Below are 55140 nucleotides of genomic sequence, written 5' to 3'. Positions count from 1 at the left end.
AACCAACCAGCAAGTTGCTAAGACACTTGATTTGATGATGAGACAGTCAGACTGATCTACTAAAAACCTTACGAAAACACAGGCTCTGATGAAGCCGCAGGGATGATAAGGACAGTAGAAGCAAATATCCATCAGGGCCAGAGGAATCCCTCAATAAGAGGCCGAATATATGGGTGCAATGAACTCTTCTCAAAATTGATATCGAATGTCTTGCAAACCGGATGGGTCCATATATGTTTTAGTAGAGCCTACAGGGATGTATTCACGGCGAGTCACTGGTGTAACAGTGCGAAAGCCTGCGGCAGGCAATTAGCTGCACTGATAATTGACAGAGATATCAATGCCCATTAGCTAGCCAGACAAATCAGCACTATCAAAACGTTTCAACTTTGTCGTTCGACAAAGCTTCCCCATTGCTACCGCACTTCGCCAACACCCGTCAGCCAAGCCATCAATCAATCAAAACAAGGTCGCACTAGCTCAAAACGTCCACTGCTGAACATTGAGCACAATGCCACTGAGCACTATGACAACAAGCATAAGTGCCAAAGCATATTCACCAATTTGCAGGAGGAGTTGGGTATCTAAGAAAGAGAAAAGACACATCGTCCTGATGCAAGTGACTCGAATCGCGGGTACGCGATTAAAGCTCATCCTTGTTAAAAACCTAAGATAGCGACATAGCGTACACTTGTCTATAACTTTAGCATTATAAATCAAGTAATTAAGCAAGCACTGATTTAATAATGTTGATATGAATGCATGTGACTAAACCAATCGCCATCAAATAACACTATCTCTTGATTTTGCAGTGGCATGAAGTCTCGCTGTGTGAGGCGGTCTTGTTTTGGCAAATGGTCATATTTCGACATGCAAATAAGCCCCAATTGAGTGCATTGCTCAAGGGCTCTGCGCAAAGAGCACTGAGCAAAATTCAGGCATAACGTAACTGAGTTGAATCACAGTACGAACATCACTGTAGAAGCCTGATAACACGGGTTTTACACTCTGATTTAGCTTGGTCAAAACTGCAACGATTAACCGCCTAAATTTGCATTTTCGGCCCTACATGCTAACGTGGCTAATGTAAATTTACATTCAGTGTTTATCAAAGCTATGTCGCAACAATCAATAAAAAGTCGATCGACAACAAGCTTATATCGGGCAATACCATGCAGCGCGGCTGATATTACACGGAAGCACAACTGAGGTTGAGATATGGAACCATCTAATACGTCACGCCGGACCTTTATTAAGCAATGTGTGATTGGCGGGGTTGCCGTATATTCGGCCCCTTTGTTGTGGGAAATGAGTCGCGCGAATGCGGCGATTGTCTCACCTGAACTGGCAGCCCAATGGCAAACTCAGGTTAATGGTCAATCCAAACCTAAGTTTCGTAACGACGGCATAGCGAAAGTCACAGGCCAAAAAGTCTATGGCCGTGATTACCGCGCTATGGACATGGAGGGCTGGCCCAAGCAGCAAGGTTACGCTTTTATACTTCGCGCCGCCGATGCCTCCCATGTTTATCAAGGCTTTTCACTCGACCACCTGCCCGCTTCGGCTAAGCCCTATAAAGTGATCACTGCGGCCGATCTGGCCCGTGATAAAATCAAGCTGCCCGATTTTTACGGTGACAATATGTTACTGGCCGAGGGGCAAACCGCTGACTACTTAGGTCATGCGGTGGCGATATTGTTGTTCGACAGTTTCCCCGCCTTTAAGCAAGCTAAGTCCTTGCTGCAATTTGACCAGACCTTACTGCGCTTTGGTGAGCAAACGCCGTTTGTATCGGACTCGAAAGACCCGTACGCCAGCTGGCGCCTTATTCGAGTTGAAGGTGAAAATGGCGCAAGGGAAGATTTATATAGCCCGCTCCACGATGGGCTGTTTTTCCCTAGCGTAAAAGATCGCAAACCAGAATGGTTAGGCAATCCGAATGCCAAAGGGACTGTGTCTGAGCGCGGGCTTTATTATGCGGGTGAGATAGATAAGCAGATTGCTAGCGCCCAAGCCAATCAACAATGGCAAGTGTTAGAACGGGAATATCGCACCCAGATCATCGATCCTATGATGATGGAACCCGAAGCCTTTAACGGCTGGTATGATGCGGCTAGCCAAACCTTTCATACTGTGATTACCTCGCAGTCGCCGCAGGACTTTCAAGAGATGGCAGTGCACATGCTGTTATCTAGCCCACTGGCAGGCAAGGTAAAACATCTTGTGGTGCACTCGCCCTATATCGGCGGTGGATTTGGCGCGAAAGACCATTCGATATTTCCTTATTACGGCGTGATCGCGGCCGTTTATGCCAAGGGACCAATCCGACTCGCCAATGACAGATTCGAACAATTCCAGTCTGGCCTTAAGCGTCATCCGTTCATCATGAAAAGCCGCTTAGCGGTGGATAAATCGACCTTAAAAATCCAAGCCTTAACTTCGCAGATGACAGTCGATGGCGGCGGACGAGTCAACTTTACCCCGTCTGTGACCTCGGTTGGTGCGACAGCGATGCAAAGCATTTACTACACGCCGCGCAACGATATTATCGCCACAGCCTATGCGTCGCGTAACCCAGATGCGGGTTCGATGCGCGGTTATGGCACGCTGCAATCGATGACGGCGATGGAATGTATGATCCATGAGATCGCCGACGAGCTAAAGGTTGATCCCTTTAAACTGCGCGCCGCCAACGTGATGGAATCCGGCCAGCGCAATACTCAAGGCGCGATTCCTAACGGTACTTTACGTTACCGCGAAATGCTCGACATGGCCGAGCAAGCTCCCGTGTGGCAAAACCGCGCGGTGAATAAAAAGGACTATGAGGCCAAACATCCAGGGATGCGTTACGGCGTCGGTTTTGGTATCGCCACCAAAGATTATGGTACGGGTGCAGCAGCGCCAAGTGCGGCGGTTCGCCTAGCTAAAGACGGAAAAATCACCCTAGAAATCGGCTTTATCGAAATGGGCACAGGCACGCAAACCTCCCAAGCTGTGGTGATCAGCGATGCCCTTGGCAACTTTGCCGATGAGGTAAAACTCGCCGAAGTGGATATTTGGGATGCGATGCAATTAGTGCAAACCGATAATCCTTATATTATTTCGCAGCAACGCCAAGATGAAATGGCGGCTAATCCACGCTGGACACCGGTTAAAGCTATGGCATCGTCGGCGTCTATGTCGGCCTATTACCAAAGCCATGTCAGCCGCATCGCCGCCGATATTATCTATCGCCACGGCCTATGGCCTGCAGCGGTATCGATTTGGAACGAGTTGTATTTTAATACGCCAATGGGCTCAACTAATTTGCATAACTCACGGGATGGTCGCTGGGTCGATGGCAAGCTAACCGCCTTGGGCTTTCCGCCATTGTCGCTAGATATTCTCGCTAAACGCGCCCACGATATGGGTTTAGTGGTCGGCGTGATGGGCCATGCCTTTAATCGCTGGGCTTGGGCCGAAGCCGATTTCGACATTCTTGGCACTAAAGAACGTTTAGCACTCGATGCGCTGGCGTTGCAATACGGCGAAGGGAACGCGACGTTTGCGGCCACCTCCGACACGACTATGAGTATCAAAGCGCGCCAAGCCAGCATGAAGTCTAACGGCTATCACTTGATCGATCGTCAAGCCATAAGTTATCCCAGAGCCGAACTGAACAATGCCATGGTGACTTACTACGCCCCCTGCGCCACTTTGGTTGAAGTGGCCGTAAACGAAGGCAATGGCGAAGTCACGCTACTGAGTTCTCATACTTGGTTAGAGGCGGGCAAAGTGATTGTTAAAGAATTAGTCGAAGGGCAAATTCAAGGTGGCCTTGCGATGGGGATTGGCCATGCACTGCATGAAGGCTTACCGCCATTTGAAGCAGGCGCTGGCAATGGTACGTGGAACCTCAATCGCTATCAGGTGCCGCTAGCGCGGCATGTGGGCGTGTGGGATCAACGTCATACCATATTGCCGCAGTTATCTGATAACGATCCCAGCCGTGGTATCGCCGAAGTGGTGATGATCCCTGTGGTCGCGGCGCTGATTGAAGCCGTGTATCAAGCAACCCATGTCCGCTTTTACGATTTACCTATGACAGCGAAAAAAATTAAGGAGGCCATGGCATGAGCCAGTCTATTAAACTGACCATTAATAACCAAGCCGTAGGCCCGATTGAAGTCGCCGATGGTGTGATGATGATTGAGTTTCTACATGAATACTTGAACCTCACAGGCACTAAGTTTGGTTGCGGCGCAGGCGTATGCCACGCCTGTACAGTGATCGTCGACGACGAGCAAGGCATGAGTGAAGTGGTTCGTACCTGCATCAATGGTGTAGAGCGTTTTAATGGTAAACGCGTCCGCACTGTCGAAGGTCATGCTAGACAAAACTCCCTTGGCGAAATCACCGCCCTGAGCCCAGTGCAAGAGGCTTTTTTAGAGCACTTTTCGTTTCAATGTGGTTGGTGCACCTCGGGCTTTGTCAACGAATCAACCGCACTGCTTGAGCGATTAGAGCGACAACCTATCGCTAAAGATCAAGTTGAAAAAGTCGTTGAAGATGCCTTGAGTGAACACGTATGCCGCTGTACTGGCTACGTAAAATACTATGCGGCGGTCAAAGATCTGATCCTCAAAACTAAGGGGCTAACCCTGTGATGACATCAGCCAATCTGCGCCATTTCTCGCGCTATTTCCCGCACATTAGTAGGATAAAAAATCTGTTGAGCCACAATCTACTCCTGAGTTTAGGGCTAGGTTTGCTCGCCTGTTCCAGCAGCGTTGCCGATGAAGGCGGCAATACGAATAACGACATCGCACGCGGCGCGTATCTGATGAAGATAGGCGACTGTGTGGCCTGCCATACTGCGGTCGGCGGTCGCGAACTCGCGGGCGGTTTGCCGTTCGAAACCCCCTTTGGCGCTGTGTACTCGACCAATATCACCTCAGATAAAGAAACTGGGATTGGCAAATACAGTTACGAGGAGTTTTTTGATGCCATGCACCACGGTGTTGGCGTCAACGGCAACCTTTATCCTGCTATGCCTTACACTTCCTACAGCCTGCTCACAGACGCAGACACTCAGGCGATTTATGCCTATTTGATGAGTACTAAACCCATCAAGCAAGCCAATCGCGACAATGATGTTTACTTTCCGTTTAACCTGCGTTTTGGCCTAAAAGCTTGGAACTTAGTCGCACACGATGCCAAGAAATTTACCCCGAGCAAGGAAAAAAGCGAACATTGGAACCGCGGCAATTACTTAGTCAATGCCCTAGGGCACTGCGGTGAATGCCACACCCCAAGAGACACGCTGTTTGCCATGGAGCAGGACAAGCACTTTGAGGGCGCGATTATCGAAGGGCTTGAAGCATCGGACATTCGCCCCGCCGAGCTTAACAGGCAGAACTGGACCCATGAGGATCTTAAATCACTGTTTACCGAAGGATACTCCCGTAAAGGCACTGTCTTTGGCGGCATGTATCCCGTGGTGTATCACAGCTTTAGCCACTTGACCGATGATGATATGCGCGCGGTTAGCAGTTATCTGCTCGATAACGACGATGATCTTAAACCGGATCCGCTCACCTTTAACGGCCATAAACCTGAACTGCCAGGCTATACGCTCTACAAAGGTTACTGCGCCGGTTGTCATGGTCAAAATGGTGAAGGTCGTCCTAACGTCGCCCCTGCGATGGCAGGAAACGCCACCTTAGATAAAGCGAGTCCTCATAATATCGTCGCCGTGATACTAAAAGGTATTCAGAGCCAGCATTACAACGCCACCACCAGCTTTTATGCCATGCCGGGATATGCTGATGAGTTAAGCGACGAGCAGATTAAAGACTTAGCCAATTATCTAAGACTCACCTGGAGCACACAAGCTGGTAATCTCGATGTGAAGACTATCCAAAGCTTAAAAGAAGTGATCCTCGAGCACGACTAACCCACATAGGTATGTGGGATATTTAAGATAAAAGCCGCATAGGTATGTGGGAGATTTAAAATAAAAGCCGACGCTAGCGTCGGCTTTTGCTTGAATGATATAGAGCGCGAGAATCGGTCACTCATCGACTTAATCAAAGTAAGCGAGATCAGAATAAGCGGAGCTTCACTCCCACTTAGCCACGCAGTCGAGTATCAAAGAAAGCTAAGCTGCGCGCCCAAGCGAGTTCGGCGGTGGCTTTATCGTATCGGCCAGTGGAGTCGTTATGGAAACCGTGATTCACATTCGGGTAAAGATAAGCGACATAATCGGCTTTGTTGGCTTTTAGCTGGGTTTCGTACTCGGCCCAAGTGTCGTTTACCCGCTGATCGAGCCCAGCAAATTGCAACATAAGTGGCCCCTTTACTCGGCTACGCAGCTCAGCAGCTGCTGGCGTGCCATAGAAAGGTACGCCAGCATTGAGTTCATCGGGAATCGTCGCGGCCAGCATATTGACAATATAGCCGCCAAAGCAAAAACCTACGGCACCGAGTTTGCCATTGCTCTGAGGATGGGATTTTAAAAACTGCGCGGCGGCAATAAAGTCTTGTTCAATTTTGGCTCTGTCTAAACTGCTTTGCATGGCTCGGCCCGCATCATCATTGCCCGGATAACCACCAAGAGAATAAAGTGCATCGGGGGCGAAGGCGATATACCCCTGCGCCGCTAATCGGCGAGCCACATCTTCGATATAGGGATTTAGGCCACGGTTCTCGTGTACCACTAATACCACTGCGGCTTTTTTACTGGGATCTAAAGTCTTGGGCTCACCAGCGGCACTGCCCGCGAGTAATAACTCATTGGGTATTACTAAATAGCCGCGCCCTTCACCGTAGCCATTGGGCGAGGGAAATTTAACATAGCTCGCTTGAATACTCGGGTCGTTAAACGACACTTGTTCGGCAAGGGCATAGTTCGGCATGAGTGCGCCCGTGAGCGTTGTCAGGGTAAACCCTAGCGCCACAAGTCCTGCAAGCCGCCCCATAAACTCACGGCGATCGATAATGCCATGGGCATATTCGTCATACCAGTCAAAGGCTTCCTGCGGTATCGGTTGTACTTTCTGGGCATGTATCTGACTTGTTTCTGCTAAGGCTTGCTTGTCTTGTTGTATCATCGTTATTCCTCCATTGAACAAGCTAACCACAGGTAACACGTCTTCCCTAGCTTGTGGGTGTTAAGATTTAACTCAAGAGTAAAGTAAGAATCGCACTTAGGGCAACTGACTTTAACGTGTGCCGTTTGGTAAGTTTGTTTTGAAATAGCACACGATCGGCACAAACGGCTGTCGGTTAGGGCAAGGCTAGCTTAAAATAGCGATTTAGATTCTAGAGGGCCTAGCGTGATACAACATAGAGCTAGCCAGATGGTGATATTCCACACTCTGGTGACCAGTGGTAGTTTTACCCAAGCGGCGGCCAAGTTAAAAACCTCGACTTCCTATGTCAGCAAGCAGCTTGGCGCACTGGAAGCAGAGCTGAACTTGCTGTTAGTCCAGCGGACCACTCGCACCTTAGTGCTAACCGACGCGGGCCAACAGTTTGCCCATTACTGTGAGCAAGTGTTTGAAGCGACGCAAAATGCCGATGCGATTATGCTGGATGCCCGCGATGACATTAGCGGCACTATTCGCCTCGGTTCCTCCCAATCCTTTGGCACCTTACACATCATCCCCGCGCTGGAAGTGTTGCAGCAAAAATACCCCGAATTGCGATTTGAGCTAAGCCTGTTCGACCATAAAGCCGACATGCTAGAAGAAGGCCTGGATCTGTGGATCACTAACCATGAACAGTTGAACGAAGGTTATATCGCCCAGCACCTTGCCGAGACTAACTTTGTGGTGGTCGCCTCTCCCGATTATTTACTCAAGCATGGCGTGCCTCACCATCCACAGGCGTTAGCGCAACATAATTGCGTTATCTATCAAAGCAAGAGCCGTAATTATGATCGCTGGAGTTTTGCTAAGGATGACCTAGAACAAACCGTGCATGTGGCGGGAAATTACCGTGTTGACTTAGCCGAAGCCGTGCGCAATGCGGTGATTGCAGGGCGCGGCATAGGCTATGTGGCCACGTATTTACTCAGTGATGAGTTTCAAAGCGGAAAACTGATCCAGCTCTTACCCGATTGGAAACCACTGCAACAGATGCCCGTCTATGTGGTTTACCCGAGGCGGCGCCATTTACCGACTAAGTACAAGGTGATAATCGAGTGTTTAAAGTCCCATATCGGCCACCCGCCCTACTGGGATAAAAAGCTCAAACCTTGGTTAGGTAAGACAGTAACTTAAACTGCAGTCACTTAAGCTGCATTTCAAACCAGCACTGACTACGACACCAGCCTAAAGTCGTCTGTGGCGTGATTTCGATTATTGCCACAGGCACAAATATTATTTCCTCTGGGCAACAGTAGCTAAAATAGCTTTTATTCTCCTGCATAAACAGCAACTTAAACTGTTGCTATTTTCAACTATTTTATCGTAACAGCCCAGTAACGCCCTCGACTTGCCCTTACTGCGACTCGGCCTACAATGCGCGGCTTCTTCCTTAACTCAAAAGAATAACCCCTTATGACCGCGATATTAGGCATGATTAGTATCTTGTTTTTTGCTTGGTTACTGTCAGTGAACCGCAAGAATATTCCCTACCGCACTGTGATTTTAGCCCTAGGCCTACAAATTATATTTGCCCTGTTAGTGCTCTACGTCCCTGCGGGTAAGGCCGTATTGCAGTCTGTTACGGCGGGCGTGTCGAGCGTGATAGCCTATGGCAACGAAGGAATTGGTTTCCTATTTGGGGATCTCGCCACGGGTAAAGTCGGCTTCGTATTTGCAATCAATGTGTTAGGTATCATCATCTTTTTCTCGGCACTGATTTCAGCCTTATACCATATTGGGTTAATGCCTAAGGTGATCAACATTATTGGTGGTGGTCTGCAGCGTTTACTGGGCACGGGCCGCGCCGAGTCTTTATCTGCCACGGCAAACATCTTCGTCGGTATGATTGAAGCGCCGCTGGTGATTAAACCCTATTTAAAGCACATGAGCGATTCACAATTCTTCGCGGTCATGAGCTGTGGTTTAGCCTCAGTCGCGGGCGGTACCTTAGTCGGATATGCCGCTTTAGGTGTCGATCTTAACTATTTGATCGCCGCCGCCTTTATGTCGGCACCCGCGGGTCTGTTGATGGCAAAAATCCTCATGCCGCCTAGCGACAATGACAAAAATAGTGCCGATGAAATCACCTCAGTCGAACTGCCACGCGCCACCAATGTGGTTGAAGCCTTAGCCGATGGCGCTATGTCTGGCATGCGGATTTCTGTCGGGATTGGTGCCACTCTACTGGCCTTTGTCAGTGTTATCGCCCTACTGAATGGCATGTTAGGCGCTGTGGGTGAATGGTTCGGTTACCAGTTAAGCTTCGAATTTTTACTCGGTTATCTGTTCGCCCCTATGGCGTGGCTGCTGGGTATTCCTTGGCATGAGGCCATTACTGCAGGCTCACTCATTGGCCAAAAAATCGTAGTGAATGAATTTGTAGCCTTCATCCAGTTAATGAAAGTCGAAGATCAACTGAGCGCCCATTCTCAGGCCGTTGTGACTTTTGCCCTGTGTGGTTTCGCTAACATTTCAACCATGGCGATTTTGATCGGTGGGCTGGGTAGCATGGTGCCAGAGCGCCGCGAATTTATCGCCCGTAATGGTTTTCGCGCCATTGCCGCTGGCGTATTCGCGAACCTCATGAGTGCGGCAATCGCCAGCGTGATCCTCTCGCTGTAATCCATCAGCTTGGGCTTTTTTAGGCACTCATCTCACCATTGAGTTAACCACTAAGTTAGCCACTCTCGCGCAGCAAAACCGCGATCAACACAAACCCAAATCAAGCAAGCTTGGTTTGGGTTTTCTTTTATGCCTCAGATATTTTTTGTGTATAATGTCGCCAGAAAAAGATTAATGAGTTTACATTTCAATAACATGCGTAGCCAAAGGAGTACGAATGGCCATAGTGAAATACAAGGCAGTTAACGCCGCAATCACACTGACAATGGCAGGTATAACACTCTTGTTAACCGCCTGCGATAACTCAACGTCACCCTCCAATTCAGTTAATACCAACATACCCACAGAGCGTGAATATCAGATTATCTCCACCATAAACCTCAATGATGGCTTTGAAACACGCAAAGTGCTGCAGGCACGACTGCTGCTGGATTACCAATTACAGAATGCAGAGGGTAAGGCGACCAGCTTAACAACGCCGTTAACCCATAACGCCCGTTTTTTTATCCAACCTAATATGCTGCAAATTAGCGATTATGGCATGCCGATTCCGGTGAGTAATATCGACCCTAAAGGTAACTCTAATGAAATCTTTCAGTTGGTTAAAGATGGCTTTAATGTGGAATTTAACAATGGTGAAGTCCGCCAACTGACTCCCATTGCCAAGATGGATCAAAAAGATATCAAGGAATTATTTGACCACTGGGTGAATCTTAATAGCTTGTTTAAACAAACTCCAACCTTGCCTGTGGTGCTTGAGCCTAGGGTCGGTTATAGCATCAGCGCCCCCATGGATGCACGCCTAACTTGGACGGTTGAGCAAGTGACCGAAGATAAGTTATTTGCAGTAGTACAAGGTGAGAAAGACAACTTTAAGGCCTATGGAAAGTTCGAGCTTAACCGCAAAACCGGCTGGTTAGAGAGCATGGCGTTTTTTCAACAAGAAGAGAGCAAAGGCAGTACCCTCACCCGCCGCATCGCCATGGCGCCCAAGGATAACCCTTATATTATGAGCATGCTTTGGCATGCCGACGCTAACTACGATGCGGAGCGTGATATAGATGATCTGCAAAAAGAGCTCTACCCGATTAGCGATGTTCCGCGGGAATATAAAGCCCATGATAAGGACTTTATAAAATCCTTATTAGCTGATCAGCAAGGTATTCTTGATAATATTGGCCCATGGGGCGCTGACACGCCAGAAGTGCTGCAATTGCGCTTTGTGCATAATATAAGCCCGCGATATGTGGTTGCTAATGTGCATTATGAAGACTTAGCCGCCTTTGATGCCAGCGGAAATCCGATAGACATTCACTTCTGGCAGCACAGCAGAGGTGTGGCGATGAATTTCAACCGCTCGATTGAGTCTTCGGTGGATCTTATCGCCACAGGCTGGGACAACACCGCCAATAAACTCAAACAGATAGACCATATCACCGCCAAGCTGACCCTTATCCCCGAAAGCAATAAGATAGTCGAAAAGTCGTGGGATGAACTGGTCGCGAATCCCTATACCTTTGGCGATGCGAGCCTCACAATTCAGGTGCTCGACGCCGAGGCAAAGCTATTTAAAGTCGTAACAAAGCAGAGTAACACTCAAAACATTAACCTTCCTTTTCAGCAATTTAAAGGAAAGATGGCCGAAGCCCGTCGCGATGGTGATTATCCTAAATGGTTAACGGTGACGGATAAGGAACTGCTGGGGGAATTAATCGGTGTCGATGATCCTCATCACCTTAGCACCCGCGCCCTGCTACTTAAGCTAGATGAAATCCCTAAAACCGTTGTAATACTGGAGAGCCAGCCACAGCCGGAGTTAAGCCAAACCAAGAACATCCGCTTTGTGACCTTTACCGACTACAACCAAAATCTGGCCAATCCCTTAAGCGAGTTTGGCGATTCGAGCCTCAATAACTTCCTCTATCAAGATCTTGAGCCATCAAACGCCGAAATCAGTGCGATCCAAGGGATAAAACCTGAGACTGAAAATGGCCATAATCTGTATATTCCTATGTCAGCCGCATTAGCGAGTGCCTGTAAACCTGAAATAGAACAAGGTTTTAAAGAGGGGAAACACGAAGTCACTTGGCTGTTTGAGCATAATGCCCCAAACGGACCAGCCTATACCCTGATGACGCCCGACCGCGAGCGGCAGTTTTTCTACGATAAACACATCCAAGGAAAAATCCATTGCCAAGGTGATATCAGTTGGCAACCCTTAGAGCAGGCAGCTAACCCACGTCCTTGGTTAATCGATTTACAAGCTTGGCTAACAAAAACCGGTTATGGTGACGAGCCGAGTAAAGATCTTAAGAACTACTTTAAAGTCGAAGATGCCCAAGACAAATCCCTAACGATTCGACTGCCCGAAAATGCCGAACTACGGATTAAAGAGGCACTGGTCGATGGCCGCTATTTAAGTGTCGCAGGCCCTGCCGCTAAGGTGAGTTATATGACTCTCTCTCAAAACCCCGTCGACATCCCCTATGAATTCACCTTTAAACCTTTGCCATAAAAAGGAGCGGTTATGCGTCTATTTACAGTAAAACTGCTCCTTGGAGCACTGGTACTTATCTGTATCACTATCAGTGCCAATGCCAATGCACAAAAGGTGTTACTCGATGCCCATTGGAAGGTTGTCAAAGATGAAAAACAGGCTCAATACTATCTAAAACAATCGACCGAAGTTATCGACGGAAATTATAAGGCTGAGGTTTATTACAAAAACAAAGATATGCTTTTCTGCGCCAGTGCCCTCGCCGATAACAAAATCGGTAAAACCCTCACAAGCGAACAATTCCGCGGTGCTTATCAATGTTACTTTGAGGATGGCAAGCCGTACGAGCACGGCTTTCGCAATGGGCAAGGTCAACTTCATGGCTTGCTAAAAAAATACATTGCCACCGGCCAATTGTATGTTGAATCGCACTATGAAAATGGTGTGAAGCAAGGCCTCGAAACTGCTTATTGGAATGGCGGCAATATCCGTTACAAAGTGAACTTTCAAAAAGGCAAAGAAGTCGGCATCAGCGAACATTTTAGTCCTGAGGGCGAAGTTACCGCAAAAATCTGCAATGACCCGACCTGTGTGAGCCAATATTTTAATCTTGGCAAACTCAACCGCGAAACACATCGCGTTGATGGCCTATTGCATGGCACTGAGACAACTTGGGGCCTGAATGGGCAAGTCATCTCGACCCAAGAGTTCGTTAAAGACAAAAGGCAAGGTGACTATTTTGAATATTTTGACAATGGCAAAGTCAAGCGTCACTACCAATATCAAGCTGATTATCAGGTCGGTGAGCAACTGACTTATTATGAAAATGGTCAGATCAAATTAAAGGAAGTGACCAACGATAAAGGGGATGCCCTCCAATCCATCGAATACGATGAGCAAGGGCAAATAAAAAAAAACACCGACAGCAAATACCAAGGTAATCGCTGGGTTTATCGTAAGCAGCAGCGCTTTAGCAAGGGCCAACTGATTGAGAGCACAGAAAACGACATACTCAAAAACTGGTCACTCAGCGAAGACTACCAGCGAGGCGAGTTAGTGAGTCGCAGCGAGGAACTCGATAAAAAATTGACTGGCTTACATATTAAATCCTTCGGCCAAACTGATGTAAACACCGTTTCCCGCGAGTATTTTAACGAGGGCAAGCGTGAAGGCTCCTATGAAATGGTGAAAATCGACCATAAAACCGGTAAGCGTTGGGTGGCCGAGCAAGGTCAATATTCCAATGACAAGCCCTCAGGCAAATGGAAGAAGCAGCAAGAGGATACCAGCCTCACCTTTAGCTATGATGACAATGGTGAACTCCATGGCGAGTTTCGTAATGAGACAAGTTCAGGGCAACTGCTTGAATTAATAAATTTTAACCATGGCAACCCCGATGGATTAGTGCAACGTTACGCCAACAATGGTCAATTGTATGAAAAAGGCGAGTACCGCAATGGTCAACAGGATGGCGATTGGATATTTACCGATGGTGAGTACGGTTTCCGCCCAATACCCAATCCTGAAAGACGCTATTGGTATGGACGTTTCGATCTAGGCAAACAAGTCGGCCATTGGGAACTGCGCTCATCAGAGGACTATGTGCTCCAAATCGCGAATTATGATGAGCAGGGCAGGCTTCATGGTAAGCAATACGAGTTTGAGGAGCATGGCTGGATTGAAGTGATTAATAGCTACAATCATGGGCAGTTTTTAAATCAGGAAATACCGCCACCTGTGGTCACCTCTGACCCTGGTTTCCCGATGTTTTAGCTTAAGCATATTCGCTTAATCGATTAACTTAACCCTTGGCGCTGTGCACTGTATATAAGTGCACAGCCCGATAAATAAACTCAACAGCAAAAAATTAGGATTCTTGTATAGGCTGCAAACCGCGCGGCCTTAAGACCCAGAACAGAACAGAGCAAGGAATCAGCATGTTCAATACGTCATTTCGCTTTATCAGCCTCGCGATTGCGGGAGCCAGCTTAACCAGTGTCCATGTACAAGCAGCGCAAAATCTCTCCTCCATGATGGTCGAAATCCGCCAACAGGACGGAATTCCCAGCTATTACAATCTCGCCACTGGCATGCCCTTAAATGGCGATATCGCCATAGTGCGCGACAACCAAGGCTATACCTTAGGGCAGTTTTCCGAGGGGATCCCTAATGGTAAATGGCAAGTATTTCATACCAATAACAGCAAGCTAGTCGAAGGAAACTATCTGCAGGGTTATCAAGATGGCACTTGGCATATGTTCGATTTGAGCGGCGCAGTTACTGAGGAACAGCAATTTGCCAAAGGCGTGCCCACGGGCGAATGGAAAGAATACAACAGCAGCGGCCATCTCAGCCAAACGACGCGCTATCAAGACGGTAAAAAGGAGCAAGTAAAACGTTTCTATGCCAGTGGCAAACTGCAAGCCCAAGAAAGCTACCTCGATAATCTGCGCCACGGGAAATGGGAAAGTTTCTATGAAAACGGTACCTTGTCCCAAAGCCAGAGTTATGCGAACAACCAACTCTCAGGTTCTTATTTAGAACAAAATCCCAATGGACAAGCCACAGTGACGGGCCGCTTCGATGCCGAAGGCCGTCGCCAAGGAGCATGGGAAACCTTTTTCGATGACGGTACTAAATCGAGCAGCAGCCAATTTAATCTCAATCTGCTCGAGGGTGAAGAACGGACATTTTACCCCAATGGTGAACTCGCCAGCCGCTGCCAATATAGCGCTGGGCAACGCCAAGGGAAATGCCAGCAATTTAATGATGCAGGTAAATTACAAGTTGAAGAACAGTATGTTAATGGTGCATTAGACGGGCCACAACAATATTTTAATGCCGAGGGCATTCTCACCAGTGCTCTCAACTATAAACAGGATCTACTCGCCGGTACGCAAAAGTATTTTCACAACAACGGCCAACTTAGAGAATTACGTAACTACCAAGACTCAAAGCTGGCTGACAATGGCCAATACCCGCTTCATGGACCATCGGAGCGTTATGACACCGAAGGCAATTTGCTCGAAAAAAACCATTACAACATGGGAATTAAGGATGGCCAATTTGAGCGCTATCATGCCGGCAAGCTGCAATCCTCCGAGCAATGGCGACAAGGGCAGCGTCACGGTGAATCACGCCGTTACCACAACAATGGCAAGCTGCGGACGCTAGATCAATACGTTGAAGGTAAACCAACAGGGAAATCAGAAACCTATTTTGACGACGGCACAGTGAGTGAGCGCGGCGAACGTATCGATGGCCAATGGGTCGGAAAATATGAGTCATTTTACGATAACGGTAAACCTCGGGAAGTATCTCACTACGCACGGGATAAAAAAGACAATGCCAGTCGTTATCCTCTCGATGGCCATTTCGCCCGCTGGTATGCCAATGGTGATCCCAATGAAGAAGGCACATATCAAAACGGCAATAAAGAAGGCCTATGGATACAGTACAGCGAAAGCCTGAAACAACGGGAGCAAACCTTCGCCAATGGCAAACTTAATGGTAACTATACAGAGTATTACCACGGACGCCGCCGTGTGACAGGGGAGTATCTGGACGGCCAAAAAACCGGTCTATGGACAGATTATCGCTACGAAGAAAAAGACCCTACCTATGGCACAATCCCCGAGGGGAATATCCAGCAAAAAAGCCATTGGCAGGAAAACAAGCGCCATGGAATTCGCGAGTTTTACAGCTTTAAGCAAGTGGTTTACCGCTCAGAAACCTATGATAAAAATGACAAAACAGGCCCGTATGCCGAGTACTATCCCAACAATGGCCAGCTAAAACTCAGCGGGGCTATGGATAAAGGTAATCAAACTGGACTGTGGGAAAGCTGGTTTGAGGACGGGATGCAAGCTGCTAGCACTGAGTTTTTAGACGGTCAAAGCCATGGCCAAACGAAAGAATATTACAGTAACGGCCAACTCAAATTAGAGGCAATTTATGCTAAGGGTTCGCTTGATGGTCAAGTTAAACAATATCACCAGAACGGTAAGCCAGAACTCGTTGAAACTTGGGTGAAAGGCCAAAAAGAAGGCGATGCCAGCTATTACCATAACAATGGCAAGTTAGCCGAACAAGGCACTTATCTTAGGGATCGCAAGGAAGGTTTATGGCAAAGTTTTTGGCCTAATGGTGAAAAACGCACTGAAGGCAGTTATCTCAGCGATCGAGAATCAGGGGATTGGAATCATTATGATCAACTCGGCAAGCTGATTAAAACAGAACACCATGGCTAGCTTAAAAATGGGGTTTTAGATTAAAAAGCGATCTAGTTCAAACATTTATCCTTAACTCCAAATCTAAAGGAAGTTTCATGCAAAGTGTGCCATAACCAGTGTCTATACTAACGGCCTTTTTTTTCGTTTAGGACAAATTGCCTATGAAGACATTTATGAAAGACGAGTTAGCCCTGCTACTGGGAATACTGACCTTAGTATTCTTTAAAACCGGTGGCGATAGCTTACTCGCCGATGGCACCGCCCTCTCGACCTATATTCCCGTTTCACTCGCCCTATTGGGTGTAGTGACTTGGGCTATTTTCTCTGTGGTACGCCACTCAGATGCACTAGCGATTAAGCTTGGCGATCCCTATGGCACCTTAATCTTAACTTTATCGGTCATTTCACTCGAAGTGGTGATGATCTCCTCCGTGATGCTGACCGGAGAACCCAACCCTGTCATGGCGCGCGACACTATGTTCGCCGTCGTCATGTTGATCATCAATGGCTTAGTGGGCTTTACATTATTACTTGGCGGCTGGCGTTACCATACCCAGCATTTCAATTTAGATGGCGTAAAATCCTATCTCGTGGCGATTATTCCCCTCGCCCTACTCTGTTTAGTACTGCCTAATTTTACCGAAGGTGGCACTATTGGCGGCATGTCTAAAGCCATGTCTTGGATGCTGATCATTATTTCAATTCTGCTCTATGGCGTCTTTTTAGTGGTACAGACGAAGAGCCACAGCCATTTCTTTGTCGATGCCGATCATGAAGACCATGAGGAACACCACGGCATACTGCGCAGTAATGCTTACCATACGATTCTATTAATTGGCTACTTACTCGTGGTCATTTTGCTGGCAAAAACCTTAGCTATGCCCATCAATTACAGCGTAGCAACCCTAGGTGCTCCACAGGCATTAGGGGGCTTTATTGTGGCCTGCTTGATTTTATCCCCCGAAGCTGTGGGAGGCTTTAAGGCCGCGTTAAACAATCAATTACAGCGGGCAATGAATCTGTATTTTGGCTCTGTGCTCGCGACGATTGCACTCACAGTCCCTGCGGTATTAATTATTGGCAGCGTGATAGATCAAGAAGTCCATTTAGGCCTGTCACCCGCCGACATGGTACTGTTAATCACCAGTTTAATGGTCTGTAAGGTCAGCTTTAGTAGCGGTCGCACCAATGCATTGCATGGCGCGACTCATATAGTCTTGTTTATCGTTTACTTGTTCTTAATGTTTGAACATGCCTAAACTTTATTAAATCCAAGGCCGAGCGTGATTTATTTGCGTCTCGGCTTTACGCTTTTCTCATCCAGATTGACCCGCAGTAAGAGTACAAACCAGACTAAAGCGCCAACAACAAACCAGATAAAAATCCACACTAACTTATGGCCATTACGAGCCTCAAATGGCTCAAATTTGGGCATAAAAATCGTTTGATGTTCGGCTTGGTAAAGCGGACTTTTTTGTGCGGCGCTGAGCAACTCTGAACGAAGAGAGGATGGAGCTAATTGTTCAAGGTAAACAAAACTCTGGGGGTCCAACTCATTGAACTCATTTAGGGATTTAGCCAAAAATGCTTTGAATTGCGCTTCTTTCTCATTGGGTTCAAGTCGATTACTGATCTCCTGCTGATAAACTTTACCATACCAAGCGAGGGCCTTAGCATGCCAACTGTCTGCACGCTCGGCAAAAATCGGCATAGCGATATACAGCGCCATATTTAAGTGACTACTATGTTTACCTGTAACCTCTAGGCTTCGCTGCAAACCAATTTGCGTCTTATCAATATAAGATTGCTGTAACTTATAATACTGAGTATTTTCATGTAGATATAATTCTTGTATCGAAGCTAATTGCGTTAACTTACCCGTGGTAGTCTTGAGATATTCCTGCGCAACGATGCAAGGAACAGCCATTAATTGCACCGCGATCAATAAATAGAAAAAGCGCGAATTATCTTTAACAAACTTGAGTCGTTTTAGCCTAGGCCGGATATAAATGATCGACAATAGCCAAGACAGTATCTGCGGCAGCCACAAATTAACGATATCTTCATCTAGGCTAAAAAACTCAAGGTTAACCAACAACAGCCAATGGACAAAACTGTAACCAGAAACAAATAACAAGCTGAGAAATAAGAAGGGAAAATAGATAAGTTGAATTTTTTTTAAAAATACATCCACACGAATGTCATCCTTGAGAACATAAAATAACGACTATGGTACGCTCAAATCCATCATAAATTTATCAAAATTGAGTAGAAACTCAAAGCGTTAAAACATAAAGGCCAGATTGATTGCTCATCTGGCCTTTGTGTTTGTACTTTTATAAAGCTGCAACCGAGAAACTAGGTCTCACTCAACTTAGCTAATTGCTGCTGGCTACGTTGTTTCTTATATTGCTTAGCTTCAGCAGGAATAGGAGTGACTTTGCCAGTCTCTAGCCAGTTACGTAAACGGTTAGCATCCGCAATATGAGTATATTTGCCGTAGGCATCGAGCACGACAAATGCCACTTGGCGTTTTGCCATTTCAGTACGCATCACAAGGCAGTGCCCCGCAGCATTCGTAAAGCCTGTTTTGGTTAGATGAATATCCCAGTTATCTTTATAAACCAAACGATTGGTATTACGAAAATCTAAACTGTATCTTGGGTTGGCAAAGGTAACCGTCTTCTTCTCGGTCGAACTCAGCTGGCCTAGCATAGGATACTTTTCACTGGCCTTGAGTAAGACAATCAGATCACTGGCACTCGAAACGTTTTTATAGGATAAACCTGTAGGTTCAACATAGCGGGTATTTTTCATTCCCAGCGCTTTTGCTTTGGCATTCATCGCCTTAATAAAAGCTTTATGGCCACCGGGATAATGATGTGCAAGACTTGCAGCGGCACGGTTTTCTGATGACATTAAGGTCAGTAATAACATTTCTTTTCGGCTGATTTCACTGCCGATACGAACTCGAGAATAAACACCTTTCATTTCTTTGGTATCACGGATGTTTACCGCAAGCTTTTGCTCCATAGGTAACTTTGCATCCAGCACCACCATAGCTGTCATCAACTTAGTGACAGATGCAATTGACATTACTGCATTAGGATTATTGGAATAAAGCACTTCATTGGTTTTTAAGTCCACGACTATCGCACTACGTCCTGCAATTTCTTGCTTTAATGGTGCTTGCTTCGTTTTTGCTGTCGATTGAGTTTTGGTACTTTTATATGCGACAGAGGCCGAATCGGCTGAATGCGCTGTCGTGGCAACGGTGAGACTGCTGCACGCAAGAATAAAACTACTGAGCAGAAAACGGATCTTCATATAGATTTCACTGAATAGATAAGGGATCGATTGTGCTATGGCACAGGTTTTGGCTAAGTATAGGAGTTCTACAGTGAAAGAAATAGAATGCAATTAGACTTTTATCAGTAAGATCAGCACTTTCTTCTCAATTTTTTTATATAAAACCAGCTTAACCTGTCACCAATCCAGAGCAATAAAGCATCTAGATCTAGGCTTTTCAATTACAGTAGAGACAAAATCTTAGAAAGAGGCTTTTTTCAGTAGAATAATTTGAAATGAAAATAATGGGCGACTTTTTGCACTTTTAACAAAAGTCCCTATACAACAGTGGTTTCAAGCATCTAAATACGTCATTTTAGGCGAATGAAAGCGTTAACATACGCCCTAAAATGTCGCGTTATAGCATCTTATCCGCTAGCGTAAGACAAATTCGAGTAAAGCTTCAGTATCTTCACACTCTTGTATCAGTTGGTCTGTCAGCACAAAACCGTGTCTGAGCAGCACTCGCTGTGAAGCTAAATTATGTTTAGCCACATGGGCAAAGAGGGGTCTTAAACTGACTAAAGGCAAAAATTGCGCTAAGGTCTGTGTCGCGATACCTTTGCCCCAATATTCACGGTCAATCCAATACCCTATAAGCGCTTGTCCATCACTTTGCCAATGCCCAATATTGCCCACAAACTTGCCATCGACCACTATCGCCCTTGGTAATACATTCACTTGTCCAAGAATATTTTGATGCCAATGTTTAAAAAACGCTTCCCGATCCCGAGGAGGAAATTGAGCAAGCTGGTTAGCAATGGGATCGCTTTGATGCACAAAAATAGCTTCAAGGTCACTTTCAATAACCGGGCGTAAACTCACGCTGTATTGCGTGTTTGGTTGTTTGTCTGACTTACTAGACATAGGTATCACCATTAATACTATGTATTTCAACTTGGTACAGCATGCCACATTTTATGAAGGTAAGCTCAAAAAAAAAGCGCATAACCGAGAAGGAGTTAGCGCTCGAAGAGGCAAATTTGCCGAAATTGAGGTGTGTAAATTCAAGCCATAAAACTCACACGATAGCATTCAAAGCCTAGATAAAAATCAATGCAAAAACGGGTGCGCCTAATACCATAGCGATACCAATAAAAATCATAGTCAAACTGGCGATAACGCCCTCTTGCTTGCCGATTTCATTGGCTTTTGCGGCGCCCGCACCATGGGCAGATGCCCCTAGAGCAACACCTTTACCTAACGAAGTACGAATACGCATAAATTTGAATAAGGGATCGCATACCAAGATACCAATGACGCCTGTGATTAACACCATCATGGCCGTCAACTCAGGCACGCCGCCAAAGGCACTGGTCGCCTCCATCGCGAAGGGCGTCGACACCGAACGTACCAGCAAACTCTTAGATAACTCCACCGGCAAGGGCACAAACTTCACCAGCAGCCAAGAAGACATCATCCCCAAAAACAATCCCGCCGTCACACCTAACCCTATCGTCAGCGGATACTGGCGGATCAAGTTACGCTCACGATAAATCGGCAAAGCAAAGGCGATAGTCGCTGGCGCTAACATGGCCATCAACCAATGGGTGTATTCAAAATAGGTTGGCAGCGGGATCTTAAGATTAAACACCAATAAGGTAATCACTATTGGCGCTAACACTATGGGCGCTAACCACCAGACTCTATGGTACTTATAGAGACGCTTGGCACCGAAGTAACAGAATACGGTCAGCAATAAGCTGAATAAGGCTAATCCCGTCTGCGACAACACAAAATCCACCACTTTTGAGTCAGTCATCATTAAGCCGCCTTAGCGTGGCGACGGGCTTGCTTTTTGATGTTCAGTTGGCGCTCAAAACGAAACACTCTATCGACCACAAAACCTGTACCAAACATCACACACACACTGCCCATCACTAAAGTGAACAATATATTGGTGCCGTATTGCTCAAACAAACCTTCGTACTTAATGACCGAAATCACTGGCGGGATAAAAAACAGCAATAACTCACCAATCAACCAAGCGGCGCCCAGTTGTACGGCATTTTCTGGAATGAGTTTAAAACCTAATAAAAATAAGAGTATGCCTAAGCCAATCACACTCCCAGGAATAGGAGAATGTGCCCAAGTGGCGAACCAATGACAAGCAAAGGACAGTAAACAGAAGAGGCCGATTTGGGTTAATAACAAAGCCCAATGTCGACACTGACGTATTGCGGCTTGTGGGAATGACATGATTTTCTCGGTTAGAACAAAGTTTTCTATGGGGCTATTCTAGGCTTGCTTATTTGATAAAAAAAATGAATATTAAGAATGTAATACATGAATTTTAAGAATGCATTTAAAGGTGAAGCCCAATGGACCTCAAAGTTATTCGCTATTTTATCGAAATCGTCGATGCCGGAGGCTTTGGTAAAGCCAGCGATAAAGTCCACCTCACCCAACCTGCGTTATCAAAAGCCGTACGCCAGTTAGAACAAGAACTCGATCTCACCTTACTTGAGCGCGGTAAACGCGGCACCCAAGTTAAACTCACTCCCGCAGGCGAAGTCGTTTATCGACACGGTAAAGACCTGCTCGCCGGAAGGCAACGCATGCTCGCCGAACTCACGGCGCAGCGCAGCTTAACCGCAGGCGAACTCAATCTGGGATTGGCTCCTCTAGGTAGTGCCGAAATTTTTGCCCCGATTATTGCCAAATATCGCCAGCAATATCCGCAGATAGAGATGCACTTACTCGTCCGTGGCGGTGTAGAGCAAACCGCGGCAATCCAAAAGGGCGAAATTGAACTAGCCACTGGGATTATTGATTTTGATGAGGGCTATGACGGCATACGCGTGTTTAACGATCCTATGGTAGTGGTACTGCCTAAGGAAAATCCGTTATCCACCCGACAGATATTATCGTTTAGCGATCTCAGTGCCGACCCTCAGGTGATGTTCGAAACTGAATACACCCTCTATCAATTAGTGCTCAATGCCTGCAGACACGCCGGATTTGTCCCTAAAAACATTACCCGCGTTAGCCAAGCCGATTTCGGTATTGCCTTAGTCGCCGCGGGCACAGGGGTGATGGTATTGCCGCGCTCCATCGCGCGGCGCTACAGCGTGCCCGGCGTCGTAAATATCCCTCTGGCGAGTGACGAGCTGCGCTGGGAGCTATCCCTCTTTTGGCGCAAAGACCAAGTATTGTCCTTCGCGGCTCAAGCCATGATCGCCTTAGTCGAGAAGCACTTAACCCATAAATAACCCTATTCTTACCAAGGAACCACTAAGCTTAAACGCACTAGCGTATCTCTATCCCATGGCAGAATAGGCAAATACTCAGCCGAGTTAACATCGACTTTGGCATAGTGGTCTAAATTGTATTGCGTGTGATCAGCGCTCAGCATTAACACGCTATTAGGCCGCCAAAAATCGGTTTGGTAACTCAGTTCAAAGCGATATTGATTCTCTAACCATTGGTCTTCGTCTTGCCAGGTTTGTGCGGCAACCTGTATATGTAGCTTAGGCGTCACATTAGCCCCTACACTTCCCATAAAAGTATAAGCAAACGTACCATTGCCAAAATCGCCACGATCGTAACCTCGAGTTCTAGGCACATCATCATCGATTTCGAGATAATAATAACCCGCCCCCGCCTTGAACTGGGCCTGTAATGCTTGCCCATCAAAGTTAGCTGTCAGCCCAGGAAATACCTTAGCTTGTTTCTCAACCGAGCTAACGGTATTACGCTTTCCCTGTAAATCGAACTGCCAACCAAATGAAAACGCGGGATTAACACGATAAAGTTCACCGCTCGCGGCATAGGCAGACTTAAACCACACAGGGATGTGGTCAGGGTCGAGTTTATCGACATCTACGTCTATATAGGCATCCAGCGCCGCCGTCAGCAAAATATCGCTTTGGGTTTTATGTTCTAACAATAGACTCGCATTCACCCCTAAGGTGTGAGAATCCTCGACCACAAAATCATGGCTGCCTAAGCTGTAATGCCACTGAGTTTGCTCTTCGCCCTGCAGTGCACTCGATAAGCACAGGGCTAAACACACTAATGCTGAGTTGAGATAGTTCACTTTTGACTCCTGAAACATCGTTTCTAGCTTAATAATCAAATCAGCCAGAGGATTAAACTGCATAAAATAGGAATAACACCAACTAAGGTTGCCGTTAAAGAGCGGCTAAACTAGCCAATTTAATCAAAAAATAATAGGCGATAGTTCAAATTATGACACTCTCATTGAGAAGCCGCTAATAAACACCACAGAAGTATAGATAGCCAAAAACCTAACAGTAACAATAGTTATAGACCAAGGCACAATAATTCAACCCAGAAAAAACAACTTACACACAAATTTGTACAGGAAAGCAGCGCCCCTCAATCTTGCGACTGAAAATCGCAAAACAGAAATGAATTTTTAATCAAATTAACAGCATAATTATTGACACTTAATGCTCATCTGCCTATAGTCGCCACACTGATAGTGAAATCGAACAAGAGAGTCTTAAATGAAAAAATCCATGTTATTAGGCGGCCTGACCTTAACTGCCACCTTGTTGTTAGCTGGATGTGGAAAAAGCGATGACGTATTAGTCGTTGGCACTAATGCCGCCTTCCCTCCTTTTGAATATGTTGGCGGCCAAAGTGGCGATGAAATCAAAGGCTTTGATATCGATCTGGCCAAGCAAATCGCTAAAGATGCGGGCAAGACACTGAAAGTCGAAAACATGAAATTCGATTCACTGATCGTCGCACTCAACTCAGGCAAGATTGATTTTATCGCCTCAGGTATGACGATAACCGCTGAACGTCAGGCCAACGTAAACTTCTCTGAGCCTTACTACGAAGCGACTCAAGTCGTACTAGTCAACAAAGATAACGATAGTATTCATACGCTTGAAGATATTAAAGACAAACACTTTGCGGTGCAGTTAGGCACAACTGCTGACATAATGTCGAAGAAATACACCCAAAATATCACCGCCTTTAATACGGGTTTCGAAGCCATTATGGAGCTTAAAAATTCAAAGGTAGATTTAGTGTTATTCGACAGCGAACCTGCCGCTAACTATCTGGCTAAAAATCCTGAATTAAAGATGATCAAACTGGATTTTCCTGCTGAGTTTTATGGCTTCGCCGTGTCTAAAGAGCAGCCTGAACTGTTGGCGAGCATCAATAAAACACTGGCTAACATGAAAGCCGACGGCCAATATCAGACGCTCGTTTCTGCCCATATAAAGTGATATCAGCATGATAGACGCAATTAATAACTCGCTGTTCAGCCCAATTGGCGAAGACGGCATGATAGGTATACTGCTGATATTAAATGGTTTGAAGGTGACGTTAATCGTCACTTTCTTCGCCATGTTATTAGGCGCAGTGTTAGGCATTGGCACCACTTTTATGAAGATGTCGTCTAAGTGGTATATCCGCTTCCCCGCCAATCTTTATGTCGGTGTTATCCGTGGCACGCCAGTGGTTGTGCAGTTAGTGATCCTTTACTTCATCGTGCTTTCAGCCTTAGATGTCGATAAGATCACTGCCGCCATTATCGCTTTTGGTCTCAATAGCGGCGCGTATATTTCTGAGATAATCCGCGCGGGGATTCAAGCCGTTGATAAAGGTCAAACCGAAGCGGCACGTTCACTTGGCTTGTCCCAAGCAATGACCATGAAATCGATTATTCTGCCCCAAGCGATTAAGAATATTCTGCCCGCACTTGGTAATGAATTTATCGTGCTCCTCAAGGAAACCGCCGTTATTGGCTTTATCGGTGGTGTTGACCTTATGCGCGCCGGTGAAATCATCCGTAGCCGTACCTTCGAGGACAGTGTGCCCTTATTTACCTGCGCCCTTATTTACCTATTCCTGACCTACAGCTTCACGTTTGTGCTGTCGAAATTTGAAAAGAGGTTGAAACAAAGTGATTAAAATAACCAACCTGCATAAAAACTTCGGCGATAACCAAGTGCTCAAGGGTATTAGCGAGCATATTCGTCAGGGTGAAGTGGTGAGTGTGATTGGCCCAAGCGGCAGCGGCAAGAGTACCTTTTTGCGTTGTATCAATCTGTTAGAGCAGCCAAGCCAAGGCGATATTGAAATTGAGGGTCAATTGATCACAGCGCCAAACGCCTGCGTCGATAAACTGCGGCAAAAAGTGGGCATGGTGTTTCAAAACTTTAACCTGTTCCCCCATAAAACCGTCATTCAAAACATCACCTTAGCACCCATCAGCCTAAAACTGATGACGCCAGCTCAGGCCGAAACGAAAGCCCTCGACCTACTGGCACAGGTTGGCTTGAGTGACAAAGCCAATGCCTATCCCGCTAGTTTATCGGGCGGCCAAAAGCAAAGGGTCGCCATTGCCCGCGCATTAGCGATGGAACCAGACTTGATGTTATTTGATGAGCCGACATCGGCACTCGATCCAGAAATGGTCGGCGATGTGCTAGATGTGATGAAAGACTTAGCGCTAAAGGGCATGACCATGGTGATTGTTACCCACGAAATGGGCTTTGCGCGGGATGTATCCGATCGCGTGATCTTCATGGACGGCGGCTATGTAGTCGAATCTAGTCCGCCAGATGAGCTATTTAGCCACCCGAAAGAAGCCCGTACCCAAGCGTTTTTAAGCAAAGTATTACGCTAGCTGAAGCGGATTCAGTTAAATTCATCATTGGGGATAGGGGCGGATTGCCATCTTGCATAACTCTCTGGCTTGCCTTTTTAGTACTAACGTAACCAGTAGATTTGAAAGAGATACATAAAGCGCTTTGGGATAAAAGTGCATTGGAAAATGTGCACGAATAGTAAGATGGAGTGACTTATAACTTAAGCTGTTGAGAACTGAATGCATAGGCCCCGACTTAGAGGTTTGCCATGGCATTCGCTCATCGACTCGCAGCCAGTCCATCCGTGGATGCTCGACCGCCCCGTCCATGGGGCGGACGGTCGTCTCGCTAATCACCATGGCTCACCTTTTGGCATTAGCGTAATCTGTAGATTTAAAAGCCTTACGCAGCACGCTTTGGGACAGAAACGTGATAGGCTCTTTGCTCTAACTCGTCAGTTTCGAATTAAAATTTCTATGGGTTTAACGCTGAGTTAAAGAGCCGAAAAAGCGTAGCTTTTTAGGTCCCAATGAACAACGCGAACGGTTGTCAACGCTTTGTTAGTTGCATTGCAGAAAGAAATTTCAACAACCTTCCTGAAGTATCTCCCTATATTCATCACTGAACCTTAATTCAGCGAAAGGATTATCTAACCTTTTCACCTGATCTATCTTGGGTTTAATTTCATCCCAGATATCTATGATGACTCGATGATATTTTTTCATACCGGGCCTTTGAAGGCTCCCTGAAAGGAAGAAATCTTCAGGCACTCCAGACTGCATATTTTTCCTCAGCCAGAAAATCCCTACAGAAAATGAAGACCAAGAAGTAATGTTTATAAGATCGAGACGACTCATATTTGAACCATTCGATTTCAGCAACTCTTGAGTAGAGTAAAATTCAAAAAAAAGAGGCATTGTATTTTCAAGCCTAATCAAAGGTGGAGGGTGACTACCTTCGGGTATTTCGGTGCTTGAATATGATTTAATACCATGAAATCTGTAAAGGACCAAAGCTAAAGCCGATGAGAAGGTCTTTATTTCATTTTCGAGTTCGTCGCTTTCAAAGTGACGCAATAAAGCGCTGAGTACTGATATAGTTGCAAAATAATCAGCAGCCATCTCAGTAGCGTGAGAAACCGCCGATGATTTTCCTTTGGTACTATTATATTTTTCATTGTCGTAGGAAGAGCAATCAATAACATCTGTACTTCCACTACAATCATATAATTTTCTTATATATCCATGTTCTTGAACCAAATGACCTAGCTCATGAAAGAAGATCCACGTTAGGCCACTGATAAACATATTTTTGCAGCAATGTTCTTTCTGCGATTCAGATGATAGGGATTTGGGATAATCAAAGCCTTCAAACCAGATATCAAATTTATCGTTATCAGCACCAAATTTAATATATTCGTAATAGTCTTCAATATCACGATAAAGCAATGTTGCGGTATCATAAGTCAGCTCTATATGATGCAGAGGCGGTTCTTCTACAGAGGACCTGACAGAAGCACAAGCATAAAAAGACCTTTTAGTGCTCCATTTTACAGATAAATTACCGTTCAAATCTTTGTATATCCCCTCGTTTAAATCACCAGATATTGTTGAAAATACATCACAAGCGAGCTCAATTATTTCAAATTTTTCCAACTTTTATTCCTTAAAGTCAACCATGTATAGAATTACCTCAAGAGTAACTAACGTCTCAATAACCGGTGCAGCTTTGCTGCGTACCCACGGGGCCATGAAATAATTTACCAAACTCTGTAGTGAGCTTAAGCCAATTGTCATGGTTAATATTGTCAGTAACTTAGCAACGAATTCACAGAATCCCTATCTAGCACTTCAATTAAGCTTCTTTGTGTTTCAATCATTCTCATCACTTACTCTAAAGCCAGTTTCAAAAATTTTTTGAAACTAATACCTGCCTTGATCACATTGTTTTTTACTTAAACCTGCTTAAAATGCTGCCATTGAATTTGTATTCCTTAATGATTTGGAGCCGTTACATGAGTGATTTAAGTTTCTTCGCCAAAAAGCGCTACACCACTAAGGCCTTTGATCCAACTAAGACGATTCCTGCGGATAAAATATCAGAAATCAAAACCTTATTGCAGTACAGCCCATCATCGACTAACTCACAGCCTTGGCATTTTGTGTTAGCGAGTACGGCGGAAGGTAAAGCGTTAGTTGCCCAAGCGACCGAAAACTATGCGTTTAATACCCAAAAAATTCTCGATGCTTCCCATGTACTCGTACTCTGTGCTCGTGCTCAATTAGATGAAGCACACTTACTGCAAGTACTCGAGCAAGAAGCGAAGGATGGCCGTTTTGCTAATGAAGAAGCCAAGCAAGGCCAACATAATGGCCGTTCTTTCTTCGCGAATATGCATAAATTTGAGCTGAAAGATGCCCAGCATTGGATGGAAAAACAAGTCTACTTAGCGCTTGGCACTTTAATGCTCGGTGCAAGTGTATTAGATATTGATGCGTGTCCGATCGAAGGTTTTGATGCCACTAAAATGAATCAAGTCCTAGGCTTAAGAGAGAAAGGTCTATGTGCCTGCGTGGTTGTCGCCTTGGGTTATCACTCAGAAAATGATTTCAACGCTAAATTGCCTAAGTCTCGCTTAGATCAAGAAGTGATCTTCACCGAAATCTAGTCCTTCACTCTATGTAAAAATAAGCATGCCCTTGATTTTATGTGATATAAATAAGGGCATCATGTCTAAAACTAGCCCTCTCTTAACTACCTTCCCCTAAAACTTAACTGCTGTTAACGGCTTATTTACGCCGAGAAACCATCTAAAGTAGGAGTAAACCATCACGGTATTGCTCTAAAATTCATCTTTGCCTACACTTTGGCTCTGTGGCATAGTTTGCGGCTCAACTTAGTGAATGATCATTTATCGTCGCCTTTCGAGTCATCTTTGTTGCAGCACAGCGGTTTTATCGGCGCATTGGTAACACTCACAATTTAGGATGGGACAGTCAGTATGTTATTTGCCAAACCCTCACTCACTGAAGAACCTCAATCGATTCGAGTTGCAAACACTAAGGGCGATAACCCACTGATTTGGCCGTTGCTTACGGTTTTACAAGCCTCAAATCAAAGTTGGAAAATCCATCACTTAGCCACTGAATTACAAACCCAAGGGCTGATCCACCAGCTTGATGAAAATCCGGGTAACGATTTATTCAAACGTAACTTCCTACTGATGAACGCCCTGTTTGAACTGCAGGAAATATTACTGCCCAAGCAATGGCTACAAGTCAAAGCCATGGAAATTCAAATCTTCCGCTTAGTACCATCAAACGTTAACTTACTGATAATGCAAGATACTTCCCTGCGTGAGTATTACCTCGATTGGAATAACTACGACACTAGCGAAAACGTAGTACGAGAATTACTTGAGGCATTCTGGAGCAATTATAAGAGCTATATTGGCTTAAATATCAATCTGATGAACAAAGGTAACGCGCTGCGAGTTTTCGAATTAGACGAGAGTGCTACCGCCCGTGATATCCGCAAGCAATGGCGTCGTTTAGCACTCAAATGGCACCCAGACAGGCCCGATGGCGATGCGGCGCGTTTTCGCGAGGTGTGCGAAGCTTGGCAGTCGCTTAGGGATATTGCGTAAGAATTTAGCCAGTGGTGATGCAGAACTGGGCTTTAATCAACATGCACCGACTTAGCGATGCGATCCTGTCTACAGTCCTGCCAAATCTAAGGTAAAACTTCCATTGAGATCACAGATTTAGCCTACTAGCTTCATGCTAATTCAGTCATAATTAAGCCTTTCCATTTAACCTGAACCTATGCGTCAACGCTGGCATTTTGGCTAGCTTAACTCCTAGGTTGAAGTTCACTCTATCTCTTATATTGACCGTTGAATGTCAACGATAACAACGACTGACATTGTGAATTCAATCCCACCGAATTTGAGGAAACTATGATTAAACAATTAGCCTTGGCTGTAACCTTAGCGATTGCACCATTGAGCACCTTTGCCGCCAATTTTGTTGAAGGCACACATTACACTCAAATCTCGACCAAAGCGCCTAGCAGCGAACCAAAACTCACTGAATTCTATTCATTTTATTGCCATAACTGCTTCAATATGGAAACCAACTATTTGCCTGATATCAAGGCAAACCTCAACAAACAGATAAGTTTCGACAATAAGCATGTCGACTTTATGAATAGCGACATTGGCACCGAAGTGATGCGTTCATTAGCCGTGATCCAAAGCATTGATAACAAAGACGCCTTAACCCATGCCATGTTTACCGCAATCCAAGGTGCAGAGGGCGCAAACGGCCACGATCATAGTGCACCTGGCCATCAGCACGAGCCGCAAATTAACAGCCGTGATGACATCAAAAAAGTCTTCGCCCAATTTGGTGTCGATGCTGCTAAATACGATGAATTAGCCGATAGCAAAAGCACTAATGAAAAGCTTTCCCTGTGGCGCACCCAACAGAATGAATTCAAAATCGACAGCGTACCCGCCTTTATCGTGAACGATAAATATGCGGTAAATTTAAACAGCATCAAAACCTTAGATGAGTTAATTGGGTTAATTAACTACCTTGCTGTTGAGAAAGATGCCGCCCCCGCTAAAACCTCATCGGGTGGCAGTCTAAGCTGGTTATTTCTAGTCTTCGCCGCCGCAATTGGTGTGACCCGTCAGCAACGTCTTAGCTAATTCAAAACAATCGTTGGAATAAAAAAATGGCCTCCAAATTAGGAGGCCATTTTTATGCGTGTTCAATCCAAGTGATTGGTATAAGCGCTCAATATGGGTTCTGAAGTTTATTGCCGAATAAAATCAAGAATATGGCTCGCAGCCAAGACGAGATGTAGGATCAAGAAACCAATAAAAGCCTGCGCAAAGACTTGGTGATAACCACGCCATGTCAGTGCCGTTGGCGTCCCTTGAACGATAAACCAAACTAGACCCGTAACCCCTGTAGCCACCAGCAACAGCATGCCAATACCTTCTATGGCACTAAACAGCCCTTTGCCACCAGCGACGGGGAGTTTACCTTTAGTAAGTCCAACAACATCTTGCTTTAACTGTGACCAATCGCCCGCCAACCAGCCAAAGTATTGGTGCCACTTGCCACGCAAGATATTGCTGAGTAAGAAAAGAATCCCAAGCACAGTACACGCTAAACCTAAATATACATGCAAATAATCCCAAAAACTGGCGTTATCGAGTATCCGTCGGCCCATAAAAATCCACGGACTGGAACACACGAGTAAGATAGTCGACACGACAATCCACACATGCAGTTGCGCCATAATGACTCGGCATAAGGAGCGAAGTTTAGTCATCATACTGATCATATTTAATGCTCCTTTGCCCTTGTGACTAAGGCATACATACAGCTTGCAGGGCGCGAATAGAATAGGGCTAAATGAAGCACCGAAATTTGATATCAAGCTTAAGCGCTGTGGATCTGCTCACCAAACTCAGTCACTTTCTGCCAATCCGTGTATTCAACATTGGTAACAGGGTCAGTAGGTCCTTTAGTTAACCACATGATGAAACGGATAATATTTCTATCTAAAGCGTTATAGCCTTGGTAATTCAAGTTACCCCCAAAAACGCGCAACAATTGTGGCCGCCAAGTGGTTTTACTTAAAAATGCCTGCATGTAAGGATTGGTCTCTGGGGTGTTTTTCTCGGGTTTACGTGCCACTAAGCTGACAGAGAAAAAACCACTGACCTTATCCGTCAATACGGCTTGATGCTTTTCAATAAACTCGTACAAACTTGGGTTATGTTTACCATGGCGAATACTGGCGCCTATGATGATTTTGTCGAACTCAGTGAGCACTGGAGCGGCCTTGATATCGGCAGTAACCACTTCATTACCCAAAGCCATTAACTGCTGTGCGAGCTTTTTAGCAATCTTTTGGGTCTGGCCGTGAACACTAGAGTAAATGATAAGAATTCTTTTCAATTTAGCCTCGATTAATCCCAAGCAAAATAACAATAAGCGGCCTAGAAAAGACGGTGTAGGCGACTTAATTTCGACTCTCTATGCCCGTTTGGCATATCAAATGACATCACAACGCTCAGACTAAATGCGCTAAAAGTAGCAATGGACACTCAGAGTCATTGGCATTCCAGTGGAATTTAACTTGGTATGCAAAAGTAAAATGACAATTAAGATATTTCATACTAGGTGATTTACCCGCCAATTTACATGAAATAGATCACGGGCTTAGCGCCAAACACCCCAAGTATATGCGGTAGTTTTAACTGCCTCACAAAAATAACGCCTTAGGTATATTCTCGCTTTAGCGTCTTTGTAACCTAGGGAGTTAATTCGCCTAAACATTGTTACAAAATTGAAAGGGATAAGTCACACCTTATATAGCCAACCTAAGAAAAAAGCATTAGCATTTGAACACTTATCGCCTGAGTCCCTTATCCATGAAAGCTATTCAAGCAAAAGATCCTAAAGCACTCTTGCTGTGGATGACCTTTGTTATGTCACTCGTGTTTGCCGTTTGGCAGGCATTGCTCAACAACTTCGTGATTGAGAAAGCCCAATTCACTGGTGCTGAAATCGGCATGTTACAAAGCCTGCGCGAAATCCCCGGCTTCTTGGCTTTTACGGCAATTTTTGTGCTGCTGCTCATTCGAGAACAAGCCTTCGCCCTGCTCTCGCTCGCCATTTTATGTATCGGCGTAGCGGTAACAGGTTTCTTTCCTCAGGTCATAGGCCTGTATCTAACGACTGTGTTGATGTCTGTCGGGTTTCACTATTTTGAAACCATCAACCAATCGCTAACGCTGCAATGGGTCGATAAAAAAGACGCGGCTGGATTTATGGGGAAAGCACTGGCGTGGCGTTCGGCGGCCGCTTTAGTCGGTTATGCCAGCATTTGGCTAGTAATGACTTGGTTGAAGCTGGACTACCTGCATATGTATTTGATTATAGGCGTATTAGGTCTCATCATTGTGCTAACCATAACATGGTATTACCCCAAGTTTGAGACAACGGAAATACAACACAAAAAAATCATACTGCGTAAACGCTATTGGCTCTATTACCTGCTCACCTTTTTTTCAGGTGCGAGGCGGCAAATCTTTATGGTATTTGCGGGCTTTATGATGGTTGAAAAGTTTGGTTATAGCGTCAGTGAAATCACTGCGCTGTTCTTAATCAACTATGCCGTTAATCTACTGTTTGCGCCTGCTATTGGTCGTTTGATTGGACGTATTGGTGAGCGTAATGCGCTTACTGTGGAATATATTGGACTCATCTTAGTCTTTATCAGCTATGCCCTAGTCGAACAAGCCCATATGGCGGCAGCACTCTACGTCATCGATCATTTACTGTTTGCGATGGCAATTGCGATGAAAACCTATTTTCAAAAAATCGCCGACAGCAAAGACATTGCCGCCACTATGTCAGTCAGTTTCACCATAAACCACATAGCGGCTGTGATTATTCCTGTGCTTTTGGGCTTATTATGGTTAACCGATCCCGCCTTTGTATTTTACATAGGGGCGGGCTTTGCCGTATGTTCGTTACTGCTAGCGCTGAATGTTCCGCGCCATCCTGAACCGGGTAATGAAACCTTATGGTCTTGGCCAACTAAAAGTGCGAAATCAATCGCTAAAGTCGTTAAATAAAACGGCATAATAACGAACCAAAGAATTGGCTTAACGAGATGCTCAAACTAAAGAGATGATCATCTAAAGTAAGCTACAACCGAATGTAAGAGTTCACTAAGCCCACACCTCAACCACAGTGCAGGCTCAAGGATTAATAACGCGATGAAGGATTCAGATATTTTACTGTTGGCAGAAGAAGGCGAGTCAGCATCCGAGGTATCCGCTCGCAAAAAAGCCCTGCTACTTGGTCGCCAATTAGGGCTCGCCAGTGAGCAAGAATATCGCCCTGCGAACGCCTCAATAGCCGAGCGAGCTCAACATAGAGCACGCAAGTTATCGAGCGAATATCAGGCCAATGTGGAAACCATTTTTGCCTTAGCCCTCAGTTATACCCACTCAGATGTCACTGGGGTCGATCTTGATCCCGATTGGAGCCATCAATTTTTCTTGATGGCGGAACAAATCCATAACCGTAAGATGCAAGATTTGTGGGCTCGGATATTGTCGAGCGAGATAGTGAATCCGGGAAACTTCAGTCTACGTACCCTAGCGCTGCTCAAGCAACTGACTCACAGGGAAGCACAAATTCTAGAAAAAGCCCTTGGCATGGCGGCTAAGGTAAATAACGAGCAGCGCCTAAAACTCATCAGTGGCTACCGCTTGTCAGGTGGGATTGGCCAGTATTTCCGTAAAACCACCTCAGTCAATTTAGGCTTATCCCAGTTTGGGCTACCCTATTCCAGTATTCTGACCTTAGTCGATGCAGGAATACTTCACAGCAGTGAGTTCGAAACCGGTTTACTCAATAACAAAACACCGATTCAATTTGCCCTGCAAGGCATACAAATGAAGCTTACGCCCAAGAGCGGTAATCTGCTTTTTAGTTATTATCGCTTAACACCGATTGGCGATGAACTCGCCCAACTAGTACAGCCTAAGCCAGATCAAGAATACTTGAAGGCTCTACAGCTCTTATTTGCTAAAGACTTTAAAATAGAATAATTATCGCACTATAAAAATAAATTATGAATCAATGGTATAAGCAGTAAAACCCAGAAATAACAAAGGAGCCTAAAGGCTCCTTTTAAGCAAGATAAGGGCTAAATGTTAAGCTAGCGCTTTTGCCTTATCGGCATTAATAACATTGATCGCCGTTAAATAATCGATTAATGCACGCACTTGTGTCACTAAATCGCCTTTGCTGGTATCTATGGTTAACTCAGCGGCTAATGGCGCTTCATAGGGTGATGAAATACCAGTGAAATTGCTAATTTCGCCACTGCGCGCTTTCACATACAACCCCTTAGGGTCACGCTGCTCGCACACACTCAAAGGCGTCGCTACATGCACTTCAATAAACTGCCCCGCAGGAAAACGGGCACGAATACCATCACGTTCTTCACGGGTCGGGGAAATAAAGGCCGATAACACCACAAGCCCCGCATCCACCATCAATTTAGCCACTTCACCCACACGACGCAGGTTCTCATCACGGTCTTCAACCGTAAACCCTAAATCTTTACACAGGCCATGGCGCACATTATCGCCATCGAGCAAATAAGTGTGGAATCCCGCCTCAAATAACGCCCGCTCTAGTGCACCCGCCAATGTTGACTTGCCCGCGCCAGAAAGTCCGGTAAACCAAAGTAGTACTGGGTTTTGGCCTTTCTGCTCGGCTCTGGCGGCTTGGTCTACAGGATGTTGATGCCACACGATATTTGTCATAAAAACTCCTCAATCCCCATGTTGACTAACCGCTAACATAAGGGCAATAAACTCAAGCTAATCACTAAAATGGAAAGATGATCGGCACCATAAATATCACTATCAGGGAATACAGCACAGATAACGGCAATCCAAGGCGGACAAAGTCACTGAAGCGATAATTACCCGCATTAAATACCATCAAATTGGTCTGATAGCCGTAGGGTGAAATAAAGCTCGCGCTGGCACCAAAGACAACGGCCATAATAAAGGGCCTTGCATCGACACCGTAATTAAGCGCGATCGCGTAAGCGATAGGGAACGCCAGCGCCGCCGCTGCGTTATTGGTCACCAGTTCAGTCAGCAATAAGGTCATTAAATACACGCCGACAAAAGCGCCAAATACCCCATAACCGTTAATAACTGAGAGTAATCCTTGGGCTAAACTGTTCGCAAGGCCTGTACTCATCATCAAGTTGGCAAGCCCTAATGCACTCCCCACGATCACCACTAATTCCAATGGGAAACGGCGTTTAAGCTCAGCCAGTGTGACTGCGCCTATGGCAAAATAACTGAGCAGCAATATCACTAAACCTTTAGCCAAGGGTAATATGCCAGTGACACTCAGGACGATCGTTGCCGCAAAGCCCAGCAATACCCAACGACCACGACGACTGTCTAGACGCACATTCAAATCTAAGCCACTGATCGCTGCAAACTCTGAACTCAGCTTTGCGCTATTGCTAAAACCATCACCTGGCGTCAATAACAACACATCACCGGGTTGCAGAATAATGTCACCGAGTCCGCCCTTCAGCGGATGATTTCCGCGGCGAATGGCCATCACAGCCGCATCAAATTGCTCACGAAAACGCGATGCTTTCAACGAACTGCCCACTAAACTGGATGACGGTGCGAGTACAGCTTCAACTAAATTTTGTCCTTTGGCTTGATGTTTACCAAACCAATCTAAACCATCGAATTGGTGCAATAACTCAACCGATTCCACCGCGCCACTAAAGCGCAGCACATCGTCCGCTTGCAACACTAACTGGGGCGGCACAGGGCAAATACAAATGCCACTGCGTTCTAATTCAACCAGATATAACTTTTTTAGTGCCCTAAGTTTGTTATCCACCACACTGCGACCGACCAAGGACGAACCTTTCGCCACATGGGCTTCGAGCAAATATGGCAGCGCTTCTTCACCTGATTCTTCCCGTCTGTCGGGCAGAATGTTCGCCAGTAAGGTCAGTAACAAGATGCCTGCGACGACGATCACCACTGCAACTGGCGTAAACTCGAAGAAGCCTAAGGCGGGTAAGCCGGCGTTTTCTACAAAGGAGTTCACAATCAAGTTGGTCGAGGTACCAATCAGGGTCAGTGTGCCACCTAAAATTGCCGCATAATTTAACGGCAATAATAACTTAGCTGGCGCGTGTGCTTGATTGCGGCGCACAACACCAATCAGTGATGCCACAACTGCAGTGTTATTGGTAAATGACGACAGTAAAGCCGTCGAAAAACCGAGCTTTGCCATTGTCATAGGCAAAGAACTATTGCCTATGACTTGACTCAACTTTCCCAGCAGGGACGTTTTTTCTAACGCCGTCGCGGCCAATACCAAGAGGACCAGCGTGACTAAGCCAATATTGGTAAAGCTTGTTAATGCGGTATCGAGCGCAACCATGCCAAGCAAATAACAGAGCAAAAATGCAAATAAAAACAATACCGCTGGATTGATACGGCCGCTAATTAAGCCAGCCACAAGCCCTATCAAAATAATCGCTAATAGCCACAAGTCACTCACAAATTAAGCTCCAAGCTTAGTGATATCTATCGCTTGCCAATGGGGGAAGTGTTTACGCACTAAGGCATTAAACTCGACTTCAAAGGCACTAAATTGTGATGCTGTTTGCTTGTTAACATGTTGACCCGACACCACCATCACTGCGGCAACCGTCGCATTACTCAGGCGGTCGATTAAGATCATTCCGCCCGTATCACGCACTAACGAATATGCATCAAACACTATGTCTTCGGTCAATTCTAAGGTCACACGCGCAATCGCGTTTAGCCCAAGCGTATCTGTCGCACTGCGCGCTAAGGTGTTAACGTCAACCACATAATAGATAGCAGTCACAGAAGCTTGCGTCTTCTTACCGGCCACTTTGATGTCGTATAACTGACCGAGTTGTAATGGCTTTTCATCCATCCACACGATATCAGCACTGATCACGTTAGCGACGGCAGGTGCAGAATCCGGTCTTGCCAGTAAATCGCCACGGGAAATATCAATTTCATCTTCCAGCGTGATCGTCACAGCTTGGCCAGCAACCGCTTCTTGTATGTCACCATCGAAGGTCACAATACGTTCAACCTTGCTGCGTTTGCCCGATGGCAAAGCGACTAACTCGTCACCAACATTGATAATGCCAGAGGCTAAAGTGCCTGCAAAACCGCGAAAATCTAAGTGAGGACGCGACACATATTGCACAGGAAAACGCACTGGCAATGAGCTGAGTTCACGTTGAGTATCAATGGTTTCTAGCAGTTCAAGCAGTGTACCGCCTTGATACCAGTCGCTTTGAGTGCTGCGCTCAACCACGTTGTCACCATTAAGCGCCGATAACGGCACAAAGTGGATATCGAGGTTGCCGAAATCTTTAACGAAATCCGTAAAATCGGCACGAATACGGTTGAATACTTGCTCGTCAAACCCAAGCAAATCCATCTTATTCACGGCCACAACAAAGTGACGAATACCCAGTAATGACGCGATAAACGCATGACGCTTAGTCTGAGTCTGCACGCCGTAGCGGGCATCGACTAAAATCACCGCTAAATCACAGGTCGATGCACCCGTTGCCATGTTGCGAGTGTACTGCTCATGCCCTGGCGTATCGGCGATGATGAACTTGCGCTTATCACTTGAAAAATAACGATAAGCCACATCGATAGTGATGCCCTGCTCGCGCTCGGCTTGCAGACCATCCACCAGCAAGGCTAAGTCAATGGCTTCACCTGTGGTGCCCATCTTAGCGCTGTCGCTCTTGAGGCTCGCTAATTGATCTTCATAGATCTGGGCGCTGTCGTGTAACAGACGGCCGATTAAGGTACTTTTACCATCGTCAACACTGCCACAGGTTAAAAAACGCAGTAAGCCTTTGTGTTGCTGCAGGGCTAGATATTCTTTCACACCATGGAGGGTAATTTCTGCCGCCATGAGATTGGTTTTATTGACCGCTTTGTCCATCTTATTCTCACTCTTGATCTGCTTGGCTGAAGGTCGCGCTTTACTTGCGCCACTTTCGCGAAATAGGGTTAACCCTGTAGAGATTAAAAGTAGCCTTGACGCTTCTTCTGCTCCATAGAGGCACTTTGATCTGAGTCGATCAATCGGCCCTGACGTTCGCTCGAACGGGTTAACAGCATTTCTTCAATAATCTTTTCTAGACTGTCGGCCTCAGAATACATGGCGGCCGTGAGAGGGTAGCAACCTAAGGTTCTAAAACGCACCACTTCTTCTTTAATCTGCTCGCCCTCGGCTAACTTCATCCGCTCGTCATCAGCCATGATTAACTGACCACCGCGCTCAACCACTTTACGTTTAGCAGCAAAGTACAAAGGCACTAACTCAATGTTTTCTTGATAAATATATTGCCAAATATCCAGCTCAGTCCAGTTAGATAATGGGAATACGCGAATACTTTCACCCTTGTTCACTGCGCCGTTATAGGTGCGCCATAATTCTGGACGTTGATTTTTAGGGTCCCATCTGTGGTGACGGTCGCGGAAGGAATACACACGCTCTTTGGCGCGCGATTTTTCTTCATCGCGGCGAGCCCCACCGAAAGCCGCATCGAAACCATATTGGTTAAGTGCTTGCTTTAATCCTTGAGTTTTCATGATGTCAGTGTGTTTCGCACTGCCATGGTCGAAGGGGTTAATCCCCTGCGCCAACCCTTCTGGGTTAATGTGTGTCAGTAACTCGAAGCCAAATTTCTTTGCCTGCGCATCACGAAACGCGATCATCTCTTTGAATTTCCACCCCGTGTCGACATGCAGCAACGGGAATGGGATCTTGCCCGGATAAAAGGCTTTACGCGCTAAGTGCAACATAACGGAAGAATCTTTCCCGATGGAATACAACATCACAGGATTATCGAATTCGGCTGCAACTTCACGAATGATCTGGATGCTCTCGGCTTCCAGTTGTTGTAAGTGGCTTAGTTCACGCCCGGCCATACTATTCTCCGTTACCTTAAATTCGCCGTGTTACCACAGCATGGATTAGCTTAATTTGTTTAACTGCTTAATAGCTTTAACTGTTTGCGGCTTAGCTTATCGACGCGACGGCCGACACTCTAACCGATTGAGTCTGTTCATCACTGATCTGAGTCGATTCAATCGCTTCAGGTTTGAACCAATGCAAAGTGTCACTCAGCGTGACGACTTCACCTATGATCATCAAAGCTGGCATTTGTAATTCTGGATCGGCGGCAAGCTGTTCAAGCTCACCTAAACGGCCGATAAAACGACGTTGCTCTTTAGTGGTTGCCTTTGACACTATCGCCACAGGCGTTTCAGGGCTTCGGCCCGCATCGACTAGACCTTGGCGAATAATGCCTGCGTTCAGAACCCCCATATACACGACTAAGGTATTGTTAGGATTAGCATAACCTTGCCAATCCATAGGGCGACTCTCTAACTGACAATGGCCAGTGATAAAAGTGACGCCTTGGGCATGGTCTCTGTGGGTTAGGGGAATTCCCGCATAGGCTGACGTGCCGCTGGCAGCGGTAATGCCGGGAACGACTTCAAACTCAACCCCAGCTTCAACTAAGGTTTGTAACTCTTCGCCCCCGCGGCCGAAAATAAAAGGATCGCCACCTTTAAGGCGCACCACATTTTTACGGGTGTAAGCTTTAGTGACGAGTAACTGATTAATCTCGTCCTGTGCGGCGCTATGCTTGCCCGCACGTTTACCTACGGCAATCTTCTCAGCGTCTTTAGGAATAAGATTGAGGATATCTTGGCTGACTAAAGCGTCGTATAGCACTGCATCAGCGGTTTTAAGGATGCGCCATGCCTTTAACGTCAATAACTCAACGTCGCCGGGACCGGCACCCACCAGCCAGACTTTGCCTTTGGCCGCTTGGCCCGGTAAAGAGAAAATTTCCATCAGAATCCCCAAGATCACTTTAGTCTGTAGAAATATAGCGCGTCTTATATTCCATAATAAATAGATAATTATTAGTTTTTATATCATTTAGATATAAAAGAATAAGTGACCACTCACTTAAAGTGGGGAAAACCTTGGGTTTCAAAATCAAAAATGCCCTAAATCCAGGTTAACCCATTGAAATAAAAATAACTTAATAAGATTAAGCGAATTGCATCAAAATAATATCTGTCCGCTAAGTGCATGATTTTGGCACTATGTTATTGCCAAAAATTCTACCTAAACATGTCTCTATGGGACTAAAAATGGCTGACTACAAGATTTTTCATTAAGTGACACCGGATTTTTCCATAAGCATAAATTCACTTTCTAATGTTAAGCTGGAAATAACTATCTTTGTTGAGTACGACTGACAAATAAATAAACACATCAAGGAGGGCAGATGAAACCACTTTACTCAGGTATTGCATTGGCAGGGCTATTAGCCTGTACGGACGTAAATGCCGAAGAATCATTAGTAAAAGGAAGAGTAAAAGATGAACTTGCCACGGCGGATCTACCTTTTGTGATTACGCCACATAAAGTGAATTACCTTTTACCAGTCACCTACAGCCCAGATCCCAACATGGCACCTTTCACCGAAGATGCAATACTCAACCCCTATTCTTTAGATGAGTTTGAGGCTAAGTTCCAAATCAGTTTTAAATTTCCTATTTGGTACAATGTGTTTGGTGATAATGGCCATTTATTTTTTGCTTACACCAATCAATCCTATTGGCAGGTTTATAACAAAGACACTTCATCGCCTTTTAGGGAAACCAATCACGAGCCTGAAGTCTTTATGCTGTTTAATAACGATTGGAAAATTGGCAGTGTGACCAATTCCTTTTGGGGATTTGGTGCCGTACATCAATCGAATGGTAAAGCAGGACCACTTTCCCGCAGTTGGAATCGACTCTATGCCACTATGATTTTTGATGCAGGCCCACTCGCCTTCTCCACCAAAGTGTGGTGGCGTATTCCTGAAGATGAAAAGACAGATCCATATAAATCCAGCGGCGACGATAACCCTAATATTGATGACTATATAGGTAAAGCAGAGTTTATTGGCGTTTATGGTATCGATGAACATAGATTCACTTTAACTGTTAAAACCAATCTAGAAGATATCGACAGAGGCTCAGCAGAACTGACTTGGAGTCATCCTATCGTCGGCAACTTACGCTTTTATACTCAATACTTTAATGGTTATGGCGAAAGCCTAATCGATTACAACTATCACAATCAACGTATTGGTATCGGAATTTCACTCAACGATATTCTATAAGAAAGATATACCCACTTGGTCCCGCTGTTTAAGATTGTTTGGGTATATAAAGTGACTAAGTACAAAAATCGACCATAATTTGCTGCTAATCTACCAAACCTGCTGCTAAATTGCTCAGATGGACCTGAGTTTATGGCTCAGCGGGACGATTTACATTGATCCGAATGGCATTTAAGCCGATAGTCGCACACCTTTTTGTGCCCTGAAGCAGCGCCTTAACATCATGGAGGAATATGAGTTTTAGCTACCGCAGCATAGTCATGCTACTCAGTGTCATTATTTTCGCGAGCTTACTTAAGCTCGCGTTTTTCGCTGCGCCAAAAGATAGCGCTGCACCAGTGCTGAATGCACAAGAGGTACGCCAAGATCTCTATGCCTTATTGGATCAAATCGAGCAACACTCAGCGTTTTATGCCTTAACGGCCGACAAAGCCAACCCGCAGCTTAAATTTATGGCTAGCCTTATTGTTGAACAGTATCAAGATATTACTCCCAATGATCGCTTTGCTGCTGAAGTCACTAAATTACTCAATACCCTCAAAGATCCAGGCGCTCAAGTGCATAACTTCGATGATCAAAGCGGCGATCTCCCGTTAACGCTAAGGCCAGTCAACGACCAATGGTTAGCCTTGGATAACGGTAATAATCCAGTCAACAACGACTTCCCCTTTATCACTCATATCGATGGTTTACCTATGAGCAAATGGGTAGCGGCCAGCCAAACCTACTTACCTGAGCCGGCAAAACAGAGTCAAGAAATGCAGTTACCTTGGCTGAAAAAACTTAACCTACTGCGCGAAGACTTAGGACTCAGCATAAAGCCCTATGTAGTCATTACGCTAATTAATGATGACCTGCAAAGCCAGCAGGTGACTCTCGCCCTGCCAAGCCATAAACCGCAAGTTCAATTAGCAACTATCAGTGAAAAAGACGAGACTCAAGATATTAATGTGCTCGAGTTTATTAACCAATTATCTCAATTTGAACGCACCGAATTTCAAGACATGCCAAATCAATTAGAGACGGTCAACAATACGACGGTCAAGCTTAAGATCAGCGATCTCTACGCCTTTGAATTAGATAAAGAACAACAGCAAGAACTGCTCAAAGGCATGACACATCCCTTACTGATCATTGATTTACGTGATGCCAGTGGCTTTAGTCCAAAATTATTGACTATGCTGTCGCGATATCAAGATACGGATTTAAATAACACTTTAGCACTTAACGTGATGGGATTTGCGCACTATCGCCGCTCACCAGAGCTGAGAAATGATTATCTACAGCCGCTCAATTTTATGCCTCTGGATGCGTTAGAGTACAGTCCTCCTAGGCTCAAATCTCTCACCCGTAACTTACCCTCTGTCGATAAAGAGAAATTCAGCCCTTGGTATGTTCGCACTAAGCCTGCGGTGGCTCCTGAAGGGCGAAATCGCTTAGCACTACTCGTGAGTCCCCATTGTCGCCAAGAATGTGAGTGGATTGCCTATCGTACTAAATCTTGGTCTAGGGCAAATTTGATTGGTGAAAAAACCTCAGGCGACTTTGCACGTCAGTATCATTTCAAACTGCCAAACAGTGGATTAAACATAAGATTCAGCAGTTCGTTAACCTATGATGCACAAGGGAGACTCCTGTCCGGTATCGGGACTGAACCGGATATTTTGCTCCCTCAGAACAGTGATATTCAATGGCAAGGGCTCGTTAGTTTAATGCGCTCCGCCAAGCCAAAAGCACAACTTGTACTGCCAGCACAGCACACTAAGTTGGCTCAAGCTAAGCTAAATTAAGCCAAAAAAAGAGCCAGCAATCTGCAGGCTCTTTTTAAGCAAATATGAGTTTACTAACGCATTACTTCTTTTCAGTCGCTTTAGAATTGGCGACTGAACCTATGACCAAGCCTTGCTTATTCACATCAAAGCTCATTTGAACTCGCATGTTGTAATCTTTAAGCATTTGCATTTCTTCAGGGATCGGCTCACCGCTCATTTCTAACAGTGTAAGCACTGGCGTAAACATCTTGCCGTAATCAGCAGACAAGCTGTACATACCATTCGCTGACAGTTTCTCGCCTGCTAATTTGTTGGCTAAAGCCAAGCCTTTATCACCGCTATACACCACTAAATGTTGGCCTTTAATCGCCAGCATTGGCTTAACACCTAACTCTGGAGGCAACATCAATATTGGAGATAAATCAGTAGCATCGCCGTTATCGGCTAATTGCACTTCAGCCAGCATAGGGGCGAAAGGTTTCACCATATTGAACAACATGGATGGGTTTTCGGCGCTAAGGCTGACTAAAGCATCTAAGCTTTCTAACTTAGGCTCTTGATCTTGTGTGCTCATTTTAAAATCGAGCAATGAAACGCTCATGCCTTTCACACCGTTAGCCATGCCAGTAAACATGCCTAGCATAGCAGGGCTCTGTTGGCTCAACTCAGCCTGCAACTCTGCCAATGGTGCACAGGTCAGTTGTGGCTTTTGCAGATCATCCCAAATAGCCGTTAATGAAGGGGTAATTTCATTGATATCTAGACCTATTCCCATGGAGAAGATAGTGCTGTCGATATCCGCCAGATGCGATGGAATAAAACCACGCATCTTTTGCATTGCCGCAAGAATAGGTTGATTCTTCGTTTCGACAACAAATGAAGCCGCCATATGGCTTTCTTTTTCAGTCACAGAAAACGCCGTTAAACCAGCAACGGTACGCGGCCAGTTAGCGGCAATCGCAGTCAGTTCGGTACGACATTCTGGTGTTCTGATTTGAGCTAATGGATCTTCACCCTCACTTTCATCAGCAAAAAATTGAGTCAGTTGCTTAGCTAGCATATTGCTATCTGCAGAGGTCAATGCCTTTACAATTTCCACATGGTTAATAAAGCTAATGCTGTCATCTTTAAAACCATGGGTCTTAATAATATCTTCTAATATGCCAGAAGCGGCTAATGACTGCGGCGCCTTCTTAATACCAAATGCCATTTCTAATAACTCAGGCTCGGTAATAGAGGTGCTGAAAGTCATCGTTAATATGCCATCTTTCTGGGCAAATAGCAGTTCTGCTTTCTCTGCTGAGCTTTCATCCGATAGTGCATAAGCGCGATAATCAACATCACCCACTTTACGCATTTCGTGGGTTACACCACTGTCTTTTTCGGCTTTATCTAATACAGCCCAAAATGCTTCGGCCTGATTAACATCAATCTTTAATACTGGCAAAGCACCTAAAGTATAAATATAAGGTTTAACTTCATCGGGGAAACCGAAGGTTTTTAACAGTAAGGCAGGATCTTTCATCCCATCCATATACTGCTGATAAATGCTAACGAAGAACTTGCCCATAGGGCTATCCTGCACACCGAGTTCATCAAGCGTATTACTTGGATATTGCTGATAATTTCCAGAAATAGACTGTAAATACGCTTTTAACGGGAAGGGTTTTAACTGGCCCGAAAATATCGGCGTATCGGCAGGTACATAGTCGAGCAAAGGATTAGCAGAGGCACTAGAACCCGCGCCATTCTGCATATACCAATAACCACCAGCACCTGCTGCAATAATTGCCGCGGCAATCACAATCTTTTTCATTTAAGAAACTCCATTTAATGACATTCAATTTTATGAAAACAATACCTAAAGAACTCACCTTAGGTATTTAAATATTTATCCGCTCTTACATATCCCTTATGCAGATAATGCAAAATCAGAAAACGCAACGACTCAGCCCTACGCAATACAAACCCAGTTTAAAATGCTTAGGCTAAGCGAAACTAAGGTATAAAATTTTCCCGATAATTTAACATTAAACCGACACAGAAGCGAACAGGATAGGAGTTCGCAGCATTAAAAACGCATTAGAATTAACGTTTATTAAACATAACTCCAATCTTATTTCAATTCGGTAATAAAACATCTCAAAGTCATCGACGATTAAGCAAAGAACCCAATGACAAATTAAGCTCATCTCACTCAAACTAACTCACCAGAGCGTCATCGTGCTTCGTGGACTTTTTTAAGCGTGACGTCACCTAGCTGACGCATTTGCTTACGAATCCAAGCTGAGCGCTGCTGTACATAGGATGACGGTGGAGACACCTTATAGCGCCAAGGATTGGGTAAAATGGCTGCGAGTAATGAGGCCTCGTATTGGGTGAGTTTTGCCGCTGACTTTCCAAAATAATGCTTTGATGCCGCTTCGGCGCCATAAATGCCTGGACCAAATTCTACAATATTTAAATACACTTCAAGAATACGCGACTTATCCCAAGTCAACTCCATCAATAACGTAAACCAAGCTTCCAATCCCTTACGAAAGAAACTGCGACTCGACCACATAAAAAGGTTTTTCGCCGCCTGCTGACTTAAGGTACTTGCCCCACGGACTTTGGTGCCTTTTTGGTTGTATTTCAGCGCCGAACTTATCGCGGCTAAATCGAATCCAGTATGCTCAACAAAACGTTGATCTTCCGCAGCAATCACAGCCAATTGTAATTCGGGAGAAATTTGCGCTAAATCGCGCCATTGATGCCTGATCTCACCGATAGGTGCAGGTGGAAATAAGGCACGCTCGATACGCCAAGTCCACATAGGAGGATCGACGAATCGTAGTAGGATCACTAATAAAATTGAGCAAATAAATGCCCAAACTAATCCCTTAAATAACCAAGACAATAAACGACGAAAACCACGCTTTCGTCTCTGAGGTGCTGGGTCACTCGACTTATTGACACTTGGACGCCTGACATGATCTCGCATCGCATATAAAGGGGCCGTCATTTATACCATCTCATCCACACACTCTCATTTCTTGTTTCTCATCTATCCAGTCAAGCCATCCCATTGCAAGGATTCTTTGGGGCAACCTAGGCTTACAGAAAATATTCTAAAGCTTTACGCGAGTTGCAAGCTGATCATGCTACGAGAGTAAAGGAAACACCAAGGATATCTTACTCGATAATCAAAGATAGGTTGAGAAATAACCATAACAAGAACAAATCACTATTGAAGATTAACTGGGGTCGACTTAACTTGACCTCGGCAGCTTTGACGACAGCTGACCGAGGTAATGATGACTGATTAACGAGAGCTAGCAAGTCAATCAAACTGCTTGATACTCGCAGGTGCGAGTCAGGTTTTCAACGCTTTCACTGCATCCAATTAAGCCATATCGATACACAGCAAACCCAGCCCATAAATACCGATATACAACAACTTAACCTCATAAAAGACATGAATCATGTCAATTAACGCAGTAAAACGCTTCAAAACCATCTACGGGAACTTCAAAATATAGCGCAGGCTTAACTAATGTGCATAACTCTGTGAGTAAAAATGTACAACATTTTTAGCATTTAAAAATGAATGCAAACTAACTCTATGAATATCAATCTATCTTAGTTAAATGACGCTTAAATGACATCACTTAGCTTCCTCGACAGTCCAGAGTATTAAATTCACCCTACTTATCTTAAAGTGATAAAAAAACGCCCCAAACTAAGTTGAGGCGTTTAATATTTAAAATCAATAAAATGACTAGATTTCGTAGTGCAGACCACACTCACGTTGTAGGCCATTAAAGCGAGTTTCTTCCTCTGTCATGCCTAATTCGAGTGGTTTACTCGAATGGGTATCCCCCACAGAAACATAGCCTTGGTCCCAAAGTGGATGGTACGGCAAGTCAAATTGCGTCAGATAGAGGTGAACATCTTTATTCGACCACTCGATAATCGGCAGTAACTTAAAGCGAGTACCATGAATCGCCAGTATCGGCAACGCCTCACGGGTACTGGCTTGGCTGCGTCTAAGCCCTGCAAACCAAGTGCCGACCTCAAGCTCGGCTAAAGCGCGTTGCATAGGCTCAACTTTGTTTAACCGGTTGTATTGCTCTAGTCCGTTTACCCCTTGCTCCCACAACAGACCAAAGCGCGCCTCTTGCCATGCCGATGTCATCACTGCTTGGTACACTTTTAAATTCAGTGATAAACGCTCTGTCAGCTCGTCGATAAACTGATAAGTCTCAGGAAATAAATAACCCGTATCCGTCAGAATAACCGGAATATTCGCCTGTGCCTGGCTCACCATATGCAGCATTACAGCGGCTTGGATCCCAAAGCTTGAGGACAGCGCATGATTACCGGGCAAATAAGTTAAGCCCCATAGCACTCGCTCTTGCGCGCTCAATCCGGCTAAGAACTGATTTATGCGCTCAAGCTCTATCGCTTGTTCTGCCTTAGGCGCACTCAATAATGCCTTGAGTTCGGCAGCGCTGACCACAGTCGGCACTTTATCACTGGTTTTTTGGTCAAGATCAGCCATGAAAATCCTTAGCGGCATCAATCACCGCCTTCACTACACCCACGCGGACGGTGAAGTTACCAAAGGTTTCGCCTGCATCACGCTCTACGGCGTAGCGGCCAAACAGGGTATCCAATTCGGCGAGAATGTCCGCCTCTTGGATATTTTCTCTGTGCATCTTGTTCAGACGAGTCCCTTCAAAGCTTGCACCTAAGTACAAGTTATAACGACCCGGCGCCTTACCCACAAGCCCAATTTCAGCGGCAAAAGGACGGGCACAGCCGTTAGGACAACCCGTCATCCGCACCACAATCGCTTGCTCGCTGATGCCGTGTTTTGCCTGTAGCGCATCGATATGATCGATAAACTCAGGGAAATAACGCTCGGCTTCCGCCATCGCTAATGGACACGTCGGCAACGCCACACAGGCAATCGAGTGACCGCGGGTTTGCGTCAACACTTGGCCCAGCAGACCATGTTTACGGGCTAAACCTTCAATGGTGGCTTTATCTTCCGCCGCGACGCCTGCGATGATCATGTTTTGATTCGAGGTCATACGGAAATCGCCCTTGTGAATCTTAGCGATTTCACGCAGCCCCGTTTGCAGGGTCTGGCCCGGTAAATCCTTAATGCGGCCGCTTTCGATAAATAGGGTTAAATGCCACTTACCGTCAACGCCTTCGACCCAACCATAACGGTCGCCGCGATCGCCAATCACGACATCACGCTTAGGTTCAAATTTTACTCCTGCACGCAGTTCGACTTCGGCTTTGAACTTTTCATAGCCGTGGTCGACGATTGTGTACTTAAGGCGCGAGCGCTTACGATTAGAGCGATTGCCCCAGTCGCGTTGCACTGTCATGACAGCTTCAGCAAACTTCATCACGTCTTCAGTTTTGATAAAACCAAAGTCGTCAGCCAGGCGTGGAAAGGTTTCTACTTCGCCATGGGTCGAGCCCATGCCGCCACCCGCCGTTAAGTTAAAGCCAACTAGCTCGCCATTTTCGGCAACAGCAATAAAGCCTAAATCGTTAGTGTAAACGTCAACATCGTTATCGGGAGGAACTGCAACCGCCATTTTGAACTTACGTGGCAGATAAGTTTTGCCATACACAGGTTCGACGGTTTCATCTTCGGTTGAGAGTAACTTTTCTTCATCTAACCAAATTTCGGCGTAGGCGCGAGTGTGGGGTAATAGATGATCAGACAGTTGTTTCGCCACCGCATAGGCCTGCTCGTGCAGTTTAGATTCCACCGGATTGGGGTTACACATGACGTTTCGGTTAACGTCACCACAGGCAGCAATCGAATCCAGCGCTTCGCGATCTAAGTCTTGAATAATGGTCTTCAAGTTACGCTTAGGAATACCGTGGTATTGGAAGGTTTGACGGGTCGTCAAACGAATGCTGTTCGAGCTAGTTAAAGTCGAGGCAATTTTATCTACGCCTAACCATTGCTGCGGAGAACAAATACCGCCGGGTACACGGGCACGCAACATAAAACTATATAAAGGTTCGAGTTTTTGCTCTTTACGTTCATTACGTAAATCGCGGTCATCCTGCTGATAGAAGCCATGGAATTTGATCAACTGCTGATCGCCGTCACTGAAACTGCCAGTCACAGAAGAATCTAAACCTTCTTTGATAGTCCCGCGCAGGTAATCGCTGTCAGTCTTTAGGTATTCGTTTAACGCTAACTTTTGCTCACTCATGGCAACTGCCTCTTAAAATTGGGTTCGCTGGCTGCACAGATCATCACGTGTGCAGCGTTGGCTATTCTTATGCGTTTCTTATCTGCGCAACGGTTGAGATTAATACACGTCTTTTTGGTAACGTTTATCGCTGCGCAGGGTTTCAAAATAGGCTTCGGCAGCTTCGGTATTCAAACCACCGACTTCGACTGCCACCTCAATCAAGGCTTGGTGAACATCTTTCGCCATACGTTCAGCATCACCACAAATATAAAGATGCGCGCCATTTTGCAACCATTGCCACAGGGCTTGGCCTTGCTCTTTAATGCGGTGCTGCACATAAATCTTATGGGCTTGATCGCGGGAGAACGCCACGTCGATACGGCTTAAATCGCCATTTTTCAAATACTGTTGCCACTCAGTTTGATACAAGAAATCCTGCTCAAAGTGTGGATTGCCGAAGAATAACCAGCTATCGCCTTGGATCCCTTGGGCTACGCGCTCCTGCATAAAGGCACGAAACGGCGCAACACCTGTGCCTGGGCCAACCATGATCACTGGTGTTTCTGGATTTTCGGGTAAACGGAAATGCTTGTTCGACTCAACATAAACCTTAACTTGTGTGCCTTCCTGCGCAGACGCTAAGAAGTGTGACGCGCCGCCAAAACGTGCTGAGCCGTGGCGCTCATCTTCCACTAAGGCCACAGTTAAGTGGACTTCGGTTTCCACTTCACTTTGGCTTGAGGCGATAGAGTAAAGTCTTGGCGTTAATGGACGCAGTAGCTCAAGCAGTTTTGCTGCATTTAAGGTTACTAAGTTATTTGATAACGGATACTGAGTGACTAAATCGGCAAATTGATGCTTAAGGATAAAGTGGCGCACTTGTTCTTTATCTTCGCTCAATGCCAGCAGTTCAGCGCTGCCACTCAATTCGGCCCAGGCTTTGACTAATCCAGGATATAACTGAGTCAATTCTTTCTTATCGACCAAAGCCTGCTTAAGGGTCAAAGATTCTGTGCCTAGGGTCACTAACTCATCGGCGGCCAATGACAGACCCGCTAAGACTTCATCGACTAAGACTTCGTTATTACTAAACCACACACCAAGGGCATCACCCGCTTGATAGGTTAAGCCTGAGTCGCCAAGGTCGATTTCAACATGGCGCACATCTCTGTCTGATCCACGGCCGGTAATTTTCTGGCTTACAAGCACTTCGGCGCTATAGGGGTTTTGCTTAGTAAATTCACTTTCGCCAATCGCTTTAGCGGTGCCGATGGATACCACACTGGCGGACGAGGTTTCGATTAGCGGCTTAACGGCCTCTAATACATCGGCGTGCCACTGGCCAGCGGCTGCTTCATAATCCACATCACATTCAATTAAAGGTAACAGTGATTTAGCACCGAGTGCTGCTAGGCGGGCATCGAAGTCTTTACCGGTTTGGCAGAAGAATTCATAGCTTGAATCCCCCAGCGCAAGCACTGAGTAATGTAGATTGTCTAGCTTAGGCGCACGTTTCGATGCTAAAAACTTATGTAATTCAATCGCGTCATCCGGCGCTTCACCTTCACCATGGGTGCTGACAACCAGCAAGAGCACAGTTTCTTGTTTCAGTTGGCGAACATTGTATTCGCCCATTGAAGCCAGATTGACCGCATAACCTTGTGCCTGCGCCTTATCGGCGAGCGCTTTGGCGACACCACGGCCATTACCCGTTTGGCTGCCATAGAGAATCGTCACAGTTTGAGCCGTTTGCGCCTGTGCGACGGGCGCTAATTGGCCCGCATTGGCTGTGGCAGCAAGATAGCCACTCACCCAGGCCAATTGCACAGCACTTAACTCAGAAGTGAGTTGTTTTAGCTTCTCGACTTGTCCTTGAGACAATGGCGAAGCCAGCGATGAAAGTTCTTTTAACAACATGAGACGGCCCTATGACAGTGTAATGTCCACAAGCTTATCGCGGTTTAAGAAAAGCAAAAAAGAATAAAATAGGATTTTTAATTCCATTTTGGAATATACAAAGTGCAAAATTTAAGCTACAAAAGTGTGCACTGGTTAAAAGTTTTTGATCCGACCAGTGCAGAAACGGCCTGCTTGAGAAATATGCACTTGTGCCAAGCTAAAGTATTGCCACAATGGTCATGAGCCTGTCGAACAATAATTTCTGTTGCCCACAGAATAGTTTGTTTTAAAAACAAAAAGTGTCCATCCTGGATTGAATGCCCTAACTGACTCGAATCACCCGCCGAATAAACGCTGGTGACGACAGATTTTGCAGTTGAGTACGATGAAGGAAGAACAGCAGGCGGAACGATTATATAAACCATCAGGGAGTAGTCATGCAGATTGGAATACCGAGAGAAAGTCTCGCCGGTGAAACTAGGGTCGCCGCGACCCCAGCCACCGTTGAGCAGCTTAAAAAACTCGGCTTTGAAGTTGTTATTGAGGCCAATGCGGGTCAACTGTCAAGTTTCGATGATGCAGCCTTTGAAGCTGCGGGCGCGAAGGTGACAACAAACGTTTGGCAAGCCGATCTGATCTTTAAGGTCAATGCGCCAAGCGACGCCGAAATTGAACAAATCAAAGACGGGGCGACTATCGTCAGCTTTATTTGGCCCGCACAAAACCCTGAGCTGGTTGCGAAGTTATCTAAACGTAAGATCAACGTGATGGCAATGGACATGGTGCCACGCATCTCCCGCGCCCAGTCACTTGATGCCCTCTCCTCTATGGCAAACATTGGTGGATATCGCGCCGTTGTTGAAGCCGCACATCAATTTGGCCGTTTCTTTACTGGCCAAATTACCGCTGCAGGTAAAGTACCGCCCGCCAAAGTGTTAGTCATTGGTGCTGGTGTAGCTGGCCTTGCCGCCATTGGTACAGCTGGATCGCTTGGCGCCATAGTGCGCGCCTTCGATACCCGCTTAGAAGTGGCCGAGCAAATCGAATCTATGGGCGGCCAATTCCTTAAACTGGATTTTGGTAACGAGGAAGGTGGTTCATCGGACGGTTATGCTAAAACCATGTCGGATGAATTTATTGCCGCCGAAATGGCACTGTTTGCCGAACAAGCCAAAGAAGTCGATATCATCATCACCACAGCGCTAATCCCTGGTCGTCCAGCGCCTAAGCTCATCACCAAAGCCATGGTTGATAGCATGAAGAGCGGCTCAGTGATCGTCGATTTAGCCGCTGCGACGGGTGGTAACTGCGAATACACGCAATCGGGTGAGCTGTTTGTTACTCCTAACGGCGTAAAAGTGATTGGTTATACCGACCTTCCCGGTCGTCTACCGGCGCAATCCTCACAGCTTTACGGCACTAACTTAGTCAACCTGATGAAGTTAATGTGTAAAGAAAAGGACGGCACAGCCAGCATCAACTTTGATGATGTAGTCATGCGCAATATGACAGTGATTAAAGAAGGTGAAGTGACCTTCCCGCCACCACCGATTTCTGTTTCTGCGGCGCCAGCAAAACCAGCGGAGAAAATCGAGCCGAAAAATACCACTCCGAAGGCACCATCTAAGCTCAAATACGTGCTCGCCGCCTTAGGCGTTGCTGGATTTGCTGCCGTGGCATCGGTAGCACCACCAGAGTTCCTGTCGCATTTCACAGTATTCTTGCTGTCCTGCGTTGTTGGCTATTACGTGGTATGGAACGTATCCCACTCACTGCATACGCCTCTAATGTCAGTCACTAACGCGATTTCTGGCATTATCGTGGTCGGCGCCCTACTGCAAATCGGTCAGGGTTCAACTTTGGTCACTGTACTGGCGTTTATCGCCGTGCTGATCGCCAGTATTAACATCTTCGGTGGCTTTACCGTCACTCAGCGCATGCTGAAGATGTTCCGTAAGGATTAAGGGGGTTTAACGTGTCTCAAGGACTGGTAACAGCAGCTTACATTATTGCCGCCATTCTCTTCATCTTCAGTCTCGCGGGACTGTCGAAGCAAGAGACGGCAAAACACGGCAATTTATTCGGTATCTTAGGTATGGCAATCGCCCTACTGGCTACCATTTTCAACCCCGATACTAACGGAATTGCGTGGATCTTAATCGCTATGGTGATTGGCGGCGCGATTGGTATCCGTTTAGCACTAAAAGTCGAAATGACTGAAATGCCTGAACTGGTTGCTATATTGCACAGCTTTGTGGGTATGGCCGCGGTATTAGTGGGTTTCAACAGCTTTATCGACTTACACCCACAGGAAGTATCACAAGTCGTGGTGGCAGTCGGTGGTGATATCAATACGACCCTCGCCGCAGTACAAGATGCGCTAAGTGAAGCGGTGAAGACCGCCAGCAAAGAGCACCTCACTGGCGCTATGCTTAACATTCACTTGGTCGAAGTCTTCCTCGGGATCTTCATCGGTGCGGTGACCTTTACGGGTTCTATCGTTGCCTTTTGTAAGTTACGCGGACTGATTTCATCTAAACCTCTGATGCTGCCACATCGCCACAAGCTAAACCTAGTCGCAGTGCTAGTGTCTTTAGCCCTGTTGGTATACTTCGTACAGACAGGCGGCACTATGCCAGCACTGCTGTTGATGACCTTGATTGCCTTCGCCTTTGGCTGGCATTTAGTGGCATCCATTGGCGGCGCGGATATGCCAGTGGTTGTGTCTATGCTGAACTCCTACTCAGGTTGGGCAGCGGCAGCGGCAGGCTTTATGTTGTCGAACGACCTCTTGATTGTGGTCGGCGCGTTAGTGGGTTCATCGGGTGCGATTCTGTCTTACATCATGTGTAAGGCCATGAATCGCTCATTTATTTCAGTTATCGCGGGCGGCTTTGGCACAGATGGTGTGGCCTCGACTGCCGATGAAGAAATGGGTGAATACCGTGAAACCAACGCCGAAGATGTGGCGGATATGCTGAAAAATGCC

The 55140-nt window shown here is 45.9% G+C and carries 42 protein-coding genes and 1 pseudogene (1 of these 43 cut by a window edge); 22 read left to right on the top strand and 21 right to left on the bottom strand.

The genetic code is table 11. From position 1 onward, the window contains the following. Positions 1 to 1218 precede the first annotated feature (1218 nt). From L5M18_RS05560 to L5M18_RS05550, 3 genes are read left to right on the top strand one after another with little or no spacing between them, the layout of a single operon-like run. A complete protein-coding gene (locus L5M18_RS05560; RefSeq protein ID WP_263196173.1) occupies positions 1219 to 4116 on the top strand; it encodes a xanthine dehydrogenase family protein molybdopterin-binding subunit in 2898 nt (965 codons plus the stop codon). Then, entirely contained in the window at positions 4113 to 4646 is a 534-nt protein-coding gene (locus L5M18_RS05555; protein ID WP_006082848.1) for a (2Fe-2S)-binding protein, read from the top strand. The genes L5M18_RS05560 and L5M18_RS05555 overlap by 4 nt, the downstream gene beginning before the upstream one ends. After that, positions 4646 to 5935, top strand: coding sequence for a cytochrome c (locus tag L5M18_RS05550; RefSeq protein ID WP_263196172.1), 1290 nt, complete (start codon positions 4646 to 4648; stop codon positions 5933 to 5935). Before L5M18_RS05555 ends, L5M18_RS05550 begins: the two co-directional genes overlap by 1 nt. Before the next feature lie 175 nt (positions 5936 to 6110). Here L5M18_RS05550 and L5M18_RS05545 read toward each other — a convergent pair whose 3' ends face one another. Next, positions 6111 to 7091: a dienelactone hydrolase family protein gene (locus tag L5M18_RS05545; RefSeq protein WP_263196171.1), complete on the bottom strand. Its 981-nt coding sequence runs from the start codon at positions 7089 to 7091 to the stop codon at positions 6111 to 6113. 225 nt (positions 7092 to 7316) lie between these two features. On the opposite strand from L5M18_RS05545, the gene L5M18_RS05540 reads away from it, so the two are divergent. The 6 genes from L5M18_RS05540 to L5M18_RS05515 all read left to right on the top strand — a co-directional run bounded on the left by L5M18_RS05540 (position 7317) and on the right by L5M18_RS05515 (position 17740). After that, on the top strand, positions 7317 to 8264 hold the full coding sequence (locus L5M18_RS05540) for a LysR family transcriptional regulator (protein ID WP_028761657.1): 948 nt from the start codon (positions 7317 to 7319) through the stop codon (positions 8262 to 8264). Positions 8265 to 8543: 279 nt separating this feature from the next. Beyond that, the gene (locus L5M18_RS05535; protein ID WP_105251603.1) at positions 8544 to 9752 is read left to right on the top strand and encodes a NupC/NupG family nucleoside CNT transporter; all 1209 of its coding nucleotides are present in this window, start codon (positions 8544 to 8546) and stop codon (positions 9750 to 9752) included. A 217-nt stretch (positions 9753 to 9969) separates the two neighbouring features. Further along, complete coding sequence (locus L5M18_RS05530) at positions 9970 to 12267, top strand: hypothetical protein (protein ID WP_263196170.1); 2298 nt, start codon at positions 9970 to 9972, stop codon at positions 12265 to 12267. A 12-nt stretch (positions 12268 to 12279) separates the two neighbouring features. Further along, positions 12280 to 14022 carry a toxin-antitoxin system YwqK family antitoxin gene (locus tag L5M18_RS05525; RefSeq protein WP_263196169.1) on the top strand — a complete coding sequence of 581 codons (1743 nt, stop codon included), beginning with the start codon at positions 12280 to 12282 and terminating at the stop codon, positions 14020 to 14022. Between the two features lie 164 nt (positions 14023 to 14186). Further along, entirely contained in the window at positions 14187 to 16499 is a 2313-nt protein-coding gene (locus tag L5M18_RS05520) for a toxin-antitoxin system YwqK family antitoxin (RefSeq protein ID WP_263196168.1), read from the top strand. A gap of 143 nt (positions 16500 to 16642) precedes the next feature. Further along, positions 16643 to 17740, top strand: a complete 1098-nt coding sequence (locus L5M18_RS05515; protein ID WP_025008445.1) for a calcium:proton antiporter — start codon at positions 16643 to 16645, stop codon at positions 17738 to 17740. Positions 17741 to 17769: 29 nt separating this feature from the next. Here the strand turns inward: L5M18_RS05515 and L5M18_RS05510 are convergent, their stop codons facing one another. From L5M18_RS05510 to L5M18_RS05490, 5 genes are all read right to left on the bottom strand, one after another. Beyond that, positions 17770 to 18675, bottom strand: coding sequence for a hypothetical protein (locus tag L5M18_RS05510; RefSeq protein WP_263196167.1), 906 nt, complete (start codon positions 18673 to 18675; stop codon positions 17770 to 17772). A 164-nt stretch (positions 18676 to 18839) separates the two neighbouring features. Then, complete coding sequence (gene pbpG, locus L5M18_RS05505; RefSeq protein ID WP_105251600.1) at positions 18840 to 19808, bottom strand: D-alanyl-D-alanine endopeptidase; 969 nt, start codon at positions 19806 to 19808, stop codon at positions 18840 to 18842. A 396-nt stretch (positions 19809 to 20204) separates the two neighbouring features. Further along, positions 20205 to 20696: a GNAT family N-acetyltransferase gene (locus L5M18_RS05500; RefSeq protein ID WP_263196166.1), complete on the bottom strand. Its 492-nt coding sequence runs from the start codon at positions 20694 to 20696 to the stop codon at positions 20205 to 20207. Between the two features lie 175 nt (positions 20697 to 20871). After that, positions 20872 to 21591 carry an LrgB family protein gene (locus L5M18_RS05495; protein WP_219251214.1) on the bottom strand — a complete coding sequence of 240 codons (720 nt, stop codon included), beginning with the start codon at positions 21589 to 21591 and terminating at the stop codon, positions 20872 to 20874. Between the two features lie 2 nt (positions 21592 to 21593). Next, positions 21594 to 22028, bottom strand: coding sequence for a CidA/LrgA family protein (locus L5M18_RS05490; RefSeq protein ID WP_006082862.1), 435 nt, complete (start codon positions 22026 to 22028; stop codon positions 21594 to 21596). A gap of 122 nt (positions 22029 to 22150) precedes the next feature. Here L5M18_RS05490 and L5M18_RS05485 point away from each other — a divergent pair, with 122 nt between their 5' ends. Beyond that, the gene (locus tag L5M18_RS05485; RefSeq protein WP_263196165.1) at positions 22151 to 23041 is read left to right on the top strand and encodes a LysR family transcriptional regulator; all 891 of its coding nucleotides are present in this window, start codon (positions 22151 to 22153) and stop codon (positions 23039 to 23041) included. Positions 23042 to 23049: 8 nt separating this feature from the next. On the opposite strand, the gene L5M18_RS05480 is transcribed toward L5M18_RS05485, so the two are convergent. Further along, the gene (locus tag L5M18_RS05480) at positions 23050 to 23868 is read right to left on the bottom strand and encodes a hypothetical protein (RefSeq protein ID WP_263196164.1); all 819 of its coding nucleotides are present in this window, start codon (positions 23866 to 23868) and stop codon (positions 23050 to 23052) included. A gap of 433 nt (positions 23869 to 24301) precedes the next feature. Here L5M18_RS05480 and L5M18_RS05475 point away from each other — a divergent pair, with 433 nt between their 5' ends. Genes L5M18_RS05475 through L5M18_RS05465 form a run of 3 tightly spaced genes read left to right on the top strand, consistent with a single transcriptional unit; the run spans position 24302 to position 26442 of the window. Further along, the gene (locus tag L5M18_RS05475; RefSeq protein ID WP_263196163.1) at positions 24302 to 25036 is read left to right on the top strand and encodes a basic amino acid ABC transporter substrate-binding protein; all 735 of its coding nucleotides are present in this window, start codon (positions 24302 to 24304) and stop codon (positions 25034 to 25036) included. Positions 25037 to 25043: 7 nt separating this feature from the next. Then, positions 25044 to 25724 carry an amino acid ABC transporter permease gene (locus tag L5M18_RS05470; RefSeq protein WP_063883787.1) on the top strand — a complete coding sequence of 227 codons (681 nt, stop codon included), beginning with the start codon at positions 25044 to 25046 and terminating at the stop codon, positions 25722 to 25724. Then, entirely contained in the window at positions 25717 to 26442 is a 726-nt protein-coding gene (locus L5M18_RS05465) for an amino acid ABC transporter ATP-binding protein (protein WP_028761645.1), read from the top strand. Before L5M18_RS05470 ends, L5M18_RS05465 begins: the two co-directional genes overlap by 8 nt. A gap of 546 nt (positions 26443 to 26988) precedes the next feature. On the opposite strand, the gene L5M18_RS05460 is transcribed toward L5M18_RS05465, so the two are convergent. Next, complete coding sequence (locus L5M18_RS05460) at positions 26989 to 28059, bottom strand: hypothetical protein (RefSeq protein ID WP_263196162.1); 1071 nt, start codon at positions 28057 to 28059, stop codon at positions 26989 to 26991. 55 nt (positions 28060 to 28114) lie between these two features. Beyond that, positions 28115 to 28210, bottom strand: a pseudogene (locus L5M18_RS23470) (transposase); the annotation flags it as partial. Positions 28211 to 28418: 208 nt separating this feature from the next. Here L5M18_RS23470 and nfsB point away from each other — a divergent pair. The 3 genes from nfsB (at position 28419) to L5M18_RS05445 (ending at position 31118) form a co-directional block, all read left to right on the top strand. Then, positions 28419 to 29072, top strand: a complete 654-nt coding sequence (gene nfsB / locus L5M18_RS05455) for an oxygen-insensitive NAD(P)H nitroreductase (RefSeq protein WP_263196161.1) — start codon at positions 28419 to 28421, stop codon at positions 29070 to 29072. A 333-nt stretch (positions 29073 to 29405) separates the two neighbouring features. Continuing rightward, positions 29406 to 30050, top strand: a complete 645-nt coding sequence (locus tag L5M18_RS05450; protein WP_006082872.1) for a DNA-J related domain-containing protein — start codon at positions 29406 to 29408, stop codon at positions 30048 to 30050. A gap of 312 nt (positions 30051 to 30362) precedes the next feature. Next, complete coding sequence (locus tag L5M18_RS05445) at positions 30363 to 31118, top strand: DsbA family protein (RefSeq protein ID WP_263196160.1); 756 nt, start codon at positions 30363 to 30365, stop codon at positions 31116 to 31118. Positions 31119 to 31225: 107 nt separating this feature from the next. Here L5M18_RS05445 and L5M18_RS05440 read toward each other — a convergent pair whose 3' ends face one another. Beyond that, the gene (locus L5M18_RS05440) at positions 31226 to 31753 is read right to left on the bottom strand and encodes a cytochrome b/b6 domain-containing protein (RefSeq protein ID WP_263196174.1); all 528 of its coding nucleotides are present in this window, start codon (positions 31751 to 31753) and stop codon (positions 31226 to 31228) included. Positions 31754 to 31860: 107 nt separating this feature from the next. Next, positions 31861 to 32382, bottom strand: a complete 522-nt coding sequence (hemG, locus tag L5M18_RS05435; protein WP_028761755.1) for a menaquinone-dependent protoporphyrinogen IX dehydrogenase — start codon at positions 32380 to 32382, stop codon at positions 31861 to 31863. 476 nt (positions 32383 to 32858) lie between these two features. On the opposite strand from hemG, the gene L5M18_RS05430 reads away from it, so the two are divergent. Together L5M18_RS05430 and L5M18_RS05425 are read left to right on the top strand one after the other, a co-directional pair. Next, positions 32859 to 34067 (top strand): MFS transporter, encoded by a 1209-nt coding sequence (locus L5M18_RS05430; protein WP_113939002.1) that lies wholly within the window; start codon positions 32859 to 32861, stop codon positions 34065 to 34067. A gap of 144 nt (positions 34068 to 34211) precedes the next feature. Next, positions 34212 to 35051, top strand: coding sequence for a TIGR03899 family protein (locus L5M18_RS05425; protein ID WP_028761753.1), 840 nt, complete (start codon positions 34212 to 34214; stop codon positions 35049 to 35051). Between the two features lie 105 nt (positions 35052 to 35156). Here L5M18_RS05425 and cysC read toward each other — a convergent pair whose 3' ends face one another. From cysC to cobA, 5 genes are all read right to left on the bottom strand, one after another. Beyond that, a complete protein-coding gene (gene cysC, locus L5M18_RS05420; protein WP_105251589.1) occupies positions 35157 to 35774 on the bottom strand; it encodes an adenylyl-sulfate kinase in 618 nt (205 codons plus the stop codon). Between the two features lie 64 nt (positions 35775 to 35838). Beyond that, a complete protein-coding gene (locus tag L5M18_RS05415) occupies positions 35839 to 37563 on the bottom strand; it encodes an SLC13 family permease (RefSeq protein WP_263196159.1) in 1725 nt (574 codons plus the stop codon). 3 nt (positions 37564 to 37566) lie between these two features. Beyond that, complete coding sequence (cysN, locus tag L5M18_RS05410) at positions 37567 to 39009, bottom strand: sulfate adenylyltransferase subunit CysN (RefSeq protein WP_263196158.1); 1443 nt, start codon at positions 39007 to 39009, stop codon at positions 37567 to 37569. A gap of 83 nt (positions 39010 to 39092) precedes the next feature. Then, positions 39093 to 40001: a sulfate adenylyltransferase subunit CysD gene (gene cysD / locus L5M18_RS05405; RefSeq protein ID WP_105251586.1), complete on the bottom strand. Its 909-nt coding sequence runs from the start codon at positions 39999 to 40001 to the stop codon at positions 39093 to 39095. Positions 40002 to 40092: 91 nt separating this feature from the next. Continuing rightward, positions 40093 to 40938, bottom strand: a complete 846-nt coding sequence (cobA, locus tag L5M18_RS05400) for a uroporphyrinogen-III C-methyltransferase (RefSeq protein WP_263196157.1) — start codon at positions 40936 to 40938, stop codon at positions 40093 to 40095. A 442-nt stretch (positions 40939 to 41380) separates the two neighbouring features. On the opposite strand from cobA, the gene L5M18_RS05395 reads away from it, so the two are divergent. Together L5M18_RS05395 and L5M18_RS05390 are read left to right on the top strand one after the other, a co-directional pair. After that, entirely contained in the window at positions 41381 to 42265 is an 885-nt protein-coding gene (locus tag L5M18_RS05395; RefSeq protein ID WP_263196156.1) for a phospholipase A, read from the top strand. Between the two features lie 233 nt (positions 42266 to 42498). Next, the gene (locus L5M18_RS05390) at positions 42499 to 44055 is read left to right on the top strand and encodes a S41 family peptidase (protein ID WP_263196155.1); all 1557 of its coding nucleotides are present in this window, start codon (positions 42499 to 42501) and stop codon (positions 44053 to 44055) included. 61 nt (positions 44056 to 44116) lie between these two features. On the opposite strand, the gene L5M18_RS05385 is transcribed toward L5M18_RS05390, so the two are convergent. The 5 genes from L5M18_RS05385 to L5M18_RS05365 all read right to left on the bottom strand — a co-directional run bounded on the left by L5M18_RS05385 (position 44117) and on the right by L5M18_RS05365 (position 52169). Beyond that, positions 44117 to 45853 carry a hypothetical protein gene (locus tag L5M18_RS05385; protein ID WP_173496778.1) on the bottom strand — a complete coding sequence of 579 codons (1737 nt, stop codon included), beginning with the start codon at positions 45851 to 45853 and terminating at the stop codon, positions 44117 to 44119. 402 nt (positions 45854 to 46255) lie between these two features. Further along, positions 46256 to 47041, bottom strand: coding sequence for a monofunctional biosynthetic peptidoglycan transglycosylase (gene mtgA / locus L5M18_RS05380; RefSeq protein ID WP_105251581.1), 786 nt, complete (start codon positions 47039 to 47041; stop codon positions 46256 to 46258). Positions 47042 to 47797: 756 nt separating this feature from the next. Continuing rightward, entirely contained in the window at positions 47798 to 48580 is a 783-nt protein-coding gene (locus L5M18_RS05375; RefSeq protein ID WP_263196154.1) for a phosphoadenylyl-sulfate reductase, read from the bottom strand. Next, positions 48573 to 50270: an assimilatory sulfite reductase (NADPH) hemoprotein subunit gene (cysI, locus tag L5M18_RS05370; protein ID WP_212600421.1), complete on the bottom strand. Its 1698-nt coding sequence runs from the start codon at positions 50268 to 50270 to the stop codon at positions 48573 to 48575. Before cysI ends, L5M18_RS05375 begins: the two co-directional genes overlap by 8 nt. 99 nt (positions 50271 to 50369) lie before the next feature. Continuing rightward, positions 50370 to 52169: an assimilatory sulfite reductase (NADPH) flavoprotein subunit gene (locus L5M18_RS05365; protein WP_263196153.1), complete on the bottom strand. Its 1800-nt coding sequence runs from the start codon at positions 52167 to 52169 to the stop codon at positions 50370 to 50372. A 419-nt stretch (positions 52170 to 52588) separates the two neighbouring features. Here L5M18_RS05365 and L5M18_RS05360 point away from each other — a divergent pair, with 419 nt between their 5' ends. Next, positions 52589 to 54115 carry a Re/Si-specific NAD(P)(+) transhydrogenase subunit alpha gene (locus tag L5M18_RS05360; RefSeq protein WP_263196152.1) on the top strand — a complete coding sequence of 509 codons (1527 nt, stop codon included), beginning with the start codon at positions 52589 to 52591 and terminating at the stop codon, positions 54113 to 54115. 11 nt (positions 54116 to 54126) lie between these two features. Next, a protein-coding gene (gene pntB, locus L5M18_RS05355) for a Re/Si-specific NAD(P)(+) transhydrogenase subunit beta (RefSeq protein ID WP_173496776.1) crosses the window boundary here: on the top strand, positions 54127 to 55140 show its 5' portion. It continues 471 nt past the right edge of the window; the window shows 1014 of its 1485 coding nt (coding positions 1-1014); its start codon is at positions 54127 to 54129; the stop codon falls past the right edge of the window.

Source organism: Shewanella sp. SM20, from assembly GCF_025654545.1.
In the GTDB taxonomy this organism is placed as follows: Bacteria; Pseudomonadota; Gammaproteobacteria; order Enterobacterales; family Shewanellaceae; genus Shewanella; species Shewanella oncorhynchi.
This window is presented reverse-complemented; position numbering and strand designations above follow the sequence as displayed.

What these genes read in the sequence shown, in the direction of transcription:
- L5M18_RS05560 (WP_263196173.1), top strand. Translation starts at nt 1,219, where the DNA reads ATGGAACCATCTAATACGTCACGCCGGACCTTTATTAAGCAATGTGTG.
- L5M18_RS05555 (WP_006082848.1), top strand. Translation starts at nt 4,113, where the DNA reads ATGAGCCAGTCTATTAAACTGACCATTAATAACCAAGCCGTAGGCCCG.
- L5M18_RS05550 (WP_263196172.1), top strand. Translation starts at nt 4,646, where the DNA reads ATGACATCAGCCAATCTGCGCCATTTCTCGCGCTATTTCCCGCACATT.
- L5M18_RS05545 (WP_263196171.1), bottom strand. Translation starts at nt 7,091, where the DNA reads ATGATACAACAAGACAAGCAAGCCTTAGCAGAAACAAGTCAGATACAT.
- L5M18_RS05535 (WP_105251603.1), top strand. Translation starts at nt 8,544, where the DNA reads ATGACCGCGATATTAGGCATGATTAGTATCTTGTTTTTTGCTTGGTTA.
- L5M18_RS05530 (WP_263196170.1), top strand. Translation starts at nt 9,970, where the DNA reads ATGGCCATAGTGAAATACAAGGCAGTTAACGCCGCAATCACACTGACA.
- L5M18_RS05525 (WP_263196169.1), top strand. Translation starts at nt 12,280, where the DNA reads ATGCGTCTATTTACAGTAAAACTGCTCCTTGGAGCACTGGTACTTATC.
- L5M18_RS05520 (WP_263196168.1), top strand. Translation starts at nt 14,187, where the DNA reads ATGTTCAATACGTCATTTCGCTTTATCAGCCTCGCGATTGCGGGAGCC.
- L5M18_RS05515 (WP_025008445.1), top strand. Translation starts at nt 16,643, where the DNA reads ATGAAGACATTTATGAAAGACGAGTTAGCCCTGCTACTGGGAATACTG.
- pbpG (WP_105251600.1), bottom strand. Translation starts at nt 19,808, where the DNA reads ATGAAGATCCGTTTTCTGCTCAGTAGTTTTATTCTTGCGTGCAGCAGT.
- L5M18_RS05500 (WP_263196166.1), bottom strand. Translation starts at nt 20,696, where the DNA reads ATGTCTAGTAAGTCAGACAAACAACCAAACACGCAATACAGCGTGAGT.
- L5M18_RS05495 (WP_219251214.1), bottom strand. Translation starts at nt 21,591, where the DNA reads ATGACTGACTCAAAAGTGGTGGATTTTGTGTTGTCGCAGACGGGATTA.
- L5M18_RS05490 (WP_006082862.1), bottom strand. Translation starts at nt 22,028, where the DNA reads ATGTCATTCCCACAAGCCGCAATACGTCAGTGTCGACATTGGGCTTTG.
- L5M18_RS05485 (WP_263196165.1), top strand. Translation starts at nt 22,151, where the DNA reads ATGGACCTCAAAGTTATTCGCTATTTTATCGAAATCGTCGATGCCGGA.
- L5M18_RS05475 (WP_263196163.1), top strand. Translation starts at nt 24,302, where the DNA reads ATGAAAAAATCCATGTTATTAGGCGGCCTGACCTTAACTGCCACCTTG.
- L5M18_RS05470 (WP_063883787.1), top strand. Translation starts at nt 25,044, where the DNA reads ATGATAGACGCAATTAATAACTCGCTGTTCAGCCCAATTGGCGAAGAC.
- nfsB (WP_263196161.1), top strand. Translation starts at nt 28,419, where the DNA reads ATGAGTGATTTAAGTTTCTTCGCCAAAAAGCGCTACACCACTAAGGCC.
- L5M18_RS05450 (WP_006082872.1), top strand. Translation starts at nt 29,406, where the DNA reads ATGTTATTTGCCAAACCCTCACTCACTGAAGAACCTCAATCGATTCGA.
- L5M18_RS05445 (WP_263196160.1), top strand. Translation starts at nt 30,363, where the DNA reads ATGATTAAACAATTAGCCTTGGCTGTAACCTTAGCGATTGCACCATTG.
- L5M18_RS05440 (WP_263196174.1), bottom strand. Translation starts at nt 31,753, where the DNA reads ATGATGACTAAACTTCGCTCCTTATGCCGAGTCATTATGGCGCAACTG.
- L5M18_RS05430 (WP_113939002.1), top strand. Translation starts at nt 32,859, where the DNA reads ATGAAAGCTATTCAAGCAAAAGATCCTAAAGCACTCTTGCTGTGGATG.
- L5M18_RS05425 (WP_028761753.1), top strand. Translation starts at nt 34,212, where the DNA reads ATGAAGGATTCAGATATTTTACTGTTGGCAGAAGAAGGCGAGTCAGCA.
- cysC (WP_105251589.1), bottom strand. Translation starts at nt 35,774, where the DNA reads ATGACAAATATCGTGTGGCATCAACATCCTGTAGACCAAGCCGCCAGA.
- cysN (WP_263196158.1), bottom strand. Translation starts at nt 39,009, where the DNA reads ATGGACAAAGCGGTCAATAAAACCAATCTCATGGCGGCAGAAATTACC.
- cysD (WP_105251586.1), bottom strand. Translation starts at nt 40,001, where the DNA reads ATGGCCGGGCGTGAACTAAGCCACTTACAACAACTGGAAGCCGAGAGC.
- cobA (WP_263196157.1), bottom strand. Translation starts at nt 40,938, where the DNA reads ATGGAAATTTTCTCTTTACCGGGCCAAGCGGCCAAAGGCAAAGTCTGG.
- L5M18_RS05395 (WP_263196156.1), top strand. Translation starts at nt 41,381, where the DNA reads ATGAAACCACTTTACTCAGGTATTGCATTGGCAGGGCTATTAGCCTGT.
- L5M18_RS05390 (WP_263196155.1), top strand. Translation starts at nt 42,499, where the DNA reads ATGAGTTTTAGCTACCGCAGCATAGTCATGCTACTCAGTGTCATTATT.
- L5M18_RS05385 (WP_173496778.1), bottom strand. Translation starts at nt 45,853, where the DNA reads ATGAAAAAGATTGTGATTGCCGCGGCAATTATTGCAGCAGGTGCTGGT.
- mtgA (WP_105251581.1), bottom strand. Translation starts at nt 47,041, where the DNA reads ATGACGGCCCCTTTATATGCGATGCGAGATCATGTCAGGCGTCCAAGT.
- L5M18_RS05375 (WP_263196154.1), bottom strand. Translation starts at nt 48,580, where the DNA reads ATGGCTGATCTTGACCAAAAAACCAGTGATAAAGTGCCGACTGTGGTC.
- cysI (WP_212600421.1), bottom strand. Translation starts at nt 50,270, where the DNA reads ATGAGTGAGCAAAAGTTAGCGTTAAACGAATACCTAAAGACTGACAGC.
- L5M18_RS05365 (WP_263196153.1), bottom strand. Translation starts at nt 52,169, where the DNA reads ATGTTGTTAAAAGAACTTTCATCGCTGGCTTCGCCATTGTCTCAAGGA.
- L5M18_RS05360 (WP_263196152.1), top strand. Translation starts at nt 52,589, where the DNA reads ATGCAGATTGGAATACCGAGAGAAAGTCTCGCCGGTGAAACTAGGGTC.